Source organism: Limimaricola cinnabarinus LL-001 (assembly GCF_000466965.1).
Classification (GTDB): domain Bacteria; phylum Pseudomonadota; class Alphaproteobacteria; order Rhodobacterales; family Rhodobacteraceae; genus Limimaricola; species Limimaricola cinnabarinus.
Map to the genome: position 1 here is coordinate 1 of NZ_BATB01000017.1, position 52,066 is coordinate 52,066.

50 protein-coding genes and 6 pseudogenes are annotated in these 52,066 nt (G+C 67.5%); 24 read left to right on the plus strand and 32 right to left on the minus strand.

All coding sequences use genetic code 11. The features are described 5' to 3' along the window. Nucleotides 1–30 precede the first annotated feature (30 nt). From mdh to MBELCI_RS07960, 3 genes and pseudogenes are all read right to left on the minus strand, one after another. Nucleotides 31–992: pseudogene (gene mdh / locus MBELCI_RS07950) on the minus strand (malate dehydrogenase). 157 nt (nt 993–1,149) lie between these two features. Continuing rightward, complete coding sequence (locus tag MBELCI_RS07955; protein ID WP_052512694.1) at nt 1,150–2,190, minus strand: PRC-barrel domain-containing protein; 1,041 nt, start codon at nt 2,188–2,190, stop codon at nt 1,150–1,152. Between the two features lie 195 nt (nt 2,191–2,385). Further along, nucleotides 2,386–2,691 (minus strand): hypothetical protein, encoded by a 306-nt coding sequence (locus MBELCI_RS07960; RefSeq protein ID WP_021693679.1) that lies wholly within the window; start codon nt 2,689–2,691, stop codon nt 2,386–2,388. Nucleotides 2,692–2,834: 143 nt separating this feature from the next. On the opposite strand from MBELCI_RS07960, the gene MBELCI_RS07965 reads away from it, so the two are divergent. The 10 genes and pseudogenes from MBELCI_RS07965 (at nt 2,835) to MBELCI_RS08010 (ending at nt 10,251) form a co-directional block, all read left to right on the plus strand. Then, nucleotides 2,835–3,671 (plus strand): HpcH/HpaI aldolase/citrate lyase family protein, encoded by an 837-nt coding sequence (locus tag MBELCI_RS07965; RefSeq protein WP_021693680.1) that lies wholly within the window; start codon nt 2,835–2,837, stop codon nt 3,669–3,671. Then, nucleotides 3,668–4,222 (plus strand): NnrU family protein, encoded by a 555-nt coding sequence (locus MBELCI_RS07970; RefSeq protein ID WP_021693681.1) that lies wholly within the window; start codon nt 3,668–3,670, stop codon nt 4,220–4,222. Before MBELCI_RS07965 ends, MBELCI_RS07970 begins: the two co-directional genes overlap by 4 nt. Further along, nucleotides 4,219–4,422 carry a DUF1737 domain-containing protein gene (locus MBELCI_RS07975; protein WP_021693682.1) on the plus strand — a complete coding sequence of 68 codons (204 nt, stop codon included), beginning with the start codon at nt 4,219–4,221 and terminating at the stop codon, nt 4,420–4,422. The genes MBELCI_RS07970 and MBELCI_RS07975 overlap by 4 nt, the downstream gene beginning before the upstream one ends. Before the next feature lie 267 nt (nt 4,423–4,689). Next, the gene (sdhC, locus tag MBELCI_RS07980; RefSeq protein WP_021693683.1) at nt 4,690–5,073 is read left to right on the plus strand and encodes a succinate dehydrogenase, cytochrome b556 subunit; all 384 of its coding nucleotides are present in this window, start codon (nt 4,690–4,692) and stop codon (nt 5,071–5,073) included. 11 nt (nt 5,074–5,084) lie between these two features. Then, nucleotides 5,085–5,455 (plus strand): annotated as a pseudogene (locus MBELCI_RS07985) (succinate dehydrogenase, hydrophobic membrane anchor protein). 14 nt (nt 5,456–5,469) lie between these two features. Beyond that, a complete protein-coding gene (gene sdhA, locus MBELCI_RS07990) occupies nt 5,470–7,275 on the plus strand; it encodes a succinate dehydrogenase flavoprotein subunit (RefSeq protein ID WP_021693685.1) in 1,806 nt (601 codons plus the stop codon). Next, nucleotides 7,275–7,562 (plus strand): hypothetical protein, encoded by a 288-nt coding sequence (locus tag MBELCI_RS07995; RefSeq protein WP_021693686.1) that lies wholly within the window; start codon nt 7,275–7,277, stop codon nt 7,560–7,562. Before sdhA ends, MBELCI_RS07995 begins: the two co-directional genes overlap by 1 nt. Continuing rightward, entirely contained in the window at nt 7,559–8,626 is a 1,068-nt protein-coding gene (locus MBELCI_RS08000) for a polysaccharide pyruvyl transferase family protein (protein WP_021693687.1), read from the plus strand. Before MBELCI_RS07995 ends, MBELCI_RS08000 begins: the two co-directional genes overlap by 4 nt. A 3-nt stretch (nt 8,627–8,629) precedes the next feature. Further along, nucleotides 8,630–9,409, plus strand: coding sequence for a succinate dehydrogenase iron-sulfur subunit (locus MBELCI_RS08005; protein WP_021693688.1), 780 nt, complete (start codon nt 8,630–8,632; stop codon nt 9,407–9,409). Beyond that, on the plus strand, nt 9,409–10,251 hold the full coding sequence (locus tag MBELCI_RS08010) for an urea carboxylase-associated family protein (protein ID WP_021693689.1): 843 nt from the start codon (nt 9,409–9,411) through the stop codon (nt 10,249–10,251). Before MBELCI_RS08005 ends, MBELCI_RS08010 begins: the two co-directional genes overlap by 1 nt. Here the strand turns inward: MBELCI_RS08010 and deoD are convergent. The 3 genes from deoD to MBELCI_RS08025 form a co-directional block, all read right to left on the minus strand. Next, nucleotides 10,248–10,952: a purine-nucleoside phosphorylase gene (gene deoD / locus MBELCI_RS08015; protein ID WP_021693690.1), complete on the minus strand. Its 705-nt coding sequence runs from the start codon at nt 10,950–10,952 to the stop codon at nt 10,248–10,250. The genes MBELCI_RS08010 and deoD overlap by 4 nt on opposite strands. Nucleotides 10,953–11,009: 57 nt before the next feature. Beyond that, a complete protein-coding gene (locus tag MBELCI_RS08020) occupies nt 11,010–11,330 on the minus strand; it encodes an H-NS histone family protein (RefSeq protein WP_021693691.1) in 321 nt (106 codons plus the stop codon). Between the two features lie 95 nt (nt 11,331–11,425). Beyond that, the gene (locus MBELCI_RS08025; protein WP_021693692.1) at nt 11,426–12,970 is read right to left on the minus strand and encodes a methylmalonyl-CoA mutase family protein; all 1,545 of its coding nucleotides are present in this window, start codon (nt 12,968–12,970) and stop codon (nt 11,426–11,428) included. A 287-nt stretch (nt 12,971–13,257) separates the two neighbouring features. Between MBELCI_RS08025 and MBELCI_RS08030 the strand changes: the two genes are divergently transcribed. Continuing rightward, nucleotides 13,258–14,676, plus strand: coding sequence for a 1-acyl-sn-glycerol-3-phosphate acyltransferase (locus tag MBELCI_RS08030; RefSeq protein ID WP_021693693.1), 1,419 nt, complete (start codon nt 13,258–13,260; stop codon nt 14,674–14,676). Here MBELCI_RS08030 and MBELCI_RS08035 read toward each other — a convergent pair. The 16 genes and pseudogenes from MBELCI_RS08035 to MBELCI_RS08105 form a co-directional block, all read right to left on the minus strand. After that, nucleotides 14,648–16,183 carry an AAA family ATPase gene (locus MBELCI_RS08035; protein ID WP_045319865.1) on the minus strand — a complete coding sequence of 512 codons (1,536 nt, stop codon included), beginning with the start codon at nt 16,181–16,183 and terminating at the stop codon, nt 14,648–14,650. The two genes, MBELCI_RS08030 and MBELCI_RS08035, sit on opposite strands and share 29 nt — an antisense overlap. A 50-nt stretch (nt 16,184–16,233) precedes the next feature. Then, nucleotides 16,234–16,425: a hypothetical protein gene (locus MBELCI_RS20700; protein ID WP_021693695.1), complete on the minus strand. Its 192-nt coding sequence runs from the start codon at nt 16,423–16,425 to the stop codon at nt 16,234–16,236. A gap of 99 nt (nt 16,426–16,524) precedes the next feature. Continuing rightward, entirely contained in the window at nt 16,525–17,286 is a 762-nt protein-coding gene (locus MBELCI_RS08040) for a TIGR02186 family protein (RefSeq protein ID WP_021693696.1), read from the minus strand. Next, nucleotides 17,283–18,200: a sulfite exporter TauE/SafE family protein gene (locus MBELCI_RS08045; protein ID WP_021693697.1), complete on the minus strand. Its 918-nt coding sequence runs from the start codon at nt 18,198–18,200 to the stop codon at nt 17,283–17,285. The genes MBELCI_RS08040 and MBELCI_RS08045 overlap by 4 nt, the downstream gene beginning before the upstream one ends. A gap of 88 nt (nt 18,201–18,288) precedes the next feature. Beyond that, complete coding sequence (locus tag MBELCI_RS08050) at nt 18,289–19,092, minus strand: purine-nucleoside phosphorylase (protein WP_021693698.1); 804 nt, start codon at nt 19,090–19,092, stop codon at nt 18,289–18,291. Beyond that, a complete protein-coding gene (locus tag MBELCI_RS08055; protein ID WP_021693699.1) occupies nt 19,076–20,044 on the minus strand; it encodes an ABC transporter permease in 969 nt (322 codons plus the stop codon). Before MBELCI_RS08055 ends, MBELCI_RS08050 begins: the two co-directional genes overlap by 17 nt. Before the next feature lie 4 nt (nt 20,045–20,048). Further along, the gene (locus MBELCI_RS08060) at nt 20,049–21,170 is read right to left on the minus strand and encodes an ABC transporter permease (RefSeq protein WP_021693700.1); all 1,122 of its coding nucleotides are present in this window, start codon (nt 21,168–21,170) and stop codon (nt 20,049–20,051) included. 1 nt (nt 21,171) lies between these two features. Further along, nucleotides 21,172–22,773 (minus strand): ABC transporter ATP-binding protein, encoded by a 1,602-nt coding sequence (locus tag MBELCI_RS08065; protein WP_021693701.1) that lies wholly within the window; start codon nt 22,771–22,773, stop codon nt 21,172–21,174. A 76-nt stretch (nt 22,774–22,849) separates the two neighbouring features. Continuing rightward, nucleotides 22,850–23,844: pseudogene (locus tag MBELCI_RS08070) on the minus strand (BMP family lipoprotein). Between the two features lie 135 nt (nt 23,845–23,979). After that, the gene (locus MBELCI_RS08075; protein WP_021693703.1) at nt 23,980–24,474 is read right to left on the minus strand and encodes a GNAT family N-acetyltransferase; all 495 of its coding nucleotides are present in this window, start codon (nt 24,472–24,474) and stop codon (nt 23,980–23,982) included. Next, the gene (tsaB, locus tag MBELCI_RS08080; RefSeq protein WP_021693704.1) at nt 24,471–25,049 is read right to left on the minus strand and encodes a tRNA (adenosine(37)-N6)-threonylcarbamoyltransferase complex dimerization subunit type 1 TsaB; all 579 of its coding nucleotides are present in this window, start codon (nt 25,047–25,049) and stop codon (nt 24,471–24,473) included. Before tsaB ends, MBELCI_RS08075 begins: the two co-directional genes overlap by 4 nt. Next, nucleotides 25,049–25,617: pseudogene (locus MBELCI_RS08085) on the minus strand (NifU family protein). Before MBELCI_RS08085 ends, tsaB begins: the two are co-directional and overlap by 1 nt. Nucleotides 25,618–25,709: 92 nt before the next feature. After that, nucleotides 25,710–26,165, minus strand: a complete 456-nt coding sequence (locus MBELCI_RS08090) for a universal stress protein (RefSeq protein WP_021693706.1) — start codon at nt 26,163–26,165, stop codon at nt 25,710–25,712. Between the two features lie 10 nt (nt 26,166–26,175). Beyond that, nucleotides 26,176–27,405: a hypothetical protein gene (locus MBELCI_RS08095; protein WP_021693707.1), complete on the minus strand. Its 1,230-nt coding sequence runs from the start codon at nt 27,403–27,405 to the stop codon at nt 26,176–26,178. Nucleotide 27,406: 1 nt separating this feature from the next. Beyond that, nucleotides 27,407–28,270, minus strand: a complete 864-nt coding sequence (locus MBELCI_RS08100; RefSeq protein WP_021693708.1) for a branched-chain amino acid aminotransferase — start codon at nt 28,268–28,270, stop codon at nt 27,407–27,409. A gap of 97 nt (nt 28,271–28,367) precedes the next feature. Beyond that, nucleotides 28,368–28,850, minus strand: a complete 483-nt coding sequence (locus tag MBELCI_RS08105) for a VOC family protein (protein WP_021693709.1) — start codon at nt 28,848–28,850, stop codon at nt 28,368–28,370. A gap of 188 nt (nt 28,851–29,038) precedes the next feature. Between MBELCI_RS08105 and MBELCI_RS08110 the strand changes: the two genes are divergently transcribed. Then, on the plus strand, nt 29,039–29,593 hold the full coding sequence (locus MBELCI_RS08110) for a L,D-transpeptidase (protein ID WP_021693710.1): 555 nt from the start codon (nt 29,039–29,041) through the stop codon (nt 29,591–29,593). A gap of 168 nt (nt 29,594–29,761) precedes the next feature. On the opposite strand, the gene trpS is transcribed toward MBELCI_RS08110, so the two are convergent. Continuing rightward, nucleotides 29,762–30,778, minus strand: a complete 1,017-nt coding sequence (gene trpS / locus MBELCI_RS08115) for a tryptophan--tRNA ligase (protein ID WP_045319866.1) — start codon at nt 30,776–30,778, stop codon at nt 29,762–29,764. 77 nt (nt 30,779–30,855) lie between these two features. Between trpS and MBELCI_RS08120 the strand changes: the two genes are divergently transcribed. Further along, a complete protein-coding gene (locus MBELCI_RS08120) occupies nt 30,856–31,569 on the plus strand; it encodes a rhomboid family intramembrane serine protease (protein ID WP_045319867.1) in 714 nt (237 codons plus the stop codon). Here the strand turns inward: MBELCI_RS08120 and murJ are convergent. Genes murJ through MBELCI_RS08135 form a run of 3 tightly spaced genes read right to left on the minus strand, consistent with a single transcriptional unit; the run spans nt 31,566 to nt 37,112 of the window. Then, nucleotides 31,566–33,152, minus strand: coding sequence for a murein biosynthesis integral membrane protein MurJ (gene murJ / locus MBELCI_RS08125; protein ID WP_021693712.1), 1,587 nt, complete (start codon nt 33,150–33,152; stop codon nt 31,566–31,568). The genes MBELCI_RS08120 and murJ overlap by 4 nt on opposite strands. Beyond that, entirely contained in the window at nt 33,149–35,968 is a 2,820-nt protein-coding gene (locus MBELCI_RS08130) for a [protein-PII] uridylyltransferase (protein ID WP_021693713.1), read from the minus strand. The genes murJ and MBELCI_RS08130 overlap by 4 nt, the downstream gene beginning before the upstream one ends. After that, on the minus strand, nt 35,928–37,112 hold the full coding sequence (locus MBELCI_RS08135; protein WP_021693714.1) for an ABC transporter substrate-binding protein: 1,185 nt from the start codon (nt 37,110–37,112) through the stop codon (nt 35,928–35,930). The genes MBELCI_RS08130 and MBELCI_RS08135 overlap by 41 nt, the downstream gene beginning before the upstream one ends. Nucleotides 37,113–37,221: 109 nt before the next feature. Here MBELCI_RS08135 and rsmI point away from each other — a divergent pair, with 109 nt between their 5' ends. The 3 genes from rsmI (at nt 37,222) to gshB (ending at nt 39,721) form a co-directional block, all read left to right on the plus strand. Further along, the gene (gene rsmI, locus MBELCI_RS08140) at nt 37,222–38,073 is read left to right on the plus strand and encodes a 16S rRNA (cytidine(1402)-2'-O)-methyltransferase (protein WP_110546405.1); all 852 of its coding nucleotides are present in this window, start codon (nt 37,222–37,224) and stop codon (nt 38,071–38,073) included. Between the two features lie 181 nt (nt 38,074–38,254). Beyond that, on the plus strand, nt 38,255–38,671 hold the full coding sequence (locus MBELCI_RS08145; protein WP_021693717.1) for a YraN family protein: 417 nt from the start codon (nt 38,255–38,257) through the stop codon (nt 38,669–38,671). A 105-nt stretch (nt 38,672–38,776) separates the two neighbouring features. Continuing rightward, nucleotides 38,777–39,721, plus strand: coding sequence for a glutathione synthase (gshB, locus tag MBELCI_RS08150; RefSeq protein WP_021693718.1), 945 nt, complete (start codon nt 38,777–38,779; stop codon nt 39,719–39,721). On the opposite strand, the pseudogene MBELCI_RS08155 reads toward gshB, so the two are convergent. The 3 genes and pseudogenes from MBELCI_RS08155 to cobU all read right to left on the minus strand — a co-directional run bounded on the left by MBELCI_RS08155 (nt 39,718) and on the right by cobU (nt 42,378). Next, nucleotides 39,718–41,228 (minus strand): annotated as a pseudogene (locus tag MBELCI_RS08155) (YifB family Mg chelatase-like AAA ATPase). The gene gshB and the pseudogene MBELCI_RS08155 overlap by 4 nt on opposite strands. Before the next feature lie 62 nt (nt 41,229–41,290). Next, a complete protein-coding gene (locus MBELCI_RS08160; protein ID WP_021693720.1) occupies nt 41,291–41,857 on the minus strand; it encodes a histidine phosphatase family protein in 567 nt (188 codons plus the stop codon). Further along, complete coding sequence (gene cobU / locus MBELCI_RS08165) at nt 41,854–42,378, minus strand: bifunctional adenosylcobinamide kinase/adenosylcobinamide-phosphate guanylyltransferase (RefSeq protein ID WP_021693721.1); 525 nt, start codon at nt 42,376–42,378, stop codon at nt 41,854–41,856. Before cobU ends, MBELCI_RS08160 begins: the two co-directional genes overlap by 4 nt. A gap of 107 nt (nt 42,379–42,485) precedes the next feature. Here cobU and MBELCI_RS08170 point away from each other — a divergent pair, with 107 nt between their 5' ends. From MBELCI_RS08170 to MBELCI_RS08195, 6 genes and pseudogenes are all read left to right on the plus strand, one after another. Continuing rightward, entirely contained in the window at nt 42,486–43,364 is an 879-nt protein-coding gene (locus MBELCI_RS08170) for an RNA polymerase factor sigma-32 (RefSeq protein ID WP_021693722.1), read from the plus strand. 65 nt (nt 43,365–43,429) lie between these two features. Further along, a complete protein-coding gene (gene coaBC, locus MBELCI_RS08175) occupies nt 43,430–44,653 on the plus strand; it encodes a bifunctional phosphopantothenoylcysteine decarboxylase/phosphopantothenate--cysteine ligase CoaBC (protein ID WP_021693723.1) in 1,224 nt (407 codons plus the stop codon). A gap of 12 nt (nt 44,654–44,665) precedes the next feature. After that, the gene (dut, locus tag MBELCI_RS08180; protein WP_021693724.1) at nt 44,666–45,142 is read left to right on the plus strand and encodes a dUTP diphosphatase; all 477 of its coding nucleotides are present in this window, start codon (nt 44,666–44,668) and stop codon (nt 45,140–45,142) included. Continuing rightward, nucleotides 45,139–46,200 (plus strand): HesA/MoeB/ThiF family protein, encoded by a 1,062-nt coding sequence (locus MBELCI_RS08185; protein WP_021693725.1) that lies wholly within the window; start codon nt 45,139–45,141, stop codon nt 46,198–46,200. Before dut ends, MBELCI_RS08185 begins: the two co-directional genes overlap by 4 nt. A gap of 23 nt (nt 46,201–46,223) precedes the next feature. Further along, a pseudogene (locus MBELCI_RS08190) lies at nt 46,224–48,238 on the plus strand (M3 family metallopeptidase). A gap of 93 nt (nt 48,239–48,331) precedes the next feature. Beyond that, nucleotides 48,332–48,793, plus strand: coding sequence for a PRC-barrel domain-containing protein (locus tag MBELCI_RS08195; protein WP_021693727.1), 462 nt, complete (start codon nt 48,332–48,334; stop codon nt 48,791–48,793). Between the two features lie 84 nt (nt 48,794–48,877). Here the strand turns inward: MBELCI_RS08195 and MBELCI_RS08200 are convergent, their stop codons facing one another. Continuing rightward, nucleotides 48,878–49,129: a hypothetical protein gene (locus MBELCI_RS08200; protein ID WP_021693728.1), complete on the minus strand. Its 252-nt coding sequence runs from the start codon at nt 49,127–49,129 to the stop codon at nt 48,878–48,880. Between the two features lie 245 nt (nt 49,130–49,374). Here MBELCI_RS08200 and MBELCI_RS22930 point away from each other — a divergent pair, with 245 nt between their 5' ends. Then, nucleotides 49,375–49,596, plus strand: coding sequence for a hypothetical protein (locus MBELCI_RS22930; RefSeq protein WP_439645923.1), 222 nt, complete (start codon nt 49,375–49,377; stop codon nt 49,594–49,596). Here the strand turns inward: MBELCI_RS22930 and MBELCI_RS08205 are convergent. Both MBELCI_RS08205 and MBELCI_RS08210 read right to left on the minus strand, forming a co-directional pair. Beyond that, the gene (locus MBELCI_RS08205; protein ID WP_021693729.1) at nt 49,590–50,477 is read right to left on the minus strand and encodes a cation diffusion facilitator family transporter; all 888 of its coding nucleotides are present in this window, start codon (nt 50,475–50,477) and stop codon (nt 49,590–49,592) included. The genes MBELCI_RS22930 and MBELCI_RS08205 overlap by 7 nt on opposite strands. Nucleotides 50,478–50,482: 5 nt before the next feature. Next, a complete protein-coding gene (locus MBELCI_RS08210) occupies nt 50,483–51,100 on the minus strand; it encodes an SH3 domain-containing protein (protein ID WP_439645924.1) in 618 nt (205 codons plus the stop codon). Between the two features lie 162 nt (nt 51,101–51,262). Between MBELCI_RS08210 and MBELCI_RS08215 the strand changes: the two genes are divergently transcribed. Further along, nucleotides 51,263–52,066: 2-hydroxyacid dehydrogenase (locus MBELCI_RS08215; RefSeq protein WP_045319874.1), on the plus strand; the 804-nt coding region annotated here is incomplete at its 3' end.

A 52,066-nucleotide genomic window follows, 5' to 3' on the forward strand; every position in this document is an offset into this window, starting at 1 on the left:
GCGCCCTTTTCTGAAGATTTCGAAAGCGGATCAGGAAAGACTGGAGTCGATCCCCTTGCAGGCATCGACGAGGCCGCGCACCGCGTCGACCGACTTGTCGAACATCGCCTGCTCGTCGCGGTTCATCTTGATGTCGATGACCTTCTCCACGCCACCGGCACCGATCACGGTGGGCACGCCCACATACATGCCGTTCAAGCCAAGCGCGCCGTCGACATAGGCCGCACAGGGCAGCACGCGCTTCTGATCCTTGAGATAGGCTTCGGCCATCTCGATCGCGGAGGTGGCGGGGGCGTAGAAGGCCGAACCCGTCTTGAGCAGGCCGACGATCTCGGCACCACCGTCGCGGGTGCGCTGGATGATCGCATCGAGCTTTTCCTGCGTGGTCCAGCCCATCTGCACCAGATCGGGCAGGGGGATGCCGCCGACGGTCGAGTAGCGCGCCAAAGGCACCATGGTGTCGCCGTGGCCGCCGAGCACGAAGGCGGTGACGTCCTTCATCGAGACTCCGAATTCGAGGCTGAGGAAGTGGCGGAAGCGGGCGCTATCGAGCACGCCGGCCATGCCACAGACCTTCTGGTGCGGCAGGCCCGAGAATTCGCGCAGGGCCCAGACCATCGCGTCCAGCGGGTTGGTGATGCAGATGACGAAGGCGTCGGGGGCGTGCTTGGCGATGCCCTCGCCGACGGACTTCATGACCTTGAGGTTGATGCCCAGAAGGTCGTCACGGCTCATGCCGGGCTTGCGCGGCACACCAGCGGTGACAATGCACACGTCGCGCCGGCGATGTCGGCATAGTCGTTGGTGCCCTTGAGGGTGGCGTCGAAGCCCTCGGCCGGACCGGATTCGGCGATATCCAGCGCCTTGCCCTGGGGGGTGCCTTCGGCAATGTCGAACAGCACGACATCGCCGAGTTCCTTGATCGCGGCGAGATGGGCGAGCGTGCCGCCGATCTGACCGGCGCCGATAAGGGCGATCTTGGGTCTGGCCATGAATGGCTCCTGTCGAGAATGTGTTTGCGAGGCTTTGCCTAAGCCGTGCCAGACCCTCTTGCAAGCCTGAGGCGGGTCTTGCCGAGTTGGTCACGCGATGTTTGCGCAAACGCAAACGGCCGCCCCGAGGGGCGGCCGCGTGGTGGGTGGGCGTCGGTTACTGCGCGGCGGGCACAGTTTCAGTCTCGGTTTCCATCTCGACGGCGTTGGCGTCCATCTCCTCGGCCGGTGCTTCGTATTCCGGCAGCGCCTTCAGCTCGTCTTCGGTCGCGCTGATATAGACGCGGATGTCCGAGCCGTCTTCGTTGGACAGGATCTGCAGATCCTCGAAGTTCACGGCAACCTTCTTTTCGCCGATTCCGAGGAAGCCGCCGACGCCGATCACGGCCTCGGTGATTTCGCCGCTGTCGGAAGCCACAAGGTCTTCGATGTCGCCGATATTCTCGTCATTGGCGCCATAGACGGTGGCGCCGTTGATCTCTTCGGTGCTCAGGTCGGTGACGGGGGTGGTGGTGTAGCCCTCGCGCTCGATCATGCCAGCGGTGGTCGCTGCTGGAGCGGTGGTTTCCAGCTCGGCTTCGCCCTCGGCCATCTCGGTCTCGACCTCGGTGGTCGTGGTCTCGCCGGCGGCCGGGACCGTGGCGGTATCGGTCGCCATTTCGGTCTCTTCACCCTCGGCCATGGTCGCGGTGGCAGCCGCGGTGGCGGCGGCACCGGTCTGCTCGACCATGCCTGGCTCGGCGGCTTCGCCATTGGTCATGGCGGTGTCTTCGACGGAGGCGCGCTCAAAGGCCGGAGCCGCTTCGAGAGCTTCCTGGCTGGAGTTGATCACGAGGAACCGCTCGCCGTTCTCGTCGTCATAGGTGCGGATCTGATCCATCGTGACGGCGACGTCCTTTTCGCCGATCCCAAGGAAGCCGCCAACGCCGACGATTACGGCCTGAACCGCGCCATCTTCGGAGATCACGAGGTCGTTAATCTCGCCGATATCATCCCATTCCTGTTCGGCGAAGTTGATCATATCGCCGTTGGAGCCCAGTTCCTGCTCGGAGGAATAAAGGCGCATGCCCATCAGGTTGGAGGCATAGAAGTCGTCAGCGGTGACTTCGTAGGCGCCCATGCCCATGCTATGGGATTCGGCGTAAGCGGTCGTGCCCATGACGAGCGCGGTCGCGGCTGAGGTGAGAAGAAGTTTCATTGTTCCAGACCTTTCGTCCTTCAACGGGCCCCGCATCCCCTGGCGGAGATCACCGGCCCGTGTCTGAAGGAAGAACACCCGGTCTCGGCGCCGGTTGCATGGTCCGAAGGATTTTTTTCTGCAACCGGAAGGGATGGCTGAATCTGGCGCAGTCGCCGAAGCGAAACAGGCCGAAAAAGGCCGAAATCATGGGACTCACGCCTCCGGATCGCCCGATGGCAGGGCCTCACTCAGCATCTCGAAGGCCTGTCCCGCCGCCAACAGGCAGCTTTGCCCGTCGGCACGGGTCACGAGCAGGGTCCAGCTGCCTGTGGCGTCCGAGGCGAAGACCTCGATCACCTGATTGGCCCCGTCGAGTGCGATGGCCTGACGGCTTTCGCCATAGCGTTCGGCCAGCTGCGTGACGATCATCTCATGCGTGCCGCAGCGCGGGGACGAGGCGGCGGGCAGGGCCAGCGCGCAAAGCGGCAGCGCCAGCAACATCAGTCGGGTCGGGGTCATCGCGGTCTCCTTCGGAGGGATCGGCTTGGGGCCTTGTTTCCAGACTGCCGCAGCGGCGCGAAGATGCGGTTAACGGGGCCGCCGTTGCGTCCATGCGTCCGGCGAGGCACTGTCGCGGGCATCCCCTTGTCGAAGGTCCGCCCATGCCATTCCGCTCCCTGCTTTATGTTCCGGCCTCGAACCCCCGCGCCCTGGAAAAGGCGCGCGATCTGCCTTGCGACGCGTTGATTTTCGATCTTGAGGACGCCGTCGCCCCCGCCGCCAAGGAGACGGCGCGAGAACGCCTCGGGGCTGCGCTGGCACAGGCCGGATCGCGCGGCGGGACGCGGCTGGTGCGGATCAACGCCCTCGGCTCGCCTTGGGGCGAAGCGGATCTCGCGGCGCTGGCGGCATGGGACTGTGATGGGGTGGTGGTGCCCAAGGTCGATGGTTTGGCGGATCTCGATGCGGTGGCGGCGCGCACCACGAGGCCGCTTTGGGCGATGATCGAGACTGCGCGCGGCGTTCTGGGGGCCGAGACCTGCGCGCATCCCCGGCTTGCCGGCATCATCATGGGCACCAACGATCTCGCCCGCGACCTCGGCCTGCGCGCCCGTCCCGACCGGATGCCGCTCTGGGCGGCTCTGCAGGGCACGCTGCTTGCGGCGCGGGCGCGGCAGGTGCTGGCGATCGACGGGGTATGCAACGCGCTAGACGACCCTGCGCGGCTCGGGGCCGAATGCGAACAGGGCCGCGACATGGGCTTTGACGGCAAGAGCCTGATCCACCCTGCGCAGATCGCGGCGGCCAACGCGGCCTTCGCACCGAGCGCCGAGGAGGTCGACCTCGCTCGCCGCCGCATCGCCGCCCACGAGGCGGTGATGGCGCAAGGGCAGGGGGTGGCGGTGGTCGATGGCGAGATCGTCGAGGCGCTGCATGTGCAGAGCGCCCGAGCGACGCTTGAACTGGCGCGCATCGTCGGCGAGGGAGAAACCTCATGATTCTCGTGGTGTTGGGCTTGGGTCTGTGGAGCGCGGCGCATCTGATGCCGCAACTCGCCCCGGCGCTGCATGCCCGGCTCGGACGCCGCGCGCGGCCCGTCGTGGCGATGACGGTGCTGCTCGGCCTGCTGCTGATGATTCTCGGCTATATCGGCTGGGATTCGGCGTATCACCGGACGCCTGCGGCGTGGACGCGGCATCTCAACAACCTGATGATGCTCGTCGCGGTCTATCTCTTTGCCGCCTCGGGGGCCAAGACCCGTATCGCCGTGGCACTGCGCCATCCGCAACTTCTGGCGGTGTCGCTGTGGTCGGGGGCGCATCTTTTGGCCAATGGCACATGGTCGGCATTGGTGCTGTTCGGGGGTCTCGGGCTTTGGGCGGTGATTGAGATGGCGCTGCTCGACGCGCGCATGCCGCTTACCGTGCGTCCGGCCCCCGTGACGATGGCGCGCGAACTGCGCACCGCGATCATCGCAGTGGTGGTTTTCATCCTGATCGGGCTGGTGCATGGCTGGGTCGGACCCAACCCTTTCGGAGCCATCTCATGAAGATCTACCGTTTTCTCACCGGGGACGACACTTCGGCCTTCTGTCACAAGGTCACCGAGGCGCTGTCCAAGGGCTGGGATCTCTATGGAGAGCCCAGCTATGCCTACGACTCGGCCAATGGCGTCATGCGCTGCGGGCAGGCCGTCACTAAGGAAGCGGATGTTGCCTATTCCGCCGATCTCAAGTTGGGTCAGCTCTGAGCAGGGGCGGATCGTCGCAGGATCTGGGCAGACGCGTGCGTCTGCCTAGATCAGGGACATGCCCGGGCCCCAAACATCGCCATTCCGATCTTCTTGCGTGATCACAGTTTCTAAGACTGTGATCACAGCTGGCGGATTCTCGCCCTCCGTAACGATTTTTCCACGGTTTTGGCAGTCGTCCCGGGTGACAGGCCGCCCAAAATCGCTAGGGATAAGCCAGCCGGGGCCGCCCATGCGCAGGCCCGCACGCCAGATAAGGACGACGCCATGGCCGACGTGAACCGGGGCAACCGCCCGCTTTCGCCCCATATGACGATCTACAGATGGCCGATCACCGCGATCACCTCGATCCTCACGCGGATCACCGGCAATGCCATGGTCGTGTCGGCCGCGCTGATCGTCTGGTGGTTCGCCGCCGCCGCCGCCGGGCCCGAGAGCTTTGCCACCGCCGACGGGTTCCTGCGCAGCTGGTTCGGCGATCTGGTAATGTTCTTCTCGGTGCTGGGCCTGTGGTATCACACCCTCGCGGGCATCCGGCACCTGATCTGGGACGAGGTGAAGCTTCTGGAGATCGACAAGGCCGAACTGCTCAGCCAGATCATCCTGATCGTCTCGGTCCTGCTGACCATCTTCACCGTCGTCGTACTCTGAGGGGCACCCGCATGGCTTACCTGACCGACCGCAAGCGTGCCCACGGCCTCGGGGCCTCGCACTCCGGCACCCGCCAGCACTGGCGCATGAGCATTTCCTCGGTGGCGCTCGCGATCCTGATCCCGCTCTTCGTCTTTACCTTCGGCGCCATTCTGGGCGGCACCTACGAAGAGGTGGTGATCTATTACCAGCGTCCAATCCCGGCGGCGATCGCGGTGCTGACCTTCATCGTCGGCTTCTGGCACTTCCGCGCCGGCGCGCAGATCATGATCGAGGATTACGCCCAGGCTTCACCCGCAAGGCGCTGATCATCGGTGTGACCTGTCTTTCCTATGCTCTGGCCGCGATCGGCGTTCTCGCCCTGATCCGCCTCGCCCTCTGATCGGAGACCCCTCAATGGCAGCCTACGAATACGAGACCCACGAATTCGACGTGGTGGTGGTCGGCGCCGGTGGTGCCGGTCTGCGTGCGACCCTCGGCATGGCCGAGCAGGGTCTGCGCACCGCCTGCATCTCCAAGGTCTTTCCGACCCGCAGCCACACCGTGGCCGCACAGGGTGGCATCGCCGCCTCGCTTGGCAACATGGGCCCCGACAGCTGGCAATGGCACATGTATGACACGGTGAAGGGCTCCGACTGGCTCGGCGACACCGACGCCATGGAGTACCTCGCCCGCGAGGCCCCGAAGGCGGTCTACGAGTTGGAGCATTACGGCGTGCCCTTCTCGCGCACCGAAGAGGGCAAGATCTACCAACGCCCCTTCGGCGGCCACACCACCGAATACGGCGAAGGCCCGCCGGTGCAGCGCACCTGCGCCGCCGCCGACCGGACTGGCCACGCGATCCTGCACACGCTCTACGGCCAGTCGCTCAAGCAGAAGGCCGAGTTCTACATCGAGTATTTTGCCATCGACCTGCTGATGGATGATGACGGCACCTGCCGCGGCGTCCTGGCGTGGAAGCTCGATGACGGCACGATGCATGTCTTTGCTGCCAAGACCGTGGTGCTGGCGACGGGTGGTTATGGCCGTGCCTATTTCTCCGCCACCTCGGCGCACACCTGCACCGGCGACGGCGGCGGCATGGTGGCGCGGGCAGGCCTGCCGCTACAGGACATGGAATTCGTGCAGTTCCACCCGACCGGCATCTACGGCGCGGGCTGCCTGATCACCGAAGGCGCGCGCGGTGAGGGGGGCTACCTCACCAACTCCGAGGGGGAGCGCTTCATGGAGCGCTATGCGCCGACCTACAAGGATCTCGCCTCGCGTGACGTGGTCTCGCGCTGCATGACCATGGAGATCCGCGAGGGCCGCGGCGTCGGCAAGGATGGCGACCACATCCACCTGCACCTCAACCACCTGCCGCCCGAGACCTTGGCCGAGCGTCTGCCCGGCATCTCGGAATCGGCGCGCATCTTCGCGGGCGTGGACCTCACCAAGGAGCCGATCCCGGTGCTGCCGACCGTGCATTACAACATGGGTGGCATCCCCACGAACTACTGGGGCGAGGTGCTCAACCCCACGGCCGAGAACCCCGACGCGGTGACGCCGGGCCTGATGGCGGTGGGCGAGGCGGGCTGCGCATCCGTCCATGGCGCTAACCGTCTCGGCTCCAACTCGCTGATCGACCTCGTGGTCTTCGGTCGCGCCGCGGCGATCCGGGCGCGCGAGGTGGTCGATCCCTCGACCACCGTGAAGGCCCCGGCCAAGGCGGCGATCGAAAAGGCGTTCGACCGCTTCGATGGGCTGCGCCATGCCAAGGGCGGCACCCCCACCGCCGAGCTGCGGCTCGAGATGCAGCGCAACATGCAGGCCGACGCGGCGGTGTTCCGCACCGACAAGACCCTCGCCGAGGGCATGAAGAAGATGGAGGCCACGGCGGCGAAGATGGACGACATCCATGTCACCGACCGCAGCCTCGTGTGGAACTCGGACCTGATGGAAACGCTGGAACTGGCCAACCTGATGCCCAACGCGCTGGCTACCATCACCGCCGCCGAGGCGCGCAAGGAAAGCCGTGGCGCCCATGCGCATGAGGATCATCCCGATCGCGACGACGAGATCTGGCGCAAGCATTCCCTTGCCTGGATCGACGGCAACACCGCGCGGCTCGACTATCGCCCGGTGCATCTCGACCCGCTGACCACGGCCGATGAAGGCGGCATCGATCTCAAGAAGATCGCGCCCAAGGCGCGGGTCTACTGATGCGCGCGGCGCTGCTTCTGGCGCTGCCGCTGATGGCCGGGGCCTGCACGCAGGCCCCGCTGTCGCCGCTCGACGCGGCGCGGGTTTGCGAGGAGCGGGCTCGTGCGGCCCAAGGCCCGACGGGCAATGTCAGCGTCGGCGCCAGCTCGCGCGGTGGGCTGTCATCGGGCATCTCGATCGGGGTGACCGACGACTATCTACGCGGCCGCGACCCTTTCGAGGTCTATGAGAACTGCGTCGTGGCCCGCAGCGGCCAGATGCCAGTGCGCCCGCCGAGGCTCAGGTGAACGCGGCGGCGCGGACCGATCGGGAGGCATGGCACGATGCGGGCAACGCTTCGCATCTGCGCCATGCTCACCTGATCGACACGGCTTGCGCCTCCGACAATCTCGGCGACGAGATCATCATGGACCGGTGCCGCGCCGAAATCGCGCCGCTGCTGCGCGACGCCTATGTCACGACCTCGGCCGGGCATGACGGTCTCGGACCCTCGGGCCGCCGCGCCGCTGCCGCCGCCGACATCGTACTGATGCTCGGCACCAACGCGCTCTCTGCACGGTTCCGGCTCGGCTCGGACTACATGTGGCGGATCATGCCGCGCGACCTTTCCGCGCTGCGCGGCAAAGTCGTGCTGGTGGGAGTCGGCGGCAACCGCGACTTCGACCGCGTGCACCCGCTGCAGCGCCGCCTGTTGAGGCACGTCCTTTCGGCAAGGCACCTGCATTCGGTGCGCGATCACGTGGCGCTGCGCCTGCTTGAGGAGATCGGCCTCAAAGGCGTCATGACCTCCTGTCCGACCCTGTGGTCGGCGCCGCGTGAGATCGGCGGCGAGGGGCCGGCGCGGCGCGCGGTGTTCACGCTGACCCGCCATCTCGCGCATGACACCGACGCGGATTTGCTGGCGGGACTTCGCGAGGTCTATGACGAGGTCTGGTTCTGGCCGCAGCAGCCGCGCGATCTCGCGCATTTGCGACGCCTGCCCGGTCATGAAGCAGTGCGCCTGCTGCCGCCCAACCTTGCGGCCTATGACGCCTTTCTCGCCGCCGGAGCGGTCGACGTGGTCGGCACACGGCTGCACGGCACGATCCGCGGCCTGCATCATGGTCAACGCGTCCTCGTGGTCGAGGTCGATCACCGGGCGCGCGAGATCGCCGGTCACTCGGGGCTCGCCTCCATCCGGCGCGACGAGATCGCGGCAGGCCTGCTGCCCGAGCGTCTGAACAGCGCTTGGCAGCAGACTCTGACCCTGCCTTCGGAGGCCATCTCGGCCTTCTTTGGCCAATTCGACCCAGCGTGGAGCCAGAGCCGGAAAACGGCCGCGGTTCCGACCCCCCATTTCGACAAGAGGTGACCCATGGTCCAACTGACGCTTCCCAAGAACAGCCGGATCACCCATGGCAAGACCTGGCCCAAGCCTGAGGGCGCGACCAATCTGCGCAAGGTCCAGATCTACCGTTGGAACCCCGATGACGGAAAGAACCCGCGCGTCGACACCTATTTCGTCGATGTGGACAATTGCGGGCCGATGATTCTCGACGCGCTGATCAAGATCAAGAGCGAGATCGATCCGACACTCACCTTCCGCCGGTCCTGCCGCGAAGGGATCTGCGGCTCCTGCGCGATGAGCATTGATGGCATCAACACACTGGCCTGCACCTACGGCATCGACGAGGTGAAAGGCGACATCAAGATCTACCCGCTGCCGCACATGCCGGTGGTCAAGGACCTGATCCCCGACCTGACCCATTTCTATGCCCAGCACGCGAGCATCAAGCCGTGGCTGGAGACCGAGACCAACACGCCGGCTAAGGAATGGCGCCAGTCGATCGAGGATCGGCGCAAGCTCGATGGCCTTTACGAGTGCATCATGTGCGCTTCGTGTTCGACAGCCTGCCCATCTTACTGGTGGAACGGCGATCGCTATCTCGGGCCGGCCGCGCTCCTGCATGCCTATCGCTGGATCGTCGACAGCCGCGACGAGGCCACGGGCGAGCGGCTCGATGATCTCGAGGACGAGTTCAAGCTCTACCGCTGCCACACGATCATGAACTGCGCCAAGACCTGCCCCAAGGGTCTGAACCCCGCGAAAGCGATCCAGTCGATCAAGCACATGATGGTCGAGCGGGCCGTCTGATGACACAGCCGTCCGACGCCGATGCGCGCCGGGCGGCTCCCCCGGTTCTCGTCTATCCCGACACGAGCCTGACGCCGCCGCCGATGGATCTCTACCGCCGGGCGGCGCAGAGCGCGCGGGAGGTGGCCCGGGTTACCGTGCCCCTGCGCGATGCCACCGCGATCGAGGTGCCCGCAGGCCATATCCTGCGGCTCGGCTGTCCCGAGGGGCCTCAGGTCGGCGATCTCAATCTCTTTGCCCGGGGCGATCTTTCCGAGCGCTTCTTCTCCGGCAAGACCCGCGCCCTGCACGGCACGCATGTAAGCGTGGGCGACCGCCTGTGGTCCTGTTTCCCGCATTTTCGCCCGATGGCCACGATCATCGCCGACAGCCTCGACTGGTACGGCATCGATGCCGACGGGGGATCGGTCCATGACGTGATCGGCACGCGCTGCGACCCCTATACGCATCGCCTGCTCTCGGGCGAGGATTACGACCGCTGCTGTCATTCCAACCTCACCCGCGCGCTGGCGGCGCATGAGGGGCTGTCGCTGGCCGAGGCCGAAGCGCATGTACATGACGTGCTCAATGTCTTCATGTGCACGGGCTTCACCTGGGACAGCGGGCGTTACTTCATGAAGGCGAGTCCCGTGCGGGCGGGGGACCATCTCGATCTTTTCGCCGAGATCGACCTGCTGGCGGTAATGAGCGCCTGTCCGGGCGGCGACTGCGGAGCCGGGCATTCGAGCGATCATGCCGCCTGCCATCCGCTCTCCATGACGGTGCTGCGCCTGGAGCCGCAGGCGTTGAAGGGCTGGGACAGCCCGCAGCGCAACGGCTATGCAAGCGGGCACGGCGCCTAGGCGAAGGCCGCTTCGAGGGCGATCTCGACCATGTCGCCGAAGCTGCGCTCGCGCTCCATCGCCGGCAGGTCTTCTCCGGTGACGAGGTGGTCCGATACGGTCAGCACGGCCAGAGCGCGCCGGCCGTGGCGGGCGGCCAGCGTATAGAGTTCCGCCGCCTCCATTTCCACGGCAAGGATGCCATGGCGCACCATTTGATCGTGCAGATCGGGGCGTTCGTCGTAAAACGTATCCGAGGAATAAATTCCTCCGACATGCACGGCAGTTCCCCGGCGCATGGCGGCGTCGTGAGCCGCGCGCAAAAGCCCGTAATCGGCGTGGGGCGCGTAATGGATTTCGCGCAGCATCGCGCGCGACGGGTTTCCGACGCTGGATGCCGTCACGGCGAGAATCACGTCGCGTACCACGATATCGGCCTGCATCGCGCCGCAGGAGCCGACGCGGATCAGGGTCCGCGCGTCATAGTCGCGGATCAACTCGTTGACGTAGATCGACAGCGATGGCATTCCCATGCCCGACCCTTGAATGGTCACCTCGTGACCACGCCATTTCCCGGTAAAGTCGAACATGCCGCGCACTTCGTTGATGCAGCGCGGCGCATCGAGAAAGGTCTCCGCGGCCCATTTCGCCCGAAGCGGGTCGCCGGGAAGAAGTACGGTCTGCGCGATTTCACCGGGGGCCGCGCCGATATGAGTGCTCATGCGTTGTTCGCCTGAAAAGGGTAATTGGCCGGGCAAAGTCGCCCGGCCAAAAAAGATTCAGATCTCGAAATCGGAAAGAGGACGGCCGGCGGCCTCCGCCTCGTTGATCCAGCGCGGTTTTCTGCCGCGTCCGGACCAGGTCTGGTTCGGGTCTTCGGGGTTGCGATATTTTGCGGGGTTCTTGGTCTTGGTTTTCCGGCCCTTGCTTGCGGACTCCGCAAGTTCGGCAAGAGAGAACCCGTGTTCTGCAGCGGCACGCTCGGCGGCGTCCAATGCCGCTTTACGCTCGCGCTGGGAAACGGTCGACAACGCCTCGTCGATATCCTTGCGAAGCTTTTCGAGTTCCTTGCGAGACAACTCGTGGAGATTGGTGTTCATGTAGATGTTCTTCCTGCTGAATGATCCCAGTATTGATCATTGTTCATTGCAATGATCAACAAGAAGCTGTGACCTGTCTAAAAGGGTAGGGTGGCTTAATTCGACGCGGATCTTCTTGAAATGATCAAGTTTGCCAAATCGTCAAGTAGGGCAGGGGCAGTTGTTTCGCCAATATTTCGTAGCGTCATCGAACCCGCGAATTCCTCGAAGCCAAGCCACTCCTCTCCCGATGCGATAAAGCCCAACACCGGGATCGATCCAAAGCCGGCCTTTTGCAGGTCAACCAGAATGCTCGTGGTCATTTGCGCCGATTGCGTGGAGGCCAAGCAAAAGATCAGGACATGGGGCCGTTCGCGCGAGACCGCTTGGGTTATTGTGGCAGGTGACAGGCGCGCGCCGGGATCGCGGATATCGACACCGCAATCCTTTGCCGCGCGAAAGACGGGGTGCTCGATCCAAGGGCGACCATCGAGGCCCGGGCGCACCAGCAACAGCGTGACGGGACGTGCGAGTCCCTGCGCCGCTTGTTGCAGGCGCGCCTGCGCCGGGGCCAGATCGGCTGGCGGAATCGGCTGAGCGTGGGAGACGGGCCGCGACCGGGCCGGAAGCGCGGCGGCCAGCACCGCGGCCCATTCGCCGGTCGTTACCCCCGCCTTGGCGCAGGCGACCGAAGGACCCATGACGTTGATGCCGCGTTTCGCGGCCTCGCGCAGCGCCAGCAGCGATTTCTGAACGGCGTTGCCGTCCCGCTCCTGACGCCACCGCGCAAGCGCGGCGTTCCGTTCGGGACCGGCCTCGCCAGCGGTGTCGGTGGCCGGCGAAGGGGGCGCGATTTGCAAAGGACCGTGGTCACAGGTGAACGTGCCTTCTGCCTCGCGCCACGCGAGAGCCGCGCGCAGGACATCGATTTCGGGCGGCGATATGCGGGCAAAGCCCGGACCCTTCTCGTCGGAATAGAGCACCAGATCCTCGCGCGGGGCAAACCCCGCCCCGTACCGTTCCGTGAGCAGTGCGTGCCACAGCTGCGCCAAATACGCGCCAGCTGCGCGGTGGCCGGGCGTATCGCCGGGCATGACGAACTCGATGCCTCCAGCGGCTGCAAAAAGATGCTGTGGCCTCTCCCGCCGCGACGTCGCGGCCAGCAGTGCCAGCCCCGATTGCAATGCCATCGCGAGCGGCGGCACCGGATCACCGTCCATCGGGGCCGCGACCGGCAGCCGTGCCCCGCGCATCTGCGGCAGGGCGCGCCGGCTCCATGACAGCGTGTCAGCGGCAAGATCGAGGGCCGCCTCGGCCGACCAGGCCGGGGACGCTGGGCCTTGGCAGATCCGGATTGCATCGTTGCACAGCGCACCTTGCAGCGCCGACGCCCCTTCCGGGCGCCGCTCGGCCCAAGCCGCAAGCATGGCCAGGATCCACGGGCCCGTCGCGTCCGAGGCGATCACCACCGGAACGGAAGCCTCCTTTGGCAGCAAGGCCGCGAGGTCGCCCAGATGGCTGATGGCGGGTCCGTCCCGACCCACCGCCCCCATGGCCAGCGGATGATCGGAATCGAACCCCGCGCGCGTCGGCAGATCGGGACGCAGCACGAGGGGCGTGGCATCTTCGGGTCGCCGGGGCGGGGAAGGAGGAACGGTCATGGCATCGTCCGGTTCGCATGGGCGGGCAGGCGCCTGATCCCGCAGCGCAGGTTCGGGTCGCCTTTACACGATTGTCTCTCGCATTCTGCGGTCCTTCATGATGGGCACTCGGTCCCGAGGCGTCCAGCCCGGTCGCCCCATCACGGCGCCGGGAGCACCGGCAGGGCCATCCGAAGACCCCAGGTGTGTTCCAAACGCATCGTTCCGGCGCGTGAAAGCAGGGCAAGTGCGGGGGAGGGGCCTCTCGGACGCTACCCTCGGGCGCCGGATTGCGTCAGGGTCGGCCCATGTTCCGCCCTGTCGAAATCCCGCTCTGGCTGCTCGTGCTGATCGTGCTGTTCGCGGCGGTCACCTTCGCATCGCATTTCCTGTTTCCCTCGGTACGCTGGTTCTTTCGCAAGCGCATGGAGCGTGCCGTGGCGCGGCTCAACACGAGGCTGGCGCGCCCGATCGAGCCGTTCAAGCTGGCGCGGCGTCACGACATGATTCAGCGGCTCATCTACGATCCCGCCGTCGCACAAGCCATCGTCGAACATGCACAGAGCCACGGCGTTCCCGAGAACGTGGCCTTCGAGCAGGCCCGCGACTATGCGCGCGAAATCGTGCCGTCCTTTTCGGCGACCGCCTATTTCACCTTCGGCATCCGGCTTGCCAAATGGCTCAGCCGGGCGCTCTACCGGATCCGTCTCGGGGCTTTCGACCGGGACGAACTGGATGCGATCGACGCGAACGCGGCGGTGATCTTCGTGATGAACCACCGCTCCAACATGGATTACGTGCTGGTGACATGGCTTGCCGCGCGGACCTCGGCGCTGTCCTACGCGGTGGGCGAATGGGCGCGGGTCTGGCCGCTGTCGCCGGTGATCCGGGCGATGGGGGCCTATTTCATCCGCAGACGCGACCGCGGCGTGCTCTATCGCCGGGTGTTGCAACGCTATGTTCAGATGGCGACGGCGGGGGGCGTGACGCAGGCGATCTTTCCCGAGGGCGGGCTGAGTCTCACGGGGCGCGTGGCCGCTCCCAAGACCGGGCTTTTGGGGCATATCGTCGAAGATTTCGCGAACCACCGCCGCGACGTGATCTTCGTGCCGGTGGCGCTCAATTACGACCGCGTGCTCGAGGACCGGGTGCTGATCGGCGCCGCCGAGGCAGGCGGCCGGCGGTTCCGCGTTCCGGCTTCGCGGCTGGCGGGGGCCGTTATGGGGCATCTGGGGCAACGGCTCACGGGAAGGTTTCGCGGCTATGGCACCGCCTCGGTCGGTTTCGGGCAGCCGCTGTCGCTGGCCGAGTTCTTGGGAGACGAGGCTCCGGGCCCGCAGGATACGGCGCGGCTGTCGAAGGAAATGATGCGCCGGATCGAGGCGGTGATGCCGGTGCTGCCGGTGCCGCTTGTCGCGGGGATCCTGCTCGACGCCTCGCCCTTGCCGTCCGCGCGGATCGAGATCCGCGTCGCGGCCCGTCTGGGCATGCTACATGCGCGCGGCGTGGCGCTGCCGCGCCGCGATGCCGCGCGGATCACGGCGGATGCGTTGAACAACCTCAAGCAGCGCGGGCTGGTGATCGAAGGCGGCGAGGGGCTGGCGCCCGCTGCAGGGGCTGAGCCGGTGCTGCGGTTTTACGCAGCCTCGGTCGCGCATCACTTCGAGCCTGTGCGACTCGCGGCCCCGGCCGCGGAACTCAGCCCTCCTGCGCCGTCGGTGCGCTGAGTTCGAAGGGGGCAGCGGGGGCTACGAGGTCGTCGGTGTTCAGGCTGTCGCTCGGCTTGGCCAGCATCGAGCGCACCACCCAGCGCAGCTCGCGCTCGGCGCGGGTGATCGCGACATAGGTCAGCCGTTTCCATAGGGGTTGTCCGGCCTCGACCCGGCCCATGCGCGCCGCGATCTCGATGTCGGGGGCAAAGACCTGCACCGTGTCCCATTGTGAACCTTGGGCCTTGTGGATCGTGACGGCCGCGCCATGCAGGAAGGTGGCGCCCATCCGCGCCGCATAAGGGATGAAGGGCTCGGCGTCTCCCTCCTGCTCGATCCGCACGATCGAGGCTGCCGAAAGCTGCGGCTCGGGCGCGCCCATCACGTGCAGCCGCGAAAACCCCGGCTTGCGCCCGGGGCCCATATAGACCACCTGCGCGCCCTTGATCAGGCCGCGCGCCTCCAGATCGAGCCGCTTCTTGCGATGCTTCAGCGGCAGTTCGATCCCGTCGCAGATCAGCGGCTCGCCCGGCAGCAGGTCGCCCTCTGGCGCGCCGTAAGCGGCGCGGAAGGCGTGGATCAGACGGATGCGCGTGGCGTTGCGCCACACGAGAACCGGCGAGCGGGCCATCAGCTCGGCCTCGACCCGCCGCGCCATGACGACGCGTTCGTCGCGGTTCGCGGCCTCCTGCACCAGTCGCTCGAAGGCGTAGAAATCGACCTGCGGATCGGCCAGCGCATGGGCGAGATCGAGGATCGGATTGTCAGCGTCCTGCCGGTGGATGCGATGCAGGACATGCTTGTCGGCGTCTTTCATGGTGTCGAACACCATGCCGCCCAAGGATTGCACCGGGGACAGCTGCGCCGGGTCGCCGAACAGCACCAGCGTCGGGAAGATCTCCTTGAGATCCTCGACCTGTTTCTCGTCGAGCATCGAAGATTCGTCGATGAATCCGATGTCGAGCGGCTCCTCGCGGCGCTTCCAGCCGGTAATGAAGTCCGATCCCCTGAGACCGGCGGCGGCCAGTGCGGCGGGCACCGAGCCATGGGTGGCGAAGGCGCTGGCGGCGCGGGCCAGGGCCTCTTCGGTGAGGCCCTCGATGTTTGGCTTTTCGCCGTCACCGCCGAGCCATTCGGCGATCTTCTCGTATTCGGGGTCGTAGACCGGTGTATAGAGAATGCGGTGGATCGTCGTCGCAGGGACGCCGCGATTGCGCAGCACGCTCGCCGCCTTGTTGGTCGGCGCGAGAACGGCCAGCGTGCGCCGGTCTTTCTTGCGGCGCCCCTCCCAATCGCCCGAGACGATGTCGACGCCCGCTTTCTTGAGCGCGGCGGTCAGCTCCGCGAGCAGCAGCGTCTTGCCGGAGCCTGCCTTGCCGATGACGGCGATGGTGCGCTGCGCGTCCGAGGCGGGCGCGCTCAGCAATTCGTCGTCGAGATCGATGCCGCTGAGCCGCAGAAGCTGCGTCACGGCATCCCAGGCTTCGGCCTGGTCGGAGGAGTACGTCACGGCGGGAAGTGTCATGGCGCGACCCTACCCGCGCGCCGCGACAGGGGCCAGAGGGGGCGCTGCGCCTAATCGGCGCGGTGGCGCGCGGATGTCGGGGCTTCGGCGCGCTCGCCCGGCCGGCCTGACGGGATGATCGCCAGTTCATGCGCGGCCTGACCGGCCACCTCCGACAGCCGACGCGCCAGCTGGGGCAGGCCGTTGCGGCTGGCATAGGATCCGAGATCGACCAACACGTCGAACATCCATCGATGTGACATCGGTGCTCCTTTTAGGCTGTAACAGGCCCCCCCTGACCGAAGCTAGCATGCCAAAGCGCCCCTGCGGGAGCCTTGGAATAGGGGGGATTTTAGCGGCTCTCAGCGACGCCAGCCCGTAAAGGCCGCCGAAGCCGCCCAGCCCGCCGCGATCGCCAACGCCAGCGACAAGAGCCCATAGAGCGCGGCCTGCTCCCGCGAGAAGTCGTAGAGCCAGCGTTCGACGCCGACCTTGCGCACGCCGATCACCGTCTCGTAGCTGTCGATCACCTTGCCGCCCCGTGTCAGGAAGATCCGCGTGGTGTAGTTGCCCGCGACGAGATCGGCGGGCAGGGCGAGCGATGTGCGAAACAGCGTTTCGCGGTCGAGATCGACGCCCCCCTCCTGCAGCCGGTAGACGTCCTGCGCCTTGCGGATCCGCACCAGCGCCGCGACGTGGTTCGCCGTCTCGAAGGCGCGATTGCCCGCCGCGCGGATCGCGCGCGAGATCGACACAGCCAGCCGCAGATCTTCGGTGATGCTGAGAACCTCGCCCAGCGGCGCGGTGGTGGCGACGGCGTAGAAGGAGGGGGCGCCCTCGATCCGCACGGCGTCGGCGTTGATCCAGATCCCGGCGCGGCGCTCCTTGTGGCGCACGATGGCGGTCTCGGGGGGGCCGGCGACGGTGACGATCACCTCAAGCGGGTCCGCGTTCACCGGGGGCGGCGCTTCTCGGTGCACCGCACCGAAGATCAGGATGTCGGAGCCGTCGAAGGTGGCGGTGATCGCGACCTGATCGCGGCTCAGCCCGAGCACGATCTCCTCGGCGCGCGCCATATGGCCGGGCAGGGCGATCGCGACGAGTAGCAGCGCCAGCCGGATCATGACGGGGCCACCGATTGGATCTCGTAAAGTTCGGCGGGCCGCAGCACGAGACCCAGGGCCAGCTGCCCGCAGACCGCCAGCACGAGGAGCGCAAGCAGGATGCGCAGCTGCTCGGCCTTCATTCGCGCGCCTATCCTTGTGCCGAGCTGCGCGCCTATCACCCCGCCCGCGATGAGCAGAAGCGCCAGCGCGATATCGACCGTCTGGTTGGTCACGGCGTGCAGCATTGTGGTGAAGGCGGTAACGAAGATGATCTGGAACAGCGACGTGCCGATCACCACCTTGGTCGGCATGCCGAGCAGGTAGATCATCGCGGGCACCATGACGAAGCCGCCGCCGACCCCCATGATCGCCGCCAGCACACCCACAGACAGCCCCACCAGCAATGGCGGGATCGCCGAGATGTAGAGCCCCGAGACTCGGAACTTCATCTTGAGCGGCAGCGCATGGACCCAGTAGTGCTTGCGCCGCTTGGGCCGCGCGCCGGGGCGGCGCGACTTCAGCAGCGCGTTCAGGCTCTCGACTAGCATCATCGCGCCGACCGTGCCGAGAAAGATCACGTAGCTCAGCTCGACCAGCAGGTCGACCTGGCCGCGCGCGCGCAGCCAGTTGAACACCGCCATGCCGAGGCCCGAGCCCACGAGGCCACCCGCGAGCAGCACCGCGCCCATTGTCATGTCAACGGTGCGGCGCCTCAGATGTCCCAGAAGGGCCGAGAAGGACGAGGCGACGATCTGGTTGGTCGAGGTGGCGACGGCCACGGCGGGCGGAATGCCCGCGAGGAACAGGAGCGGCGTGATCAGGAACCCGCCGCCGACGCCGAACATGCCCGACAACACCCCCACCAGCCCACCGAGGCCGAGGATTAGGAAAATGTTGACCGACACCTCGGCAATGGGGAGGTAGAGCTGCATGCGAAGCCTTTTGCGCTGGGGCCGATTAAGGCAGCCGCGGCAGGCTTTTCCAAGCCCCCGGCGCAAAGAATGCCGCGTTGCGGCGCGATCAGCCCATGTCGCGCAGCATCCGGCGCAGCACCTGTTCCAGCTTGGCCGCACCCAAGGGCGCCATCGCCTTGGTGTGCTCGTGGCCGATGTTCTCGTCGGACATGCCGGCGGCCATGTTGGTGATCGCCGAGATGGCCAGCGCCTTCATACCCATGAAGCGCGCGAGGATCACCTCGGGCACCGTCGACATGCCGACCGCGTCGGCACCGAGGGTTCGGATCGCGCGAATCTCGGCCGGGGTCTCGAAGGAGGGGCCGGAATACCAGGCATAGACGCCCTCATGCATCTCGACCCCCTCGGCCCGCGCCGCCGCGTGCAGCTTGGCTCGCAGCTCCGGGTCGTGCGCGTCGCCCATCGGCACAAAGCGCGCATCGGTCGTCTCTCCGATCAGCGGGTTCAGCCCCGAGAAGTTGATGTGGTCCGAGAGCGCCATGATCGAGCCGGTGGGCATCTCGGCGCGCAGCGACCCCGCGGCGTTGGTGAGGATCACCGCCTCGGCGCCAAGTTCCTTGAGCACCTCGAGCGGCAGTCGCATCTCGCCGGGATTGCCGCGCTCGTAGTAATGCGCGCGCCCGCCGAAGACGGCGACGCGCTGGCCTTCCAGATCGCCCACGGCGAGTACCGGGTTGTGGCCCGACACACCCGCATGCGGAAAGCCCGAAAGCTTGTCATAGGGGATGGTGACGCCATCGACGGCACCTGCGATGTGGCCGAGGCCGGAGCCGAGGATCAGCCCGTATCTGACAGGATCGGCCCCGGCCTGGGCCTTGATCAGGCCCGCGAGTTCAACGCTCTTTGACATAGGGTTCGCCTCCGGCGCGGGGCGGGATCGCGCGGCCGACAAAGCCTGCGAGGATCACCACCGTGAGAATATAGGGAAGGGCGTCGAGAAGCTGCACGCCCACTTCGAAGCCGAGCGTGCCCTCGATCACGTCGGGGCGCAGGGCGATCGCCTGCAGGAAGCCGAACAGCAGGCAGGCGCCAAGCGCGTACCATGGCCGCCACTTGGCGAAGATCAGCGCGGCGAGCGCGATATAGCCGCGCCCCGCCGTCATGTCCTTGACGAAGCCCGCCTGAAGACCGGTCGAGAGATAGGCTCCGGCAAGGCCGGTGAGCAGGCCACAGATCGCCACGGCCGCAAAGCGCAGCCCGACGACCGAGATGCCGGCGGTATCGACGGCGGCGGGGTTCTCGCCCACTGCGCGCAGCCGCAGGCCGAAGCGGGTGCGAAACAGCACCCACCAAGTCAGCGGCACCATCAGCAGGCCCACATAGACCAGCAGCGTGTGCCCCGAGATCAGCTCGGCATAGATCGGGCCGAGGACGGGGATGTCGCGGATTTCGGACACGAAGGGCAGGTCGATGCTCTCGAACCGCGCATTGCCCGAAAGCTGCGGCGTGCGTCCGCCCTGTCCGAACCAGCTCTGCGCGATGACGACCGTGATGCCCGCGGCGAGGAAGTTGATCGCGACGCCGGAAATCAGCTGGTTGCCCCTGAAGGTGATCGAGGCGAGGCCGTGAATGCCCGAGAGCATCAAGGCCGCGCCGATCCCCGCCAGCGTGCCGATCAGCACCGAGCCGGTAACGGCCGCGACGGCGGCGGTGAGGAAAGCCGAGGCCAGCATCTTGCCTTCGAGACCGATGTCGAAAATACCCGCGCGCTCGGAAAAGAGCCCGGCGAGACAGGCAAGCAGCAGCGGCGTGGCAAGCCGGATGGTGGTGTCGAGCACCTGCAGAAGGGTCAGGAAATCCATGGGCTCACTCCGCCGGTTCGGTCTTGCGGGCGGGCTTCGGCGCGGGCCGCAGCCTCAGGAACATCGCCTCGAGCGGCATTCGCACCATGTTGTCGAGCGCGCCGGTAAACAGGATCACGAGGGCCTGGATCACCACGATCAGTTCGCGCGGGATCGAGGTCCACAGCGCCAGCTCGGCGCCGCCCTGATAGAGAAAGCCGAAGAGCAGCGCTGCGAGCAGCACGCCGAAGGGATGGCTGCGCCCCATCAGCGCCACCGCGATGCCGATGAAACCGGCGCCCTCGACGGCGTTGAGCACGAGGCGCTCGGCCTCGCCCATGACGTTGTTGATCGCCATCATGCCCGCGAGACCGCCGGAGATCAGCATGGTCACGACGATGATCCGGGTGGGCGAGATGCCGGCATATTTCGCCGCCGATTCCGATTGGCCGAAGGCGCGGATCTCATAGCCCAGACGGGTGCGCCAGATCAGCGCCCAGACGGCGACGCAGGCCAGCAGCGCCACGAAGAACGACACGTTCACCGGCGCGCCCCGGAACAGCGCGGTCTCGGCGGTCGAGAACATGTCTTGGAAGGTCGGCAGATGCGTGGCCTCTGGGAAGCGGCCCGTGGCGGGCTCCATCGAGCCCGAGGGTTTGAGCGCGCCGATCAGCAGGTAGTTCAGCAGCGCCGCGGCGATGAAGTTGAACATGATCGTGGTGATCACGATGTGGCTGCCGCGCTTGGCCTGAAGCCAGGCCGGGATCAGAGCCCAGGCCGCGCCGAAGAGTGCCGCGCCCACCGCGCCGCCCAGAAGCGCGATGCTCCAATGCGGCCAAGGTATATAGAGCGCGATCAGCGCCACGCCGAGGCCGCCCAGCATCGCCTGGCCCTCGCCGCCGATGTTGAACAGGCGCGCATGGATGGCGATCGCCACGGCGAGGCCGGTAAAGATGAAATTGGTCGCGTAGTAGAGCGTGTAGCCCCAGGCGTAGGTCGAGCCCATCGAGCCGTCGACCATCAGCTTGAGGGCCGACCACGGGTTTTCGCCGATGGCGAGGATGACCAGGGCCGAGAGCAGGGCGGCGAGAAGCAGGCTGATCAGCGGGATCAGCACCACATCCGCCCATTGCGGCATCTTCTGCATCTCAGGCCTCCTTCGCGGCGCTGGCGCGCTTCTTGGCAAGGTTGGCCTCGATCTCGGCCTCGCTATGCGGTTTGTCCGTATCGGTGATGCCCGCCATCAGAAGACCAAGCTCGCGCTCGTCGGTCTCGGAGGGCAGGCGCTCGCCCATGATCTGGCCGTCGAACATCACCGCGATGCGATCCGACAGCGACAGGATCTCGTCAAGCTCGACCGACACCAGCAGCACCGCCTTGCCCATGTCGCGCAGCGCCACGATCTGCTCGTGGATGAACTCGATCGCGCCGATGTCGACACCGCGCGTCGGCTGACCGATCAGCAGCAGGTCGGGATTGCGCTCGATCTCGCGCGCCACGACGATCTTCTGCTGGTTGCCGCCCGAAAAGTTCTTGGCGGCGAGGTTCGGGTTCGGCGGGCGCACGTCGAAGCGCTCCATCTTCGCGGCGGCGTCGGCCTTGATGGCCGCGTTGTCCATGAAGACGCCTTTGTTGAATTCGGGCTTGTCGTGATAGCCGAAGGCCACGTTTTCCCAGGCCGTGAAGTCGAGGATCAACCCCTCGTGGTGCCGGTCCTCGGGGACGTGGGCGATGCCGCGCGCGCGCCGGGTGCGAGCGTCGGACTTGGATCCGGTGAGGTCGATCTCCTCGCCATTGAGCCGCACCTTGCCCTTGGCCTTGCGGTAGCCGCCCAGCACCTCGAGCAATTCGGACTGGCCGTTGCCCGCGACACCGGCAAGGCCGAGGATCTCGCCCGCGCGGATCTCGATCCCGATGCCGCGCAATCGCTCGACGCCCTTGCTGTCGATCACGCGCAGGTTCTCGACCTCGAGGATCGTCTTGCCCGGCGTGGCGGGGGCCTTCTCGACCTGCAGCAGCACCTTGCGGCCGACCATCAGCTCGGCCAGTTCGGGCGGCGAGGTTTCGGCGGTCTGCACCGTCGCGGTCATCTCGCCGCGCCGCATCACGCTCACCGTGTCGGTGATCTCCATGATCTCGCGCAGCTTGTGGGTGATCAGGATGATCGTCTTGCCCTGATCGCGCAGCCCCTTGAGGATGCGGAACAGGTGGTCGGCCTCGGCCGGGGTCAGCACGCCGGTGGGCTCGTCGAGGATCAGGATGTCGGCCTGCCGGTAGAGCGCCTTGAGGATCTCGACCCGCTGCTGCATGCCGACGCCGATATCCTCGATCCGCGCATCGGGGTCGATGTTGAGCTCGTATTCCGCGGCCAGCTGCTTGAGTTGGCGGCGCGCCTTGGCGAGCGACGGGCGCAGCATCGCGCCTTCCTCGGCGCCGAGCACGACGTTTTCGAGCACGGTAAAGTTCTGCACCAGCTTGAAATGCTGAAACACCATGCCGATCCCGGCGCGGATCGCGGCCTGGCTGTCGGGGATCTGGGTCAGGCGGCCATTGATGAAGATCTCGCCCGCATCGGCCTTGTAGAAACCATAGAGGATCGACATCAGTGTCGATTTGCCGGCGCCGTTCTCGCCGATGATGCCGTGGATCGTGCCGGGCATCACCCGGATCGAGATGTCCTTGTTGGCCTGCACGGGGCCAAAGGCCTTGGAGATGCCCTTGAGCTCGATCGCGGGGGTGTGGTCGGTCATGTGATGTCCGGTCCTCGGGTGCGAAACGGGGCCGCGCTTTGCGGCGCGGCCCCTCGTGTCATGCCCTGGGGGGCGATCAGAAGTCGAGCGAGGGGCAGCTCTCGTCGCTCATGTAGTCGTGCACCTCGATCTCGCCCGAGGCGATCTTGGTCTTGGCGTCCTCGACGGCGGCGGTCATCTCATCGGTGACGAGCGCCTCGTTGTGCTCATCGACGGCGATGCCGACGCCCTCGTTGTTGACGCCCATCACGTTGATGCCGGTCTCGACCTCGGTGCCCGCCTCGAAGGCCTCATAGACCGCGTTGTCCACGCGCTTGACCATCGAGGTCAGCACCTTGCCCGGCTGCAGGTAGTTCTGGTTGCTGTCGACGCCGATCGACAGGATGCCTTGATCGGCGGCGGTCTGCAGCACGCCAATGCCGGTGCCGCCCGCGGCGGCATAGATCACGTCCGCATCTTGCGAGATCTGCGCCTGGGTTAGCTCGGAGCCCTTCACGGGATCGTTCCAGGCCGAGGGGGTGGTGCCGGTCATGTTCGACAGGACGGTGATCTCGGGGTTCACCGACTGAGCGCCCTGGGCGTAGCCGCAGGCGAACTTGCGGATCAACGGGATGTCCATGCCGCCGATGAAGCCGACGGTGCCGCTCTCGGAGGCCATCGCGGCCATTTGGCCGACAAGGTAGGAGCCTCATGCTCGTTGAAGATCACCGAGCGGACGTTGGGCTGGTCGACCACGCCGTCGATGATCACGAACTTGGTCTCGGGGTAGTCGGTGGCGATTTCCTCGAGCGGGGTCATGAACGAAAAGCCTACCGTGACGATCGGGTTGTTGCCGGCCTCGGCGAAACGGCGCAGCGCCTGCTCGCGCTGGGCGTCGGACTGCAGCTCGACTTCGGCATAGGAGTTGCCGGTTTCCTCGGCCCAGCGGGTGGCGCCATTATGCGCGCTTTCGTTGAAGGATTTGTCGAACTTTCCGCCCAGATCGTAGATCAGCGCCGGATCGGCCAGAGCCGCGCCTGCCGAGAGGGCCAGCACGGCGGAGGCGCCGAGGAATTTCGCGAAATGAGTCATCAATAGCTCCCTGTCAGGTCTCGGCACGGCCCCTGAGGGGCGACACGCGCCTGCCGGTCATGCGCCGGCTCATGGCAGGATAAGGCAATGCGCAGCCCTCGGGGGTCAACTGATTTTTCCCTGATTTGCGCCAAGTCATCGGGGCTTTGAGGTGGCTTCGGGTGGCTTCGGGACGGCTTTGCCCACGCAAAAGGCGACTGACGCCGGGGCATCCTGACGCAGGGGGAGGGTGAGGATCAGCGCCGTCACCGGCGGCCGGTCGGGCCGGGAATAGTAGCCCCGTCTGCGGCCCGCCCGGACATAGCCCGCCGCCGCGTAGAGCGCACAGGCCGCCACGTTGTCCTCGGCCACCTCGAGAAAGGCCGTATCGGCCCCGGCAGCACGCGCCGCGTCGTGGAACGCCTCCAACGCGGCGCGGGCGCGGCCCTGCCGGCGATGCCCGGGATGTGTGGCAAGCGTCACGATCTCGGCCTCGTCGAGCGTCACCCGCCCCAGAACGAAGCTTGCTGCGTCGCCCGACAGGATCGCGCCGGGGGCGGCGAGCAGCTCGACGAACTCGGCCGCGCCCCAGTGACGCTCATCCGGAAAGGCCGCCGCATAGGTCTCGGCGAGGGCCCGCGGCTCGGTCATCCGATCAGCACGGGCGCGGGGTCGCGCGGCGGCGCGGCGTCGGCGGGGCGAACATAGAGCGGCGCCGGGCGCGGCTGGGGCGTCGCGGCGCGGCCGCACGCGATTTCGGCGATGGCGCGGACCAGCGGGTCCGCCTCGGGGGCGTGCAGCACCTCGCCCGCCTGCGCGGCGGGCGCGAGGGTGGGGGCTTCGGCCCCGTTCTCGGTCAGGCGCTGCAGCCACAGGTGGTCGCGCGGCGCGGGCAGGGCGACGGTGACCGGGCGCGGATGACCCAGTCCCGCCGCCTCGAAGCCCGACACGCCGATCGCCGGGATGCCCAGACCCAGCGCGAGGCCGCGCGCTGCAGAGACGCCGATCCGGAGCCCGGTGAAGTTGCCCGGCCCGCAGCCTACGCCGAGGGCTGCGAGATCGCTCCAGCCGAGGCCTTCGGCGGCGAGGACCTCCTCAAGGAAACCCATCAGCCGCTCGGCCTGTCCTTTGGCCATCGGCTCGACCCGGGCGACCACGCGGTCCCCCAGATGCAGCGCGGCCGCGCAATGCGCGGCCGAGGTGTCGAAGGCGAGAAGCGGTGTCATCAGGCGGCGACGGGCCGGACCTCGACCACTTCGGGGATGTAGTGGCGCAGCAGGTTCTCGATGCCCATCTTGAGCGTCAGCGTCGAGGAGGGGCAGCCCGCGCAGGCGCCTTGCATGTGCAGGTAGACGATGCCGCGATCAAAGCCGTGGAAGGTGATGTCGCCACCATCCTGCGCCACGGCGGGCCGCACGCGGGTGTCGAGCAATTCCTTGATCTGCTCGACGATGGCGCCGTCCTCGCCCGTATGCTCGGCATGACCGCCCGAGGCGCTGTTCGAGGTGCCGTCGTCGATCGCCGCGCGCCGGACTGGAAATGCTCCATCACCGCGCCGAGCACGGCGGGCTTGATGTGATCCCACTCGACCGCGTCGGTCTTGGTCACGGTCACGAAGTCCGAGCCGAGGAACACGCCCGCCACGCCGCCGGTCGCGAAGATGCGCTTGGCAAGCGGGCTCGACTGCGCGGCCTCCTCGGAGGGGAAGTCGGCCGTGCCCATCTCGAGCACGGTCTGCCCCGGCAGGAACTTCAGTGTCGCGGGGTTCGGCGTGGATTCGGTCTGGATGAACATCGGACCACCTTTCGTTTCAGGCTCCCGATATGCGCCTCGCAGGGCCCGAAGTCAAGATTTGGAACGGTTCTAAAAACCATTCGTCAGAGCTTTCAGGTGATCGCCTCCAGCCGCTCCTTGGAGATGTCGCCCGGCACGATGGTGATCGGCACCGGCAGGCTGCCGGCCTCGCGGGTGAGTTGGCTCACCAGCGGTCCCGGCCCCTTGCGGTCGTCCCCCGCGCCGAGCACCAGCACGCCGATCTCCGGGTCCTCGCGGATCTGGGCGAGGATCTCAGGCACCGCCTCGCCTTCGCGGATCACGAGGTCGGGATGCACGTTCTGGCGGTCGCGCATCCATTTCGCGAAGACCTCGAAATGGACTTCGATGCGCTCGCGCGCCTCGGCGCGCATGATCTCGCCCACGCCTACCCAATGGTTGAACTCGTCGGGGGGGATCACCGACAGGATTGTGACGCCGCCGCCGGTTTTGCCCGCGCGCATCGCGGCAAAGCGCATCGCGTTGAGGCATTCGCGGGTGTCGTCGAGGATCACGAGAAACTTGCGCATGGGCTCTCCGTCATTCCGCCGGAGTGTGGCCCAACGAGGGGCGCGGCACAACGGGGCGGTGCACGACCGGGCGGCGCAGGGGCGGATCGGGGCGCAGGCGCGGCTGCGGCCGGGTCAAGGGAGGCTCGGCGCGCGGACGCGGCATGTCGGTGCGGGCATCGGCCCCGCGCGCCTGCGCCCGCACCGGCATGCGCAAGAGTGCCAGCACGAGGCGACCAAAGCGTTCCCCCAAGAAGATCAGCACCTGGCCCGCGACCAGCCACAAGAGCGCCGCCGCCCCGATGGCGAGGTCCGACAGCCGCACCAGCGCACGAAAGGCGCGGCCCTTGCCGAGAATGTCGAGCGTGGCGCGGGTGTCGGGTCCGGCGGCGTCCGACAGCCGCGCCAGCCGCCGCGCATCGGCGGCGTCGTCGACATGGCGCAGCATCAGCACCGCGTCGGTGAGCGAGGCATTCGCGGCAACGCGCCCCAGATCCGAGGCCAATTCACCCACCCGGGCGAGCTTCACCGGGTCGGCCACTTCGTCGAGGCCCGCCCTGCCCAAGGTGAGATTGTCGAGCCGATCCGGGCGGAAACCGACATCGGAGAGCAGCCGAAGTTCATCCGCGAAACGCGGGCTGACGGTGCCGAGCCGCCGTGCCAGCCGCAGCGAGGTCGCCCCCACCTTGACCGTGGCGCTGGTGCCGCCTGAGGCCAGCACCAGACCGGTGGCCCCGAGGCCCACACCCGCCAGCGCCACCTCGATCCGGTCGATCTCCTCGCCCGCGATCCCGGCCTGTGCCGCGCGGCGCAGCGCGTTGAGATCGCCAAGCGGCGTCATCTCGACCGTGACGCCGCACATCGCCAGTAGCGTCACGCGCGGGCAGGCGGTGATGTCGGCGGCGCAGACCGCGCAGTCGCGCACCGCCGCCAGCGCCCCGGTCTCTTGCGCCTCGAGCGCCTGCATCCGGCCCAAAAGGGCGGGCGAGGGCGCGATGCCGTGTCGTCCGCCCACCGCCGAGACCATGCGCATCGCGTCGAGATCCTCGGCCAGAAGCGCGCGGTCCATCTCGGCCATGTACCATTCCGGCGTCACCTCGCGCGCCAAGGCCGCACGCAGCTCCAGCGCCACCGCCTCGGTGGTGCGCTCCAGATAGGGCGCGGCGAAGGGGTTTTGCGACAGCAAGAGCGCCAGCGCCACAGCGCTCAGCGCGAAGGGCAAGAACGCCAGCAGCCGGTCGATGGCGCGCCAGAGCCGCATCTCAGCCAGCCGTCGCCGCCCAGTCCCAGTACATCTCGCGCACCCGCTTCGTGACCGGGCCGATGGGATAGGCCGTGTCGTCGAAGGTGGTGACAGGCGTGACCTTGTGCATGTTGCCCGACAAGAACACCTCGTCGGCGGCATGCACGTCGGCGAAGGACATCGTGACCTCGTGCACCTTCACCCCGTCGGCGCACAGGTTGGCGATGTGGCGCGCGCGGGTGATGCCCGCGAGAAAGGTGCCGTTGGGGATCGGCGTGAACACCTCGCCATCCTTGACGACAAAGACGTTGGAGCTGGCGCTTTCGGCGACGTTGCCCAGCGCGTCGGCCGCCAGAGCGTTGCCAAAGCCCTTGACGCGCGCCTCGGCGATCATCCGGGCGTTGTTGGGGTAGAGGCAGCCCGCCTTGGCGTTGACCACCGCGTCCTCCATCACTGGGCGGCGAAAGCGCGTGGTGGTGAGCGTCGTCGCGGCATCGGGCGGCGCCATCGGGATCGCCTCGAGCGCCACGGCAAAGCCGGTCGCGCCCTCCTTGGGGAGGATGCCCAAAGGGCCGCCATCGAGTGCCCAGTACATCGGGCGGATGTAGATCGCGGCATCCTTGGGGCAGGCGGCCAGCCCCTCGCGGACGATGCCGACCATCTCCTGTGTCGAGACGGTGGGGGTGATCATCAGCGCCTCGGCCGAGGCATTGGCCCGCGCGCAATGCTTGTCGAGGTCGGGCGCGAGCCCGTGCGCGTAACGCGCGCCATCGAACACGGTCGTGCCGAGCCACGCCCCGTGGTCGGAGGCGCGGATCACCGCGATGTCGCCTTCGTGCCAGCGCCCCTCGTGATAGGTCCGGATATCGGTGCCCGTGGCCATGCCTGTCCTCCACTTTGGGGCACAGGCTAGGCCGATGGCGCAGGGCGGTCGAGAGGCGGCGGCGCTCCGGCACGCCGCAACGGTCGGGGCGTTGCGCTCAAGCCTCGGCCAGCAGCGCGCCCAGATCGAGCCGGGCATTGGTCATCGAAAGCCCGCCCTCGGCGTCGCGCGGCCAATCGGCTTCGGCGCGGTCGCGGTAGATTTCGACCCCGTTGCCGTCGGGATCGCGGAAATAGATCGCCTCGCTCACCCCGTGATCGGCCGCGCCGTCGATCTCGACTCCGGCCTCGATCGCTCGCCTCAGCGCCCGCGCCAGCGACCTGCGGTCGGGGTAGAGGACCGCGGTGTGGTAGAGGCCGGTATGGCCCGGCGGCGGCGGCGCGGCGCCAAGGCTCTCCCAGGTGTTGAGACCGATATGATGGTGATAGCCCCCCGCGGAAAGGAAAGCCGCGCCGGGGCCGTAGCGCTGCATCACCTCGAAGCCCAGCACGCCGCCATAAAAGGCGATGGCGCGGTCGAGATCGGCGACCCGCAGGTGCACGTGGCCGATACGGGTGGCGGCGGGGGCGATCTGGGTCATGGCGGCGGCTCTCCGGGTAGGGGCGGTACATCACCAAGATAGGGACCGGCAGGCCTCGGCGTCAGTCACCAGTTTCGCACGGCATCGGTGCAACAACGCGAAACCCCGATGCGGCACCTCGCGCCGTCGTGAGTTGATCCTCCCGCGCGGGAAGGGGGAAGGGAGGGCAAAACAGATCAGGAGACCTCATGACCCAGACCCGACGCAGCTTTCTTGCGACCGGCACCGCCGCCGGCCTCGTCACGCTCGCCGCTCCCGCCATCGCGGCCCAAGGCGCGGTGCAGCGCAACGTCTCGGCGCTTCAGAGGATCGACTGGCGCGATCATTTCGACGCGCTGGGCAGGGGTGTCATCGTCGCCGACACCAAGGCCCGTGCCGTGCATTTCTGGGGCGGTGACGGAGAGACCTACCGGCTCTATCCTTCTTCGGTTCCCGTGAGCGAAGAACTCACCCGGCTCGGCTATACCGAGGTAGTGCGCAAGGTGGAGGGCCCGACATGGACCCCGACGCCCTCGATGCGCGAGCGCGACCCTTCGCTTCCGGCGGTGGTGCCCGCGGGCCCCGGCAACCCGCTGGGCACCCATGCGCTCTACCTGTCGTGGCAATATTATCGGATTCACGGCACCCATGACACGCGCAAGATCGGCCGACCTTCCTCGGATGGCTGCATCGGTCTTTACAACGAACACATCGCCAAGCTCTTCGCGCTGGTCGAGACCGGCACGCAGGTGCGGCTGATCTGAGCCGATGCGACGGAAGGGGACTGCGCTCCCCTTCCGCCCCTGTCCGGGACGCAAGCGCCGAGGCGGCCCGTTTCCGCCCCGGTGCCCTGTCGCCTTGAGAAAACGGTGATGGGAGCCGTGCTGTAGCCTAGCCGGAGTGGGCAGGGCGCGTAGCGCCCCGCCCGTGGCTCAGCGGACGAGGCCCATGATCTCGGAGGTCTTGGCGACGATCGGATCGGCGATGGCGCGGGCGCGATCGGCGCCGCGGGCCATGATCCGGTCGATCTCGGCCGGGTCGTCCATTAGCCGCGCCATCTCCGACGAGATCGGGGCGAGCTTCTCGACTGCCAGATCGGCGAGGGCGGGTTTGAACTGGCCCCAGCCCGCGCCGCCATGCTCGGCGATCACCGCTTCGGCCGTCACCCCCGACAGGCCCGCGTAGATATCCACGAGGTTCTTGGCCTCGGCGCGATCCTTCAACTCGTCGAGATTGTCGGGCAGGGGCGCGGGGTCGGTGCGGGCCTTCTTGAACTTCTTGGCGATGGTGTCGGCGTCATCGGTCATGTTGATCCGCTCCATGTCGCTCTCGCCCGACTTCGACATCTTCTTGGTGCCGTCGCGCAGGTTCATCACCCGCATCGCCGGCCCCTCGATCACCGGAGTGGTGAGCGGGAAGAAGTCGGTCTTGTAGTCGTGGTTGAACTTGGCCGCGATGTCGCGGGTCAGCTCGACATGCTGCTTCTGGTCGTCGCCCACCGGCACGTGGGTGGCGTGATAGGCGAGGATGTCGGCGGCCATCAGCGACGGATAGGCATAAAGCCCGAGGCTCTGCTTCTCGGCGTTCTTGCCCGCCTTTTCCTTGAACTGGGTCATCCGGTTCATCCAGCCCATCCGCGCGACGCAGTTGAACAGCCAGCCCAGTTCGGCATGGGCCGAGACGCGGGACTGGTTGAACAGGATGGATTTCTCCGAATCGATCCCCGAGGCGAGGTAGCCCGCCGCCACTTCGCGGGTGGCACGGCGCAGCTCCTCCGGCTCCTGCCAGACGGTGATGGCATGCAGGTCCACGACGCAGAAAATCGTCTCGAATTCACCGCCCTGCATCTCGACAAAGCGCTTGATCGCGCCGAGATAGTTGCCGAGCGTGAGGCCGCCCGAAGGCTTGATGCCCGAAAAGACGCGGGGGGCGAACTTGGTGTCGGTCATGGCGCGTGTCCTGCTGGAAACCGGGTGGCATTCCGATTAGCCATGCCCCCTGTCGAGGTCAACCGAAGGGGACGAACATGCGACCGCAGGGATACTACCCGAGACCCGATCCGAACCACTCCCCGATCGAGGGCCCCTTCGGCACGCTGCCGCCGCTGATCGTGGTGCTGGCGCTGGTCATGGCTGGCATCGAGGCGGTGCTGTCGCTCGGGGCCACCGGGCTCGTTGGCGGGCCACAGGCCGTGGGCTGGCGCATCGGCGCGATCAAGGGCTACGGGTTTTCCGCCGCCGTGCTCGACCGGCTGGCGCTGCGCTGGGACTGGGGCCTCGCCTCGCGTTTGCTGAGCTACCCTTTCGTGCATCTCAGCCTGACCCACGCGCTCTTTGCGGTGGCGCTGCTTCTGGCGCTCGGCAAGTTCGTGGGCGAGGTGCTGCACCCGGTCGCGCTGGGCCTGCTGCTGGCGGCCACGACCATTACGGGGGCCATCGCCTTCGGGGTCTTCACCTCGACCAACTACCCGCTGGCCGGGGCCTACCCGGCGGTCTACGGGCTGATCGGCGGCTTCACCTATCTGATGTGGCTGCAACTCGGGCGCGCCGGGTCGAACCGGCTGGCGGCGTTCCGGCTGATCGGCGTGCTCCTGGCGCTGCAGCTGGTGTTCGGGCTGATGTTCGGCGCCGACCCCGCATGGGTGGCCGACGCCGCAGGCTTCGTGACGGGGCTGGTGTTGTCGCCGCTTTTGGCACCGGGCGGCGCGCGCGGGTTCCTCGCGCGGATGCGGACGCGTTAGCGCCGCACCGCGCGGCGGAACTCGGCGAGGCGGAACGCCCCCAGAAGCTGGCCGAAGCCGAAATAGCCCAGCATCCCGATCGCCACGAGGACGGCCAGCGCGAGGTAGCGCACCGTCGGCGTGGCGAGGAACGGGCCCAGGAGCGCCGCGCAGCCCAGGAGCAGCACCCCCATCAGCGCCGATGCGCCGCAGATCCGCCACAGCCGGTGACGGAAGCGGTCGTCCCATTGCGAGGCCACCCCCATCCCGCGCGAGCCGCGCCACAGCAGCCAGACCATGGCCCAGCCCGCCAGCGTCGTGCCGAGAGCGGCGGCGATGAAGCCGATCACCGGAGCGAGGCCCACGGCCACCACCACGTTCACCACCATCGCCACGAGCGCGTAGCGGAACGGGCTCTTGGTGTCCTCGCGCGCGAAGAACAGCGGTTGCAGCGATTTTTGCAGCACGAAGGCGGGCAGGCCCACGCCATAGACCGCGACGGTAAGCGCGGTCGCCATGGTGTCGTCGGTGGTGAAGGCGCCGCGCTCGAACAGCACCGAGACCAGCGGGACGGGGATCACCACCAGCGCCACGGCAGCGGGGATGGTGAGCGCGAGGCTCATCTCGGCGGCGCGGTTGAAGGCGTCGCGGCCGCCGGTCTCGTCGCCCGCCCGCAGCCGGCGCGACAGATCGGGCAGCAACACCACGCCCACGGCGATACCGACCACGCCCAAGGGCAGCTGGTAAAGGCGGTCGGCATAGTTGAGCCAGGCAACCGCGCCTTCGAAGAAGCTGGCCACCTGCCGACCGACCAACAGGTTGATCTGCACCACACCGCCCGCCAGCGCCGCAGGGGCCGCGATGGCGGCAAGCTTCCACAGGTCGGGCGACATGCGCGGCCAGCCCCAGCGCAGGTGGAAGCCCGCGCGCTTGGCAGCCCACCACACGAGGAAGAGCTGCACCAGACCCGCGAAGGGCACCGACAGCGCCAGCGTGTCGCCCACCCGGAGCCCGAGCGCCCGGTCGATGCCGAGCCCGAGGCTCTCGGAGGGATCGCGACCCAGCGCCGCGCCCACCAGTACCGCGAGGATGAACACGATGTTCAAGAGCACCGGCGCCGCGGCGGCGGCGACGAAGCGGCCGGTGGCGTTGAGCACGCCGGAGGCCAGCGCGGCGAGCGAGATGAACAGGATGTAGGGAAAGGCGAGGCGGCCGTATTCGACCGCAAGGTCGAACCGCTCGTCGCCCGCAAAGCCCGACGCCATGAGCAGCACCAGCCCCGGCATTGCCACCACGCCGATCACCGTGAACACGGTGAGGATGAAGGCCATGCCGACCCACGCCTCCTGCGCGAAGCCCGCCGCGTCCTCCTCGCCCTCGAGCTTTTTTGAGAACATCGGCACGAAGGCCATGTTGAATGCGCCCTCGGCGAAGAAGCGGCGGAACATGTTGGGCAGCGAGAAGGCGACGAGGAAGGCCTCGGCCACCGGGCCCGCGCCGAGATAGCCCGCGATCATGATGTCGCGCGCGAATCCGAAGACGCGGGACAGCAGGGTCCAGATGCCGACGGTGAGAAAGCCCTGCACCAAGCGGATGGGCTTCAAGACACGGCCCTCCGCGCGCCCGCTTCGATGGCCTCGCGCAGCCGTCGTTCGAGCGCGCGCTGCTTCGACTCAGAATGGTATTTCAATCCGAACATGTCCTTGACGTAGAAGGTATCGACCGCCTGCTCCCCATAGGTCGCGATGACGGCGGAGGAAATATAGACATTCGCGGCGGCCAGCGTCCGGGTCAGGTCATAGAGCAGGCCGGGCCGGTCACGGGTGTCGACCTCGATGATGGTGAAGATCTCCGAGCCGTCATTGTCGAAGGCGATCGAGGTGGGCACGCGGAAGGCGCGCTCGCGCTTGCGGATCTTGTCGCGGTCCTTGATCGCGTCGCGCGTCACGACCTCGCCGCGCAGCGTCTTGCCGATCATCTGCTCAAGCCGGGGCAGGCGGGCCTGCTCGTAGGGATGCCCCTCGGCGTCCTGTATCCAGAACACGGCCGTGCACAGCCCGTCCTTGGCGGTATAGGTGCGCGCGTCGACGATATTGGCGCCCACAAGCGCCAGCGCGCCCGTGAGCCGCGAGAACAGCCCCGGATGGTCGGTGGTGGCAAAGCTCACCCGCGTGGCGTCGCGATCGGCATCGAGCATGAGGTCGGTGCGGATCTCGTTGGTGCCGAGCCCGCGCAGCAGATGCGCGAAGCGGACATGCTCGTCGAGCGGCAGGCCTTGCCAGTAGGGGCCGTAATGACGGCTGGTCTCCGCGCGCAGCTCGGCCTGCGGCCAGTCCGACAGGGCCTCGCGCAGCGCTTTCTTGGCCTCGGTTTCGCGGGCGCCGCGGCTCAGATCCTCGAGCCCGGTGGCGAGCGCCTCCTCGGTGGCGGTGTAGAGGCTGCGCAGCAGCATCGCCTTCCAGTTGTTCCACGTGCCGGGGCCGACGCCGCGGATGTCGCAGACGGTCAGCACGCACAAAAGGTCGAGCCGCTCCTTGGTTTTCACCGCGCGGGCGAAATCGCGCACCGTGCGCGGCTCGGAGATGTCGCGCTTCTGCGCCATGTCCGACATCAGAAGGTGATGGCGCACCAGCCATTCGACCGTCTCGCTTTCCTTGCGATTGAGCCCCAGCCTCGGCGCCACCCGCCGGACGATCTGTGCGCCGAGCACCGAATGGTCCTCGTCGCGGCCCTTGCCGATGTCGTGCAGCAGCAGCGCCACGTAGAGCACCTTGCGGTTCACCCCGGCTTTCAGGATCGAGGAGGCCACGGGGAGCTCCTCGACGAGCTCCTCGCGCTCGATCTGCGCCAAGGTCGAGATGCATTGGATCGTGTGCTCGTCGACCGTGTAGTGGTGATACATGTTGAACTGCATCATCGCGACGATCGGCGCGAATTCAGGCAGGAAGGCCGCGAGAAGGCCCAGCTCGTTCATCCGGCGCAGCGCCCGCTCCGGGTTGCCGCGCCGGATCATCAGGTCGAGGAAGATCCGGTTGGCCTCCCGGTCCTCGCGCAGCTTCGCGTCGATCAGATGCAGGTTGGCCGAGATCAGCCGCATCGCGTCGGGATGCAGCAGGTGGCCGGTGCGCAGGCTTTCGTCGAAGATCCGGAGCAGGTTCACCGGATCAGCAAGAAACGCCGTCTCGTCCGCCACGTCGAGCCGGTTGTGCACGATGCGGTAGGGCGGGCGAGCGCGCTTGCGCCGCGCCAGAAGCCGGGTCAGCATCGGCTCGGACTTCAGATGCGTGGCCTCCTGTGCGGTTAGGAAGATGCGGGTCAGCTCGCCCACGCGGGTGGCATGGCGAAAGTAGTCCTGCATGAAATGCTCGACCGCGCGGCGGCCACCGCCATCGACATAGCGCATCCGCTCGGCCACCTCGACCTGCATGTCGAAGGTGAGCTGGTCCATCGCCCGGTTGGTGACCAGATGCAGGTGGCAGCGCACCGCCCAGAGAAAATCCTCTGCGCGCACGAACTCGGCGTATTCCTCATCGGTGAAGACGCCTTGCCCCACGAGCTCGGCCGCGTCCTGCACGCCGTAGACGTATTTGCCGATCCAGTAGAGCGATTGCAGGTCGCGCAAGCCGCCCTTGCCCTCCTTGACGTTGGGCTCGACCACATATCTCTGGCCGCCCTGCTTGAGGTGGCGCGTGTCGCGCTCGGCAAGCTTGGCGGTGATGAATTCGGGCGCGGTGGCGCGGAACAGCTCGGTCCAGAGCCGCTCGCGCAGGGAAGCGGCGAGCGCGGGATCGCCCGCGAGGCGGCGGCATTCGATGAGCGAGGTGCGGATCGTGAAATCCTCCTTCGCCAGCCGCAGGCAGTCCTTCACGGTGCGGCTCGCATGGCCGACCTTCAGCTTGAGATCCCACAGCATGTAGAGCATTGATTCGATGACGCTCTCGGCCCATGGGGTGATCTTCCACGGCGTCAGGAAAAGCAGGTCGACGTCCGAATGCGGCGCCATCTCGCCGCGCCCGTAGCCTCCGACGCCAAGGAGCGACAGCCGCTCGCCCTCGGTCGGGTTGTGGAGCGGGTGCAGCTCGCGCGCCACGTCGAAGCAGGCCGTAACGATGCGGTCGGTCAGCCAAGCATAGGCACGGGTCGCGGGGCGCGCGGCGAAGGGGCGCGTGGCAAAGGCCTTCGCGATCGCGTCGCGCCCCTCGCGGCGGGCTTCGGACAACACCATGACGGCCGCGCGGCGCATGGCCATGGGGTCATCCAGCCCGGCCATCGCCTCGCCGAGCATTCGCGACACCTTTTCGGGGTCGAATATGTCGCGCGCCGGAAGGATCAGATCCTCCGGCGCGTCGGTCGTGTCGGGCTTCGCGTAGGGCGGGGTCTTAGAGACCGGCGCCGCGGAAGCTTGTGGGAGCAGGGTCAAGGATAACCACCTGGTTGTTGCGGATCGTGGCGACGGCAAGGCCACGCTGGTTGGTGCCGTTGGACAGCAGCCGGAAGATCCCCGAGGTGCCCTTGAAGCCCTGGCTGGTGACGAGGGCATTGCGGGTCAGCGCGTCGGCCCGGCCGGTGGCGGCCAGCGCACCGATGGCGGCGATGCCGTCATAGGCGAGACCAGCGAGAGGATGCGGCTGCGCGCCATAGGTCGACGAATAGCGCTGTTCGAAGGCGCGGGTGCGGGCGGTGTCGGGCACGGCGAAGAGACCGTTCTGCAGCCCCGGCAGCGTCAGCGCCTGCGGCGCCGCGTCCCATCGGGTGAGACCCAGCATCCGCGCCTGCTGCGGCGTGACGCCCGCCTTGTTGAGCGCGTTGGCGAGAATCGGCAGGTCGGCATTGACGCCGGCGGTGGTGAAGACGCCGGTGGCACCGGTGCCGCGCACCGTCTCGGCAACGCGGGGGGCGGCGGATTGCACGCCGGCCTGGCTCAGCTCGTAGGCTTGGGTGCCCGCGACGGCGCCGCCGGAGCTTTTGACAGCGTTGACGATGCTGTCGCGGCCGATCACGCCCTGAAGGTCGTTGCCATAGGCGACGACATAGCGGTCGATGCCGTTGGCACGGCCATATTGCACCAAACGCGTGGCGGCGCTGGAGAAGGTCGGCCCGAGGATGAAGACGTTGCCGCCTGCGATGGTCGGGTTGTTCGAGAAGGCCAGGACGTTCACGCCCTGATCGGCCACCGCGACGCCTACCGCGTTGGCGGCCTCGGCATAGAGCGGCCCGAGGATGATCTGCGCGCCTTCGGCCACGGCGGTGGTCGCGGCCCGCGCGGCGCGGGCGGGGTCGCCGGCGGTCGGATAGACCTTCATGTCGATTTCGACATTGCCGAGATCGGCGATGGCGAGGCGGGCAGCGTTCTCGAGGTTGGAGGCGAGCAGCGCGTCGCTCTGCGAGGAGGAGCCCGCGGGCACCAGAAGCGCCACCTTCACCGGCGCGCCGGGGGTGACGCGCTGGGCGTCCGAAACGGGGCCGGTCGCCACGATCGGCTGACATGCGGCAAGCCAGAGGATGGAGAACAGGGCGAGAAGTCGGGCCGCGGCCTTGCGGGGCTGCGTCAAACGGGCGAACATGGGCATCACTTTCTCCGGCACAGGCGCGGGGCAGGTTCGCGACCAATCATAAACCGGGGCGGGCAAGGGTCCAGTGACGAATTTCGAAACCAGGCCGGTTGCACCGGGGCTGCACTTCGTGGCGACCCCGATCGGGACCGCCCGCGATATCACGCTGCGTGCGCTCGACCTTCTCGCCAGTGCCGACGCGCTGGCGGCCGAGGACACGCGCACGCTTCGCAAGCTCATGGAAATCCACGGCGTTCCGCTCAATGGTCGGCCTCTACTCGCCTATCACGATCACTCCGGCGCGCAGGACCGGGCGCGCATCCTTGCGGTGCTCGAACGCGGCGGATCGGTCGCCTATGTTTCCGAGGCCGGTACGCCGCTTGTCGCCGATCCGGGCTATGCGCTGGGCCGCGCCGCAATCGCGGGGGGGCACAAGGTGCTGGCCGCCCCCGGTGCCTCGGCCGTGCTGGCGGCGCTCGCCGTCTCGGGTCTGCCGAGCGACCGCTTCGCCTTCGCGGGCTTCCTGCCGCCCGCCAAGACCCAACGCGAAACCGAAATCGCGTCGCTGAGATCACTGCCCTTCACGCTGGTGCTCTACGAAAGCCCTAAGCGCGTTCACGAATTGTTAGCCTCCTTGCGCGATGTTCTGGGTGGGGAACGACCCGTGGCGCTGTGCAGGGAACTGACCAAGCGGTTCGAGGAGGTGATCCGCGGCACCGCGGCAGAGGTCTGTGACGCGATCGAAGGGCGCACGCTCAAGGGCGAGGTGGTCGTTCTCGTGGGGCGGGCCGAGACCGAGGAGGTCACGGGTGCCGATCTGGAAACCGCCTTGCGCGAGGCGATGCGCAACATGCGTGTGAAAGACGCGGCAACTGTTGTGGCTGGCGCACTGGGCTTGCCGCGGCGCGAGGTCTATCAGGCGGCACTGGCGCTGGAAAAAGGGCCGGATGATGCAGATGGAGATGCGGTTTGATGGCGGCCGACCGCTAACCGCGAAACCGACCTGCCGAATGGCAGCCAATCCGAAACCCCCATCACCAGTCGGTGAGGGGACGCTTCAGCCTGAGTTGGGCTTCGACGTCGATCCGCCGGATTCGCGGAGTTTCTCTGGCGGGGTACGCGGCACGGTGACGCTCCGAGGCGAGGAGCATGGAATGCAAGTACGGCCAAGCACCACGTGCAAGACGCCCCCAAAGGCGACGTCGCTTCGCGCCGAACGGGGCAGGCGCGGGTACCACACGGGCCTTGCCGCCGAAGACATCGTCGCACGCCATTATGCGCAGGACGGACATGTCATCGAGGCGCGGCGCTGGCGCGGCCCGGGCGGCGAGGTCGACATGATCATCCGCGAAGGCGCGCGGCTTGTCTTCGTCGAGGTCAAGGCGAGCCGCAGCTTTGACGCCGCAATCGCCCATCTCACCCGTCGGCAGATGGATCGCATCTGCCGCTCCGCCGAAGCCTATTGTGGCGAGGCCCCCGACGGGCTGATGACCGAGATGCGCTTCGATCTGGCGCTGGTGGACGGGCGCGGTGCGGTGCGCGTCATCGAAAACGCCTTCGACGGCGGGTGATTTCGCCAGAGGGCCTGTGCGCCGGGGCGCAGGTCCCGCGCATTGCGAAGACCGCGCGCATCGGGCATGGATCGGGAACCGCGTCCCCAGCGAAAGATCGCCGCCATGCCGAAAGCCCTCAAGGTCGCCCTCCAGATGGACCCGATCGCAAGCGTCAACATCGACGCCGACACCACCTTTCGCATCGGCGAGGAGGCGCAGGCGCGCGGTCACGAGCTGTTCTACTACACCCCCGACCGCCTCGCCTTTCAGGAAGGGCGGGTGACGGCGCGCGGCTGGCCGCTGGAGCTGCGCCGCGAGAAGGGCAATCATTACAGCCTTGGCGCGGAACAGGAGGTCGATCTCTCGACCTTCGACGTGGTCTGGCTGCGCCAGGACCCGCCCTTCGACATGGGCTACATCACCACCACGCATCTGCTGGACATGATCCATCCGAAAACGCTGGTGGTGAACGACCCCTTCTGGGTCCGCAACTACCCCGAAAAGCTGCTGGTCCTGACCTTCCCTGACCTGACGCCGCCGACCGCCATCGCCCGCGATCTGACGACGCTGCGGGCCTTCCGCGACAGGCATGGCGACATCATCCTCAAGCCGCTCTACGGCAATGGCGGAGCAGGGGTGTTCAAGCTGCATAGTCAGGACGGCAACCTCGCCTCGCTGCACGAGATGTTCTCGGGCATCAACCGCGAGCCTTTGATCGTGCAGAAGTTCCTGCCCGACGTGACCCGTGGCGACAAGCGTGTGCTGCTCGTTGATGGCGAGCCGGTCGGCGCGATCAACCGGGTGCCCGCCAAGGGCGAGACCCGTTCGAACATGCATGTCGGCGGCCGTCCCGAAAAGGTCGAGCTGACAGCGCGCGACCGCGAGATCTGCACGAAGATTGGCCCGCTTCTCAGGGATAAGGGCCAGATCCTCGTCGGCATCGACGTGATCGGCGACTGGCTCACCGAGATCAACGTCACCTCGCCCACCGGCATCCAGGAGCTCGAACGCTTCGACGGCATCAACGTCGCGGCCAGGATATGGGAAGCGATCGAGGCGAAGCTCTAGGCTTCCCGCCCCAGCGCAAGGCGGTAACCTACCGCTTCGGCCACGTGACCGCGGCGGACCGATCCCGATCCATCGAGATCGGCGATGGTCCGCGCCACCCGCAGCACGCGGTGGTAGCCGCGCGCCGACAGGCCGAACCGCTCGGCCACGCGCAGCAGCAATGCGCGCCCCTCCGCGTCGGGGGCCGCCACCTCCTCCAGAAGCCGCCCCTCGGCATCGGCGTTGACCCGCGCGTCGGTCTCGGCAAAGCGCGCCGTCTGGATCTCGCGCGCCGCGGCGACGCGCAGCGCCACCTCCCTCGATCCCTCTGGCGGCTCGGGCAGGTCGAGATCGGTGAAGGCGACGGGCGGCACTTCGACCCGCAAATCGATGCGGTCCATCAACGGACCCGAGATGCGCCCGAGATAGTCTTCGCCGCAGCCGGGCGCGCGGGCGCAGGCGCGAGCAGGGTCCGAAAGATAGCCGCAGCGGCAGGGGTTGGCGGCGGCGATCAGCAGGAACCGGCAGGGATAGCGCAGATGCGCATTGGCGCGGGCGACCACTACCTCGCCGGTCTCGATCGGCTGGCGCAGGGTTTCCAGCACGGTGCGCGGAAACTCGGGCAGCTCGTCCATGAACAGCACGCCGTTATGCGCGAGGCTGATCTCGCCCGGCTTGGCGCCGCGGCCGCCGCCCGCGATGGCGGCGATCGACGCAGTGTGGTGCGGCTCGCGAAAGGGCCGCGCGCGGCTGATGCCCCCCTCCGTGAGAAGCCCCGAGACCGAATGGATCATCGATGTTTCCAGCGCCTCGACCGGCGAGAGCGGCGGCAGGAGGCCGGGAAGGCGCGCGGCCAGCATCGATTTGCCCGAACCGGGCGTGCCGACCAGCAGCAGGTGGTGCCGCCCCGCCGCGGCGATCTCGAGCGCCCGCTTGGCGCGCTCCTGTCCCTTGACGTCTCGCAGGTCGCGCGGTGCGGGGCCCGAGGCGGTCAGCCCCGCCTGCGCGGGCTCGATGATCTGTTGCCCGGTGAAGTGCCGGATCGCGCGGGCGAGCGACGGGGCCGCGATCACCTCCACCGCTTCGACCCAAGCGGCCTCGGCGCCGCAGGTGGCGGGGCAGAGCAGGCGGCGTCCTTCCTCGGCGGCGGCCATGGCGGCGGGCAGCGCGCCGATGACCGGCACCAGATCACCCGAGAGCGACAGTTCGCCCAAGGCGACGGTGGCGGCGATGTCTTCCTCGGGCAGCACCTCGATCGCGGCGAGCAGCGCCAGCGCGATCGGCAAGTCGAAATGCGAGCCCTCCTTCGGCAGGTCGGCGGGCGACAGGTTCACCGTCACCTTCTTGGACGGCAGCGCGATGGAAAGGGCCGAGAGCGCCGCGCGCACCCTCTCTCGCGCCTCGCTCACCGCCTTGTCGGGCAGGCCGACGATGGTGAAGCCCGGCATCCCGGCCGTCACGGCACATTGCACCTCGACCAGCCGGGCCTCCACGCCTTCGAAGCGACCGTGTAGGCCCGCGCCACCATGTCCGTGCTCCCTGTCCTGACCGAAAGGCTGAAGCGCGAATGGTTTAGGATCGGTTAACGGCTCAGGGCAGGCGGTTGATCTCGACGGCGCGCCAACCCTCTGTGCCGGTTTCGATGCGAGTGAGGGACAGCGGCTCGATCCTGTGGGCGAAGACTTCGTGCGCATCGCAGCCCAAGGCGCGCTGAAGCTGTGTCAGGATCACCCCGAAATGCGCGACCACGATCAGATCGCCCCCGGTCCAAGCATGGTCAATGGCGGCGTCGCAACGGCTGCGCAGGGCGTTCCAGCTTTCTCCGCCGGGCGGAGCCACGTCGCCGGGGCGGTCCCAGAACGCGCGGATCAAATCGGGGGCTTCGGCCTCGACCTCATCATGGCGGCGCAGTTCCCACGCCCCGAAATGGATCTCGCGCAGATCCGGATCATGCGGCAGGCGCGGGCGGTTCCCGGCCACGGCATCCGCCGTCCGCACGGCGCGATCAAGGTCCGAAGACATCACCGGGGCGGTGGGCAGCGTGGCGGCAAGACGCGCAATGGCAGCGGTGTCGGACAGATCGGCGGGCAGGTCGGACCAGCCGCACATGCCCTCGGCATGGGTCGGCCCGTGCCGGATGAGCCACAGCGCGCTCATGGCATCGCGCCCTTGAGCGCGAAGGGCAGCCCGGCCATCACGCCGATCACGGTATTGGCACGGGCGGCGAGGCGGCGGTTGAACCCGCCCTGCGCCGCGCGGAACCGCCGCGCCAGGGCGTTGTCGGGCACGATCCCGGCCCCGACCTCGTTCGAGACCACGACCAGCAGGGCGCGGCAGTCCGAGAAAGCCGCGAACAGCCGCGTCTCCTCAGCCATGAGGTCGGCCTCGGACAGCAGCAGGTTCGACAGCCACAAGGTCGCGCAATCGAGCAGCGCGATCTCGCCCACCTGAAGGCCGGAAATGGCCGAGGCTGGGTCGAGCGGCGCCTCGACCGTGCGCCAACCGGGACCGCGCGAGACCCGGTGCCGGTCGATCTTTTCGCGCATCTCTGCGTCGAAGGGCTGTGCCGTGGCTATATAAACCGCCTCTCCGCCCGCCTGCCGCACAAGGCTTTCGGCAATGTCCGACTTGCCCGAAGCCGCCCCGCCTAGAACCAGTGTCAATTTCTGCAAGGCCATGCGGGAAACTTTCTGCGAGGGGACCGCGTTAAGGGTGCAGCAAGGTGACTAGCAGGCCGCCCGGCCATGGCAAGCGCACCGACCCTTAAATGTCCGGGGACGATGACATGGCTTTTGACGGATTTGCGGACCAATCGATGACCCGCAACGCGATGCGGGCGGAGCTCTTGGATGCCGAGACCGAGTTGCGGCTCGCCTATGCTTGGCGCGATCAGCGTTGCGAGAAATCGCTGCATCGGCTTATCACGGCCTACATGCGGCTCGCGATTTCGATGGCGTCGAAGTTTCGCCGCTACGGTGCGCCGATGAATGATCTCATTCAGGAAGCCTCCCTCGGTCTCATGAAGGCGGCCGACAAGTTCGACCCGGATCGCGGCGTGCGTTTCTCGACCTATGCGGTCTGGTGGATCAAGGCGTCGATCCAGGACTACGTGATGCGCAACTGGTCGATGGTGCGCACTGGCTCCACTTCCTCTCAGAAATCGCTGTTCTTCAACATGCGCCGGGTGCAGGCCCGAATCGAACGCGAGGCCGCTGCCGAAGGCCGCGAGCTTGACGGCGCGACGCTGCGCAAGATGATCGCCAAGGAGGTGGGCGTGCCGCTCGCCGATGTGGAGATGATGGAGGGACGGCTCTCGGGGTCGGATTTCTCGCTCAACGCCACCCAGTCGGCGGAGGATGAGGGGCGCGAGTGGATCGAGGCGCTGGTCGATGACGGAGAGCAGGCTGCCGAACTCGTGCAGAACAGCCATGACACCGACATGCTGCGGCAATGGCTCCTGAGCGCACTTTCGGCGCTTAATGCACGCGAGCAGTTCATCGTGCGCGAGCGCAAGCTGCGCGACGCGCCGCGCACGCTCGAAAGCCTCGGCGACGAGCTCGGTCTGTCGAAGGAGCGGGTGCGCCAGCTTGAGGCCGCAGCTTTCGGCAAGATGCGCCGCAGCTTGGAGACCCAATCGCGCGAGGTCCGCGGTTTCTTCGGCTGAGCCGCCGATTGCCCCTGACGCGCCAAAGCCCTAGGGTCGCCCCGCATTGACCGCGGGGCGCAGCCATGTCGCATATCCTCCTGATCATCGGCGGCGGCATCGCGGCCTACAAGTCGCTGGAGTTGATCCGGCAGCTGTCGAAGGCGGGTCACAAGGTGACACCGGTGATGACCGAAAGCGCGGGGCAGTTCGTGACGCCGCTCTCGGTCTCCGCGCTCGCGGGCAAAAAGGTGCACGAGGCGCTGTTCGATCTCACCTCCGAGGCCGAGATGGGCCATATCCGATTGTCGCGCGTGGCCGACCTCGTGGTCGTGGCCCCCGCGACCGCCGATATGATGGCCAAGATGGCGCAGGGCCGCGCCTCGGATCTCGCTTCGACGCTGCTTCTGGCCACCGATACGCCGGTGCTCATCGCGCCTGCGATGAACGTGCGCATGTGGGACCACCCCGCAACCCGGCGCAATCTCGCCACGCTGAAGGCCGATGGCATCGCCGTGGTCGGGCCGGATGAGGGCGAGATGGCTTGTGGTGAATACGGACCCGGACGGATGTCCGAACCCGCCGCGATCCTCGCCGCGATCGAAGCCGCCCTTTTGCCCGCCGATCGGCCTCTTTCGGGGCGGCATGTGCTCGTCACCTCCGGGCCCACGCACGAGCCGATCGATCCGGTGCGCTACATCGCCAATCGCTCTTCCGGGGCGCAGGGCGCGGCCATAGCCACGGCCCTGCTGCGATTGGGCGCGCGGGTAACCTTTGTCACCGGCCCGGCCAGCGCGCCGCCGCCCGAGGGGGCCGAAATCGTCGCGGTCGAGACCGCCGCTGAAATGCTCGCCGCGGTCAAGGCGGCACTGCCCGCCGACGCCGCGATCTTCGCCGCCGCCGTGGCGGACTGGCGCGTGACGCAGGCGAGCGGTCGCAAGATCAAGAAACAGGCCGGGGCACTGCCGGGGCTCTCGCTGGCTGAGAACCCCGACATTCTCGCGCGGGTGGCGGGGATGGCCGTGGGACGGCCCGACCTGGTCGTGGGCTTTGCCGCCGAAACCGACGATGTCGTGGCCCATGCCACGGCCAAGCGTGCGCGCAAGGGCTGTGACTGGATCGTCGCCAATGACGTGTCGCCCGGCACCGGGATCATGGGTGGCACGGAGAACGCGGTGACGTTGATCACCGAAGAGGGCGCCGAGGATTGGCCGCGCATGGCCAAGCGGGCGGTGGCCGAACGGCTTGCCAAGCGGGTGGCCGAGGCGTTGGCGGCCGGGGGCAGGACCGCCTCCGGCGGGCGTGTTTGAGGATTGGTGACCATGGGATCGCGCATCGGGTTGAAGCTGTGCTGGACCGAAACGGCGGATCGCGCCCTGCCGCTGCCGACCTATCAGACGACGGGAGCCGCCGGGGCCGACCTCGTGGCCAATCTCGACCCGAGCGATCGTGAAAGCGGCCTTCACCTCACGCCCGGAGCGCGGGTGCTGGTCCCCACGGGGTTGCGCATCGCGGTGCCTGACGGGTTTGAGTTGCAGCTTCGCCCGCGCTCGGGGCTGGCGCTCAGGCATGGGATCACCCTGCCCAACAGCCCCGGCACCATTGACAGCGACTATCGCGGCCCCCTCGGGGTCATCATCCTGAACGCGGGGCAAGAGGCCTTCACCGTCACCCACGGCATGCGCATCGCACAGGCGGTGTTGGCACCGGTGGTGAGGGCGGATTTCGAGATGGTCGACGATCTCGATGACACGGCGCGGGGCGCGGGCGGCTTTGGTTCGACCGGGGGCCTCGCGTGATCCTCGTCGGCGTGATGATCGCAACGCTCTGGGGCATCGGCGCGCTTACCGGCGCGCCCCGGCAGGCGCGGCTCTACATGATCGGGCTGTTGATGACCGGGGTGATCGCCGCGCATCTGCTCCTCCCCGATGGCCATCCGCTGCGCATGGCCACTGGCGGTGAGGCGGCGTTCTGGCTGCTGATCCTCGCGGGTGGGGCGCTGGTCTGGGGCTATGGGCGGGGGTTGCGCATGCTCAAGGCCCGCGCCGCCCCCGCCGAAGCGCCAGTGCCGCGCAAGGGGTTCTCCGAGACCGAGCTGACCCGCTATGCCCGCCACATCACCCTGCGCGAGATCGGCGGGCCGGGGCAGGGGGCGCTCAGGCGCGCACGCGTGCTGGTCGTCGGGGCGGGGGGCTTGGGCTGTCCGGCGCTGACCTATCTCGCGGCCTCGGGCGTCGGCACCATCGGTGTCATCGACGATGACGCGGTCGATCTGAGCAATCTCGGGCGGCAGGTGCTGTTCGACGAGGCGCAGATTGGCAGGCCCAAAGTCCACGCCGCCGCCGAAAAGCTACGCGCCCAGAACCCGCATGTCGAGATCCGGCCCTATGCGCGGCGGCTGACCTCCGAGATCGCCCAAGAGCTGTTCAGCGATTACGACCTGATCCTCGATGGCACCGACAACTTCGCCACGCGCGAGGTCGTCAACGCCGCCGCCGTCGCGACCGGCAAGCCGCTTGTCGCCGCGGCCCTGACCCAGTGGGAAGGGCAGATATCGCTCTATGATCTCGCCCGCGGCACGCCTTGCTGGGCCTGCGTCTTTCCTCAGCGGCCCGATGCGTCGCTCATCCCCTCCTGCGCCGAGGCGGGGGTTGTGTCGCCATTGCCCGGCATCATTGGCGCGATGATGGCGGCCGAGGCGGTCAAGAGGATCGCCGGCGCGGGCGAAACGCTCGCCGGGCGGCTGATGATCTTCGACGTGCTTTATGCCGACAGCCGCACCATCGCGGTCCGGCCCCGCGCGGGTTGTGCGGTCTGCGGCGGTCGGGGGCTGGAAGCGGGGGCCGCGCGCCCATAGGTTTCCCTCCAAAGGAGACCCGCATGACCAACCCCTTCTTGGAGACTTGGGACACGCCCTTCGGCCTGCCGCCCTTCGACCGTATCGCGGTTGGCGATTGGATGCCCGCTACCGAAGCGGCACTGGCCGAGGCCCGCGCCGCCGTCGAGACCATCGCCGCCAACCCCGAGGCGCCGAACTTCGACAACACCGTCGCGGCGCTCGAGATGTCGGACGAGGCGCTGGGCCGGGTGCTCTCGGCCTTTTATGCCGTGGCGAGCGCCGACAGCACGCCCGCGCTTCAGGCCCTGCAACGCGACTTCGCGCCGATGCTATCGGCACATATGTCGTGGGTGATCGGCAACCAAGCCCTGTTCGAGCGCATCGATGCGCTCTGGCAGACGCGCGAGACGCTCGATCTCGGCCCGGAGGAGGCGCGGGTGCTGATGCTGACGCATCGCCGCTTCGTGCGGGCGGGCGCGCAGCTCGAAGGGCAGGCGGCCGTGCGCATGGCCGAGATCCGCACGCGACTCTCGGTCTTGGGCACGCAATTCTCGCAGAACCTGCTGGCCGACGAATCCGCATGGACCATGCCGCTGTCGGAGGAGGAGCTCGCGAAGCTGCCCGCCGGGCTGCGCTCGGCCGCCAAGGCGGCGGGTGGGGACAAGGGCGCGGTGATCACCCTCTCGCGGTCGCTCGTGGTGCCGTTCCTGCAGTATTCGCCGAACCGCGAGCTGCGCAGAAGGGCCTTCGAGGCTTGGGGCGCGCGCGGCATGAATGGCGGCGAGACCGACAACCGGGCCATCGCCGCCGAAACCCTCAAGCTGCGCGAGGAGCGCGCGAAGCTCCTGGGCCATGATGACTATGCTTCGTGGAAGCTCGAGACCGAGATGGCGGGCAGCCCGCAGGCAGTGCGCGAGCTGCTGCATGCCGTCTGGACGCCCGCGCGCGCGGCCGCCGAAGCCGATGCCGCGATCTATGCCGACATGCTGCACGCCGATGGGCATGAGGGCCCGCTCGAGCCTTGGGATTGGCGCTACTATGCCGAGGGACGCCGCCGCGCCGAGCATGAGATCGATGACGGCACGCTCAAGCCCTATCTGCAGCTCGACCGGATGATCGAGGCGGCCTTTTCGGTGGCGCACCGCCTTTTTGGCATCGAGGCACGCGAGATCGAGGCCCCGGCCTATCACCCGGACGCCCGAACCTTCGAGATCACGCGGCGCGGCGAACACCTCGCCGTCTTTGTCGGCGACTGGTTCGCCCGGCCCTCCAAACGCTCGGGCGCTTGGTGCACAACGATGCGCGACCAGCATCGAATGGCGGGGCGCGACGTGCGGCCCCTCGTGCTCAACGTCTGTAATTTTGCCAAGCCGGACGCAGGCGAGCCCGCGCTCTTGTCCTTCGACGATGCGCGCACGTTGTTTCACGAGTTCGGCCATGCGCTGCACCAAATGCTCTCGGACGTGACCTATGAGAGCATCTCGGCACCTCGGTCGCGCGCGATTTCGTGGAGCTGCCGAGCCAGCTCTTCGAACACTGGCTCGAAGTGCCCGAAGTGCTGCGCGAGTTCGCCACCCATGCCGAGACCGGTGAGCCGATGCCCGAGGCGCTGATGGACAGGATGCTGGCCGCCGCCAATTTCGATCAGGGCTTCGCCACGGTCGAGCAGACCGCTTCGGCCATCGTCGATCTGGAATTCCACTGCGGCACAGCACCCGCCGATCCGATGCAGCGGCAGGCCGAGGTGCTGGAAGAGATCGGCATGCCGCGCGCCATCGCCATGCGCCATGCGACACCGCATTTCGCGCATGTCTTCTCGGGCGACGGCTACGCGGCGGGCTATTACAGCTACCTGTGGTCCGAGATGATGGATGCCGACGCCTTCGAGGCGTTCCGAGAGACCGGCGACGCGTTCGACCCCGAGACCGCCGCCCGGTTGGAAGAACATGTGCTGTCGCGGGGCGGCTCGGAAGAGGCGGGCGTGCTCTATGAGCGGTTCCGCGGCTCGACGCCGGATGTCGCGGCGCTGCTCAGGGGGCGGGGACTCGCCGCCTGAGCATCCAGACCGCGCTCGGCAAGGGGATATAGGAACTTTGGCTGGACGGGCCCGTTGGTGAGGCAACATCGAATGATGAGAAGGAACACGAAGATGAAACTGCTTACTGCAAGCGCTCTCGCTCTCAGCATCGGCGCCACCGGTGCCTTGGCCGAAACCCATGCCATGACCGATTTCTCGACCATGACGAGCGCCGACATGGCTGGCATGCAGGGCGAACTCATTCGCACCCGCGACATCACCGGCGGTGCGATCTACACCACCAACGAGGCCGACGACGAAGGCTGGGACACGGTCGGCACCTATGACGCGCTTGGTCCGGACTGGAACGAGATCGGCGAGATCGAAGACGTGATCCTGTCGCGCGACGGCCAGATGATCGGCGTCGTGGCCGAAGTCGGCGGCTTTCTCGACATTGCTGACAAGCATGTGATGCTGGCCACCGGCGACGTGCGGCTCGTTGCTGTCGATGATCGCAGCTATGCCATCGTCACGCGCATGAACGAAGAGCAGCTCGAACAGCTTGAAGGCGTCGATGAAGGCTTCTGGGACTGATCTCTTCACGGATCGTCTAGTTCATGGACAAGGGGGCGCGGATCACCGCGCCCCCTTGGTTGTTTTCCGCGAAGCTTATCCTGTTCAGGTCGCCTTGCGATGGGCCTCGGCGGCTTCGGAGATGTGGTGCATCTCGTCGGCGAGAGCGCCCTCGATCGACAGGCCTTCGCCAGGGACGGCTCCGGGGTCTTCCTCGTGGCCGCTCATGTGGCTGCGGTCGCGGACATATTCGCGCAGGTCGTCGCCCGCCGGGCCTTCGAGGGTGGCCACCAGACGGGCGAGCACCTTGCGCTGGGCCAGAAGGCGGCCTTCGAGGGTTTCGATCGTCACGGTCATGGGGCGGCCTCCGGGCGTGGGTCAATGGGCAGGGTTATCTGTGAGGGGCCAACGTCGCTTGCCCCCGCGCTGTTCCCCCGGCACCGCTGCGCCAGCGTCTGCAAACGCACGGGGCGGAACGGAGCCGCCGAGCCGCACGTTCCGATTTCGAGACCTGAAACACAGCTTGGGACCATTATCATGAGACATCGACAGAGCCGCGGGCCGGGTGCCCTGACGACGCTGGCGCTCCTTGGCGGTGCGCTCTGGCTGGCCCGCCGTTATCGCCACGAGATGCGAGACGCAGTGCAGGCGGGCATGGATCGCATGCAGCCGCAGGCGCGCTCGGGCGCAGCTTCGCGCATGATGACGGCCCGGTGCGGCAGGCCGGACGCGAAGAAATGCGGGACCCGCCCCGCCGCTGGGACCTGCAGGACGAGACCGTGGACGAGAGCTTTCCCGCCTCGGACCCGCCTTCGAGCTACTGAGGCCGGACCGGGTCCTTGTGGATGATCACGTCGGCGCGAGGGTAATGCTCCAGTATTGCGCGCTTGAGCGCCGCGCCGATGTCATGCGCCTGCGTCAGACTCTGTGATCCATCGAGCTCGATGTGCAGGTTGATGAAGACGCGCCCCCCCGAGCGGCGGGTGCGCAGGTCATGATGGCCATGCACACCGGGAAAGCCGCGGGCGATGGCTTCGATCCCGGCAACGGTCTCGGCATCGACCGCGCGGTCCATCAGGGCGTCCCACGCGTCGCGCCCGATCCGCAAGGCCCCTTGCGCCATGAGGAGCGCGGCCCCGATGGCCACGGCGGGATCGATCCAAGCAAGGTCGAAGCGGCGCGAGGCCCAGAGCGCGCCGATGGCGCCGATGGCCGGGACCAGATCGCCGAGGTAATGCAGCGAATCAGCGGCGACGACGCGGTTGCCGGTGGAGCGCGCGACATGGCGCTGCCAACCGACCAGCGCGAGGGTGAGCGCGATCGACAGCCCCATCACTGCGATGCCCGTGGTTTCGGCGCCGATCGCAGCGGGGGCGGGCGAGGCCAGCCGCTGCGCCGCGGCCCCTGCGATCATCGCCGCCGAGATCAGGATGAACAGGCATTGCCCCAATGCCGCCAGATCCTCGGCGGCGCTGTGGCCGAAGGCATGGTCGTCATCGGCGGGACGGGCGGCATAGGCGATGGCGGCCAGCGCGCCCAAGGACATCACCAGATCGAGCGCCGAATCCGCCAAGGTCGCGGCCACCGACAGCGCGCCGGTCTGGAACAGCGCCCAGAGCTTGGCCGCGATCAGCACCAGCGCCACGGAAACAGAGGCGATGCCGGCCGAGAGATTCAGCCGGTCGTCGGTGTCGCGCGGTACCACCGGGATCAGTCCCGGGTCTCGTCCGGGGCCACGCCCCACGTCAGCGATTTGGGCGCCCAGCCCTTGTAGCCCCCGGCGCTCAGCTCGCACCAATCGGGTTCGCAATCGCCCAGACGCGCCACCACCCCGGCTTCGAGTTGGGCGACGATCGTGGCGGTCTCCTGCGGTTTCGCGCGCAGCGGCAGCGCCTCGGCGTCGACGATTACCGTGCGCACGCCCGAGAGCATCGCGTAATGCATCCAGCCGCCCACGCCCTCACGGTCGGTGACACGGCGCCAGTGGCCGTATTCGGCGGTGACCTGAAGCGGCATGTCCCGGCGCAGGAACACCCAATCGATACGGTGCGACAGCGACGGTCCGCGCCGCACATTGCCCCGGTCGGTCGACAACGAGACGAATCGCGGCAAGGGCAGGTTGGTCTCGGGGCCACGCACCGGCCCCTCGGGCAGGGAGACGTCCTGTCGGGGCGCGATCCGGGCAGGGGCGGGGGCCGCAGCTGCCGGGGCGGGTACCACTGCGGGCTCTGCCGCCGGTGCGGCGGTAGTGCTGCCGAGCCCCACGGGGCGCAGCCTCGGACGTCCCTCGCCGTCCTGCGCCTGCGCAGGCAGCGCCAAGGCCGCCATCAAAAGCGCCGCGATTGGTCCGATATTCATCATCCGAGCTGTGTCCGTCCGGTCTCGATGCCATGCCCATGGGGTACGCGAGGGGCGCGTTCTTGCGTCGCGCGCCCGGTCCCGGCACTCTGTCACGATGCCATGGCGGGGAAAAGCGCAAGGGAGTGCGGTGTGGCGGAGAAACGCCTTCGTGTGATCGCGACGCGACGCCTGCCCGAGCCGGTGGAGGCGCGGCTGGCGGCGATGTTCGATTTCGTGCCCGGCCCTGCCGAAGCGCCGCTGTCGCGCGAGGCGCTCGATACGGCTCTGGGTACGGCGGAGGTACTCATCACCACGCTGTCGGACCGGATCGACGCGGACCGGCTCGTCGCCGCCGGGACCGGACTGCGGCTGCTTGCCAATTTCGGCGCAGGCGTTGACCATCTTGATGTCGCGGCAGCCGCGCGGCGCGGTATCGCGGTGACCAACACGCCTGATGTGGCCACCGAGGACACCGCCGATGTGGCCATGGTCCTGATCCTCGCGGTGACACGGCGGCTACCCGAGGCCTTCGCCTTGCTGCAATCGAACCAGTGGGAAGGCTGGTCACCGGATCTTCTGCTCGGCGGACGCATCGCAGGGCGCAGGTTGGGGATTCTCGGGATGGGCCGGATCGGGCAGGCGGTGGCGCGGCGCGCGGCGGCCTTCGGCATGGAGATCGGCTACAACAACCGAAACCGGCTTCCTGAGGCGGTCGAGACCGCTCTGGGTGCCCGGTGGTGGCCCAGCCTCGACCAGATGATCGCCCAATGCGACGTGTTGTCGATCAACTGCCCGCACACGCCCGCGACCTATCACCTTGTCAACGCCCGCCGTATCGCGCTGATGAAGCCCGGGGCCGTGGTGGTGAACACCTCGCGCGGCGAGGTGATCGACGAGAACGCGCTGACGCGGGCGTTGCGCGCGGGTGAGATCGGCGGGGCCGGGCTCGACGTT

Excerpts from the sequence above, each read along its gene's own strand:
- MBELCI_RS07955 (WP_052512694.1), bottom strand. The coding sequence starts at position 2,190 with ATGAAACTTCTTCTCACCTCAGCCGCGACCGCGCTCGTCATGGGCACG.
- MBELCI_RS07960 (WP_021693679.1), bottom strand. The coding sequence starts at position 2,691 with ATGACCCCGACCCGACTGATGTTGCTGGCGCTGCCGCTTTGCGCGCTG.
- MBELCI_RS07965 (WP_021693680.1), top strand. The coding sequence starts at position 2,835 with ATGCCATTCCGCTCCCTGCTTTATGTTCCGGCCTCGAACCCCCGCGCC.
- MBELCI_RS07970 (WP_021693681.1), top strand. The coding sequence starts at position 3,668 with ATGATTCTCGTGGTGTTGGGCTTGGGTCTGTGGAGCGCGGCGCATCTG.
- MBELCI_RS07975 (WP_021693682.1), top strand. The coding sequence starts at position 4,219 with ATGAAGATCTACCGTTTTCTCACCGGGGACGACACTTCGGCCTTCTGT.
- sdhC (WP_021693683.1), top strand. The coding sequence starts at position 4,690 with ATGGCCGACGTGAACCGGGGCAACCGCCCGCTTTCGCCCCATATGACG.
- sdhA (WP_021693685.1), top strand. The coding sequence starts at position 5,470 with ATGGCAGCCTACGAATACGAGACCCACGAATTCGACGTGGTGGTGGTC.
- MBELCI_RS07995 (WP_021693686.1), top strand. The coding sequence starts at position 7,275 with ATGCGCGCGGCGCTGCTTCTGGCGCTGCCGCTGATGGCCGGGGCCTGC.
- MBELCI_RS08005 (WP_021693688.1), top strand. The coding sequence starts at position 8,630 with ATGGTCCAACTGACGCTTCCCAAGAACAGCCGGATCACCCATGGCAAG.
- MBELCI_RS08010 (WP_021693689.1), top strand. The coding sequence starts at position 9,409 with ATGACACAGCCGTCCGACGCCGATGCGCGCCGGGCGGCTCCCCCGGTT.
- deoD (WP_021693690.1), bottom strand. The coding sequence starts at position 10,952 with ATGAGCACTCATATCGGCGCGGCCCCCGGTGAAATCGCGCAGACCGTA.
- MBELCI_RS08020 (WP_021693691.1), bottom strand. The coding sequence starts at position 11,330 with ATGAACACCAATCTCCACGAGTTGTCTCGCAAGGAACTCGAAAAGCTT.
- MBELCI_RS08025 (WP_021693692.1), bottom strand. The coding sequence starts at position 12,970 with ATGACCGTTCCTCCTTCCCCGCCCCGGCGACCCGAAGATGCCACGCCC.
- MBELCI_RS08030 (WP_021693693.1), top strand. The coding sequence starts at position 13,258 with ATGTTCCGCCCTGTCGAAATCCCGCTCTGGCTGCTCGTGCTGATCGTG.
- MBELCI_RS08035 (WP_045319865.1), bottom strand. The coding sequence starts at position 16,183 with ATGACACTTCCCGCCGTGACGTACTCCTCCGACCAGGCCGAAGCCTGG.
- MBELCI_RS20700 (WP_021693695.1), bottom strand. The coding sequence starts at position 16,425 with ATGTCACATCGATGGATGTTCGACGTGTTGGTCGATCTCGGATCCTAT.
- MBELCI_RS08040 (WP_021693696.1), bottom strand. The coding sequence starts at position 17,286 with ATGATCCGGCTGGCGCTGCTACTCGTCGCGATCGCCCTGCCCGGCCAT.
- MBELCI_RS08045 (WP_021693697.1), bottom strand. The coding sequence starts at position 18,200 with ATGCAGCTCTACCTCCCCATTGCCGAGGTGTCGGTCAACATTTTCCTA.
- MBELCI_RS08050 (WP_021693698.1), bottom strand. The coding sequence starts at position 19,092 with ATGTCAAAGAGCGTTGAACTCGCGGGCCTGATCAAGGCCCAGGCCGGG.
- MBELCI_RS08055 (WP_021693699.1), bottom strand. The coding sequence starts at position 20,044 with ATGGATTTCCTGACCCTTCTGCAGGTGCTCGACACCACCATCCGGCTT.
- MBELCI_RS08060 (WP_021693700.1), bottom strand. The coding sequence starts at position 21,170 with ATGCAGAAGATGCCGCAATGGGCGGATGTGGTGCTGATCCCGCTGATC.
- MBELCI_RS08065 (WP_021693701.1), bottom strand. The coding sequence starts at position 22,773 with ATGACCGACCACACCCCCGCGATCGAGCTCAAGGGCATCTCCAAGGCC.
- MBELCI_RS08075 (WP_021693703.1), bottom strand. The coding sequence starts at position 24,474 with ATGACCGAGCCGCGGGCCCTCGCCGAGACCTATGCGGCGGCCTTTCCG.
- tsaB (WP_021693704.1), bottom strand. The coding sequence starts at position 25,049 with ATGACACCGCTTCTCGCCTTCGACACCTCGGCCGCGCATTGCGCGGCC.
- MBELCI_RS08090 (WP_021693706.1), bottom strand. The coding sequence starts at position 26,165 with ATGCGCAAGTTTCTCGTGATCCTCGACGACACCCGCGAATGCCTCAAC.
- MBELCI_RS08095 (WP_021693707.1), bottom strand. The coding sequence starts at position 27,405 with ATGCGGCTCTGGCGCGCCATCGACCGGCTGCTGGCGTTCTTGCCCTTC.
- MBELCI_RS08100 (WP_021693708.1), bottom strand. The coding sequence starts at position 28,270 with ATGGCCACGGGCACCGATATCCGGACCTATCACGAGGGGCGCTGGCAC.
- MBELCI_RS08105 (WP_021693709.1), bottom strand. The coding sequence starts at position 28,850 with ATGACCCAGATCGCCCCCGCCGCCACCCGTATCGGCCACGTGCACCTG.
- MBELCI_RS08110 (WP_021693710.1), top strand. The coding sequence starts at position 29,039 with ATGACCCAGACCCGACGCAGCTTTCTTGCGACCGGCACCGCCGCCGGC.
- trpS (WP_045319866.1), bottom strand. The coding sequence starts at position 30,778 with ATGACCGACACCAAGTTCGCCCCCCGCGTCTTTTCGGGCATCAAGCCT.
- MBELCI_RS08120 (WP_045319867.1), top strand. The coding sequence starts at position 30,856 with ATGCGACCGCAGGGATACTACCCGAGACCCGATCCGAACCACTCCCCG.
- MBELCI_RS08135 (WP_021693714.1), bottom strand. The coding sequence starts at position 37,112 with ATGTTCGCCCGTTTGACGCAGCCCCGCAAGGCCGCGGCCCGACTTCTC.
- MBELCI_RS08145 (WP_021693717.1), top strand. The coding sequence starts at position 38,255 with ATGCAAGTACGGCCAAGCACCACGTGCAAGACGCCCCCAAAGGCGACG.
- gshB (WP_021693718.1), top strand. The coding sequence starts at position 38,777 with ATGCCGAAAGCCCTCAAGGTCGCCCTCCAGATGGACCCGATCGCAAGC.
- MBELCI_RS08160 (WP_021693720.1), bottom strand. The coding sequence starts at position 41,857 with ATGAGCGCGCTGTGGCTCATCCGGCACGGGCCGACCCATGCCGAGGGC.
- cobU (WP_021693721.1), bottom strand. The coding sequence starts at position 42,378 with ATGGCCTTGCAGAAATTGACACTGGTTCTAGGCGGGGCGGCTTCGGGC.
- MBELCI_RS08170 (WP_021693722.1), top strand. The coding sequence starts at position 42,486 with ATGGCTTTTGACGGATTTGCGGACCAATCGATGACCCGCAACGCGATG.
- coaBC (WP_021693723.1), top strand. The coding sequence starts at position 43,430 with ATGTCGCATATCCTCCTGATCATCGGCGGCGGCATCGCGGCCTACAAG.
- dut (WP_021693724.1), top strand. The coding sequence starts at position 44,666 with ATGGGATCGCGCATCGGGTTGAAGCTGTGCTGGACCGAAACGGCGGAT.
- MBELCI_RS08195 (WP_021693727.1), top strand. The coding sequence starts at position 48,332 with ATGAAACTGCTTACTGCAAGCGCTCTCGCTCTCAGCATCGGCGCCACC.
- MBELCI_RS08200 (WP_021693728.1), bottom strand. The coding sequence starts at position 49,129 with ATGACCGTGACGATCGAAACCCTCGAAGGCCGCCTTCTGGCCCAGCGC.
- MBELCI_RS08210 (WP_439645924.1), bottom strand. The coding sequence starts at position 51,100 with ATGGCGGCCTTGGCGCTGCCTGCGCAGGCGCAGGACGGCGAGGGACGT.